41 protein-coding genes and 1 pseudogene are annotated in these 47201 nt (G+C 47.7%); 21 read left to right on the top strand and 21 right to left on the bottom strand.

Annotated elements, in window-relative coordinates; all coding sequences use genetic code 11:
• Positions 1–160: 160 nt before the first annotated feature.
• Positions 161–2425, top strand: a complete 2265-nt coding sequence (locus Q4Q57_RS18350) for a bifunctional diguanylate cyclase/phosphodiesterase (RefSeq protein WP_311891649.1) — start codon at positions 161–163, stop codon at positions 2423–2425.
• A 92-nt stretch (positions 2426–2517) separates the two neighbouring features.
• A complete protein-coding gene (locus Q4Q57_RS18345) occupies positions 2518–3363 on the top strand; it encodes a 23S rRNA (adenine(2030)-N(6))-methyltransferase RlmJ (RefSeq protein WP_311891648.1) in 846 nt (281 codons plus the stop codon).
• A 64-nt stretch (positions 3364–3427) separates the two neighbouring features.
• On the opposite strand, the gene Q4Q57_RS18340 is transcribed toward Q4Q57_RS18345, so the two are convergent.
• From Q4Q57_RS18340 to Q4Q57_RS18330, 3 genes are read right to left on the bottom strand one after another with little or no spacing between them, the layout of a single operon-like run.
• A complete protein-coding gene (locus Q4Q57_RS18340) occupies positions 3428–4183 on the bottom strand; it encodes a lytic transglycosylase domain-containing protein (protein ID WP_311891647.1) in 756 nt (251 codons plus the stop codon).
• A complete protein-coding gene (locus Q4Q57_RS18335; protein ID WP_311891646.1) occupies positions 4183–5220 on the bottom strand; it encodes a DUF3137 domain-containing protein in 1038 nt (345 codons plus the stop codon). The genes Q4Q57_RS18340 and Q4Q57_RS18335 overlap by 1 nt, the downstream gene beginning before the upstream one ends.
• 49 nt (positions 5221–5269) lie before the next feature.
• The gene (locus Q4Q57_RS18330; RefSeq protein WP_012197838.1) at positions 5270–5836 is read right to left on the bottom strand and encodes a LemA family protein; all 567 of its coding nucleotides are present in this window, start codon (positions 5834–5836) and stop codon (positions 5270–5272) included.
• A gap of 573 nt (positions 5837–6409) precedes the next feature.
• Here Q4Q57_RS18330 and Q4Q57_RS18325 point away from each other — a divergent pair.
• Positions 6410–8032, top strand: a complete 1623-nt coding sequence (locus Q4Q57_RS18325) for an AbgT family transporter (protein WP_012588902.1) — start codon at positions 6410–6412, stop codon at positions 8030–8032.
• 74 nt (positions 8033–8106) lie between these two features.
• On the opposite strand, the gene Q4Q57_RS18320 is transcribed toward Q4Q57_RS18325, so the two are convergent.
• The 4 genes from Q4Q57_RS18320 to Q4Q57_RS18305 form a co-directional block, all read right to left on the bottom strand.
• Positions 8107–8430 carry a hypothetical protein gene (locus Q4Q57_RS18320; RefSeq protein ID WP_311891645.1) on the bottom strand — a complete coding sequence of 108 codons (324 nt, stop codon included), beginning with the start codon at positions 8428–8430 and terminating at the stop codon, positions 8107–8109.
• A gap of 37 nt (positions 8431–8467) precedes the next feature.
• Complete coding sequence (locus tag Q4Q57_RS18315) at positions 8468–8731, bottom strand: hypothetical protein (RefSeq protein ID WP_063882126.1); 264 nt, start codon at positions 8729–8731, stop codon at positions 8468–8470.
• Between the two features lie 133 nt (positions 8732–8864).
• A complete protein-coding gene (locus Q4Q57_RS18310) occupies positions 8865–11999 on the bottom strand; it encodes an efflux RND transporter permease subunit (RefSeq protein WP_311891644.1) in 3135 nt (1044 codons plus the stop codon).
• A 9-nt stretch (positions 12000–12008) separates the two neighbouring features.
• A complete protein-coding gene (locus Q4Q57_RS18305) occupies positions 12009–13154 on the bottom strand; it encodes an efflux RND transporter periplasmic adaptor subunit (RefSeq protein WP_115335840.1) in 1146 nt (381 codons plus the stop codon).
• An 897-nt stretch (positions 13155–14051) separates the two neighbouring features.
• Here Q4Q57_RS18305 and Q4Q57_RS18300 point away from each other — a divergent pair.
• Positions 14052–14798, top strand: coding sequence for a TorF family putative porin (locus Q4Q57_RS18300; protein WP_259523823.1), 747 nt, complete (start codon positions 14052–14054; stop codon positions 14796–14798).
• A gap of 132 nt (positions 14799–14930) precedes the next feature.
• Here the strand turns inward: Q4Q57_RS18300 and Q4Q57_RS18295 are convergent.
• Positions 14931–15620: pseudogene (locus tag Q4Q57_RS18295) on the bottom strand (DNA-3-methyladenine glycosylase I).
• Between the two features lie 207 nt (positions 15621–15827).
• Here Q4Q57_RS18295 and Q4Q57_RS18290 point away from each other — a divergent pair.
• Entirely contained in the window at positions 15828–16475 is a 648-nt protein-coding gene (locus Q4Q57_RS18290) for a glutathione S-transferase family protein (RefSeq protein WP_006084668.1), read from the top strand.
• Between the two features lie 25 nt (positions 16476–16500).
• On the opposite strand, the gene Q4Q57_RS18285 is transcribed toward Q4Q57_RS18290, so the two are convergent.
• Both Q4Q57_RS18285 and prlC read right to left on the bottom strand, forming a co-directional pair.
• A complete protein-coding gene (locus Q4Q57_RS18285) occupies positions 16501–17031 on the bottom strand; it encodes a thioesterase family protein (protein WP_006079446.1) in 531 nt (176 codons plus the stop codon).
• Between the two features lie 188 nt (positions 17032–17219).
• Positions 17220–19259, bottom strand: a complete 2040-nt coding sequence (gene prlC, locus Q4Q57_RS18280) for an oligopeptidase A (RefSeq protein WP_311891643.1) — start codon at positions 19257–19259, stop codon at positions 17220–17222.
• Between the two features lie 268 nt (positions 19260–19527).
• On the opposite strand from prlC, the gene Q4Q57_RS18275 reads away from it, so the two are divergent.
• The 10 genes from Q4Q57_RS18275 (at position 19528) to Q4Q57_RS18230 (ending at position 30166) form a co-directional block, all read left to right on the top strand.
• On the top strand, positions 19528–20310 hold the full coding sequence (locus Q4Q57_RS18275; RefSeq protein ID WP_311891642.1) for a hypothetical protein: 783 nt from the start codon (positions 19528–19530) through the stop codon (positions 20308–20310).
• A 152-nt stretch (positions 20311–20462) separates the two neighbouring features.
• Positions 20463–21026, top strand: a complete 564-nt coding sequence (locus Q4Q57_RS18270) for a hypothetical protein (protein WP_259586823.1) — start codon at positions 20463–20465, stop codon at positions 21024–21026.
• Between the two features lie 179 nt (positions 21027–21205).
• Complete coding sequence (gene gorA, locus Q4Q57_RS18265) at positions 21206–22561, top strand: glutathione-disulfide reductase (RefSeq protein WP_259562727.1); 1356 nt, start codon at positions 21206–21208, stop codon at positions 22559–22561.
• A 181-nt stretch (positions 22562–22742) separates the two neighbouring features.
• On the top strand, positions 22743–22943 hold the full coding sequence (locus Q4Q57_RS18260; RefSeq protein WP_006079439.1) for a DUF1656 domain-containing protein: 201 nt from the start codon (positions 22743–22745) through the stop codon (positions 22941–22943).
• A gap of 6 nt (positions 22944–22949) precedes the next feature.
• A complete protein-coding gene (locus Q4Q57_RS18255) occupies positions 22950–23813 on the top strand; it encodes an HlyD family secretion protein (protein ID WP_311891641.1) in 864 nt (287 codons plus the stop codon).
• A 5-nt stretch (positions 23814–23818) separates the two neighbouring features.
• Positions 23819–25891 carry an FUSC family protein gene (locus tag Q4Q57_RS18250; protein WP_311891640.1) on the top strand — a complete coding sequence of 691 codons (2073 nt, stop codon included), beginning with the start codon at positions 23819–23821 and terminating at the stop codon, positions 25889–25891.
• A 163-nt stretch (positions 25892–26054) separates the two neighbouring features.
• Complete coding sequence (locus Q4Q57_RS18245) at positions 26055–26231, top strand: hypothetical protein (protein ID WP_006079436.1); 177 nt, start codon at positions 26055–26057, stop codon at positions 26229–26231.
• A 3-nt stretch (positions 26232–26234) separates the two neighbouring features.
• Positions 26235–27731, top strand: a complete 1497-nt coding sequence (gene putP / locus Q4Q57_RS18240) for a sodium/proline symporter PutP (protein WP_311891639.1) — start codon at positions 26235–26237, stop codon at positions 27729–27731.
• An 11-nt stretch (positions 27732–27742) separates the two neighbouring features.
• Entirely contained in the window at positions 27743–28870 is a 1128-nt protein-coding gene (gene proB / locus Q4Q57_RS18235; RefSeq protein WP_311891638.1) for a glutamate 5-kinase, read from the top strand.
• A gap of 48 nt (positions 28871–28918) precedes the next feature.
• Entirely contained in the window at positions 28919–30166 is a 1248-nt protein-coding gene (locus Q4Q57_RS18230; RefSeq protein WP_311891637.1) for a glutamate-5-semialdehyde dehydrogenase, read from the top strand.
• Between the two features lie 151 nt (positions 30167–30317).
• Here Q4Q57_RS18230 and Q4Q57_RS18225 read toward each other — a convergent pair whose 3' ends face one another.
• Positions 30318–31850 (bottom strand): DUF3612 domain-containing protein, encoded by a 1533-nt coding sequence (locus Q4Q57_RS18225; protein ID WP_012588922.1) that lies wholly within the window; start codon positions 31848–31850, stop codon positions 30318–30320.
• Positions 31851–32101: 251 nt separating this feature from the next.
• Between Q4Q57_RS18225 and Q4Q57_RS18220 the strand changes: the two genes are divergently transcribed.
• Positions 32102–32665 carry a malate synthase gene (locus Q4Q57_RS18220; RefSeq protein WP_012090627.1) on the top strand — a complete coding sequence of 188 codons (564 nt, stop codon included), beginning with the start codon at positions 32102–32104 and terminating at the stop codon, positions 32663–32665.
• A 288-nt stretch (positions 32666–32953) separates the two neighbouring features.
• Entirely contained in the window at positions 32954–33904 is a 951-nt protein-coding gene (locus Q4Q57_RS18215; protein WP_311891636.1) for a putative sulfate exporter family transporter, read from the top strand.
• A 22-nt stretch (positions 33905–33926) separates the two neighbouring features.
• Here Q4Q57_RS18215 and Q4Q57_RS18210 read toward each other — a convergent pair whose 3' ends face one another.
• Both Q4Q57_RS18210 and Q4Q57_RS18205 read right to left on the bottom strand, forming a co-directional pair.
• Positions 33927–34073: a hypothetical protein gene (locus tag Q4Q57_RS18210; RefSeq protein WP_311891650.1), complete on the bottom strand. Its 147-nt coding sequence runs from the start codon at positions 34071–34073 to the stop codon at positions 33927–33929.
• Positions 34074–34186: 113 nt separating this feature from the next.
• Positions 34187–34732 carry a helix-turn-helix transcriptional regulator gene (locus Q4Q57_RS18205; RefSeq protein WP_006079428.1) on the bottom strand — a complete coding sequence of 182 codons (546 nt, stop codon included), beginning with the start codon at positions 34730–34732 and terminating at the stop codon, positions 34187–34189.
• Positions 34733–34877: 145 nt separating this feature from the next.
• Here Q4Q57_RS18205 and Q4Q57_RS18200 point away from each other — a divergent pair, with 145 nt between their 5' ends.
• The 4 genes from Q4Q57_RS18200 to Q4Q57_RS18185 are packed head-to-tail and all read left to right on the top strand — an operon-like array spanning position 34878 to position 40483.
• A complete protein-coding gene (locus tag Q4Q57_RS18200) occupies positions 34878–36101 on the top strand; it encodes a metal transporter (protein ID WP_311891635.1) in 1224 nt (407 codons plus the stop codon).
• A complete protein-coding gene (locus Q4Q57_RS18195; RefSeq protein WP_311891634.1) occupies positions 36098–37126 on the top strand; it encodes a membrane fusion-like protein in 1029 nt (342 codons plus the stop codon). The genes Q4Q57_RS18200 and Q4Q57_RS18195 overlap by 4 nt, the downstream gene beginning before the upstream one ends.
• A 1-nt stretch (position 37127) precedes the next feature.
• A complete protein-coding gene (locus Q4Q57_RS18190) occupies positions 37128–40181 on the top strand; it encodes a CusA/CzcA family heavy metal efflux RND transporter (RefSeq protein WP_311891633.1) in 3054 nt (1017 codons plus the stop codon).
• Positions 40178–40483, top strand: coding sequence for a DUF3240 family protein (locus Q4Q57_RS18185; RefSeq protein WP_226060142.1), 306 nt, complete (start codon positions 40178–40180; stop codon positions 40481–40483). Before Q4Q57_RS18190 ends, Q4Q57_RS18185 begins: the two co-directional genes overlap by 4 nt.
• Positions 40484–40557: 74 nt before the next feature.
• On the opposite strand, the gene Q4Q57_RS18180 is transcribed toward Q4Q57_RS18185, so the two are convergent.
• The 8 genes from Q4Q57_RS18180 to Q4Q57_RS18145 form a co-directional block, all read right to left on the bottom strand.
• Entirely contained in the window at positions 40558–41193 is a 636-nt protein-coding gene (locus tag Q4Q57_RS18180) for a paraquat-inducible protein A (protein ID WP_311891632.1), read from the bottom strand.
• 112 nt (positions 41194–41305) lie between these two features.
• The gene (locus Q4Q57_RS18175) at positions 41306–42496 is read right to left on the bottom strand and encodes an HD-GYP domain-containing protein (RefSeq protein ID WP_311891631.1); all 1191 of its coding nucleotides are present in this window, start codon (positions 42494–42496) and stop codon (positions 41306–41308) included.
• A 235-nt stretch (positions 42497–42731) separates the two neighbouring features.
• Entirely contained in the window at positions 42732–42971 is a 240-nt protein-coding gene (locus Q4Q57_RS18170) for a hypothetical protein (RefSeq protein ID WP_311891630.1), read from the bottom strand.
• A 38-nt stretch (positions 42972–43009) separates the two neighbouring features.
• The gene (locus tag Q4Q57_RS18165; protein WP_311891629.1) at positions 43010–43747 is read right to left on the bottom strand and encodes a DNA-binding protein; all 738 of its coding nucleotides are present in this window, start codon (positions 43745–43747) and stop codon (positions 43010–43012) included.
• A gap of 28 nt (positions 43748–43775) precedes the next feature.
• Complete coding sequence (locus Q4Q57_RS18160; protein WP_311891628.1) at positions 43776–44318, bottom strand: core component of ECF transporter; 543 nt, start codon at positions 44316–44318, stop codon at positions 43776–43778.
• Positions 44311–44991 carry an energy-coupling factor transporter transmembrane component T gene (locus Q4Q57_RS18155; protein ID WP_259562740.1) on the bottom strand — a complete coding sequence of 227 codons (681 nt, stop codon included), beginning with the start codon at positions 44989–44991 and terminating at the stop codon, positions 44311–44313. The genes Q4Q57_RS18160 and Q4Q57_RS18155 overlap by 8 nt, the downstream gene beginning before the upstream one ends.
• Positions 44981–46351, bottom strand: coding sequence for an ABC transporter ATP-binding protein (locus Q4Q57_RS18150; RefSeq protein ID WP_311891627.1), 1371 nt, complete (start codon positions 46349–46351; stop codon positions 44981–44983). The genes Q4Q57_RS18155 and Q4Q57_RS18150 overlap by 11 nt, the downstream gene beginning before the upstream one ends.
• Position 46352: 1 nt before the next feature.
• Positions 46353–47201 (bottom strand): TonB-dependent receptor domain-containing protein (locus tag Q4Q57_RS18145; RefSeq protein WP_311891626.1); only part of this gene is annotated, 849 nt, incomplete at its 5' end.

Raw genomic sequence — 47201 nt, 5'->3', positions numbered from 1 at the left:
AATTTGTCGCAGTGCACCCTTAAAGATTCAAACAAGCATCACACTGTAATTCACTGATTTATAAAGATAGTAATCTATTTGTATAACAATTAGGTGATTTATGTTATATGTTATATCCCCAGTCAACCTGCGTGACTTCCGTATGGGATAAGGACTCTTTTTGCTTCAATGGCTGAAAGGTTTTTTGTTTATTAGGGATCAAGACTTTTTAAATCCTGATAGAACAATATTAAAAACCAGCTTATTGCGGATCATTCTGCTCAGTGGCGCGATATTGACCGCTAGCATAGTGCTGCATAGCTCTTTAATTGCGTATCAGTTAAACCTCGCTTTCATTATCAGCATTACGGTCAGTTTTTTAACCGTACTCTTCTTAACTTTATGGTTTACCCGCAAATATTTACTCGCCAGCTCAATTAGCCTGCTGGCTATGGTCATTGCCGCCTGTATTTCTATACTCTTGTTTGTCCCAGACTTTAACTTATCCCAGGCAGGGATTACCTTCTTATATACCTTGCCCTTAATGGCGCTTTTTCTATTTGGCAGAAAAGTAGCCGTTATCATGATGTTTTTTAATGTATTGCCTTTTTTACTGCTGCTGCGTAACCAAAATATTCCCCCGATTATTGATATTGATATCAGTCTGCCTGCGACCCACGCTTATCTGAATGGCTTACTGTTTGTCTTTTTTAATATTTGCATTCCCTTGTCAGCAATGCGCCTGCTAAAAACCCAGAAAGTCCATGCGCAGCAAATGATCCAGCATCAAAATGCTCTGCAGCGTACCTTAGATCAATATGCTGAAATCTTTGAAAATAATGGTACCGCGTCCTTCTTTTGTAATGAGGACGGGGTGATCCTCAACCTAAATAATGCGGCCAAAGAAATCGCCGGAGAGGTCACACTAAACCGCACTCGCCTATGTGACATTTTTGAACTTACCGAAGATACCAGCACAAACTTACTGGCGGCCGCGTTTCCGACCCATTTAAAGAACAACAACGGCACTAAATATCTGCTGCAGAAAGCCTCATTAGAGCACCATGACACTTTGTTGTTTCACTGCCACGATGTCACAGAACAGGCTAACCATGCGATTGAACTAAGCCGACTTAAAAAGCATCATATCAGCACACATTTCTATGATTTAGTGACCGGATTACCCAACGAGAATCACTGGTATAACCCAGCCCCAAGTACGATCCACTTGGGTATGACCGTTGCCATAGTCAAAATTGATAATCTGAGTCAAATCAATGCGGCATTCGGTATCAGCGTCGGGGATGCCATCCTAAAAGCCTTTGCGACCGAACTCAAAAATCGCTTTGGGCATCACGCAAAAATATACCGGTTTAGGGGAGCCTCGTTTGCGCTTGAGTTTACCAGCCTACCGCTGATCTCCCCCGAAAACCTCGCGCTACAATTACGCGAGCGTATTCCAACGAACCTGCAGCTCAAACATGAACAACAAATTGAATATCATCTCGAGTGCCGAGTCGGTTGCAGTTCGGGTAATAAAGCCTCACCGCAGCAAGCCGCAGAGCAATGTTTAATTGCCATTAAGCAAACCACCCAAGCTAGCCCAGTCATGGTGTATTACATTGGTTTGATTAATAATCTTCTCGAAGCCTCATCGCAGAAAGCTAAAATTCGCGACGCATTGAAACACAATCGTCTGGAAATGTGGCTACAGCCTAAAGTAAGGGCCGATGGCCACATTATTAGCTTTGAAGCGCTGGCAAGAATGTTCGATGAAGACGGCACTATGATTATGCCGAACACGTTTATCCCTATCATAGAGTCATCCCAATTACAGGCGATTTTTGCGATAAAAGTCTTCAGGCAATTACTACAACTGATCCGTTCTTGGCCGAAAAATGTGCCTCTGGTCAGGATAGCCTTCAACTTATCTGGGCAGGATATATTGTCGGATCGCTTCTTTAAGGTGTTGATCCAAACCTATATGAATCACCCCGAACTCATCCCATTATTAGAAATTGAGATTACTGAAACCTCTGTATTTTCAACGCATAAAGAAACGGGCCGACGCCTAAACACCTTAGCTCGCATGGGAGTATCTATCGCCATTGACGATTTTGGCACTGGCCATGCGTCATTAAGCCAACTCATTGATATCAGTGCCGACACGATAAAAATCGACCGCTGCTTTGTCAGTCAAATGGGCATTAGTGAACGCCATACCCAAATTGTCAACGCCGCCATCCTGTTAGCCAAGAGCTTAAAACTCAACGTCATTGCCGAAGGTATCGAAACCGAAGCCCAGTTATTGCAACTCACGGCGTTAGGATGTGAACAATTTCAAGGCTATCTATTCGGTAAACCCGCACCAGCGAATCTATGGCTGAAAACCTTTCAAATGCAAACGCCCACACACTGGTTCGCCAATAAAAAGAGCGCCAACTGAGGCATTAAATTTACGCCTAGAAGCATCGCAGGTATAATTGGCGTCAGGCATTTGCCTCTCTTTGCTTTGTTTGCAAATTACTAGGATCCCCCATGTTAAGTTACCGCCATGGTTATCACGCTGGCAATTATGCCGATGTGTTGAAACACGCCATCTTGCTTCAAACCTTGCAGCTGATGCACAAGAAAGACAAACCACTCGTGTATATCGATACCCATGCGGGTGCGGGTGGTTATGCTTTAAGCGATGAATTTGCACAAAAAACCGGTGAATACCTCGAAGGTGTAGCTAAGCTTTGGGATAAAACTGATCTGCCGCAATCACTGCAGGACTATGTCGCCGCCGTGCGTCATTTTAATGAAGAAAATCCTGACGAACTCAACTTCTACCCAGGTTCGCCTGCCATTATAGACATGAAATTGGGGCCTAAAGATCGCATGGTGCTGCACGAGCTGCACAGCACTGATTATGTGTTGCTGGACGATTATTTCTGCGAAGACAGACAAGTAAAAGTGATCAAAGGCGATGGCTTAAAAGGCCTTATCGCCGCAGTGCCACCCTTAGAGCGCCGCGCTCTGGTGCTCGTCGATCCTAGCTACGAGATGAAAACCGACTATCAAGATGTAGCCGAAACCCTGATCAAAGCGCATAAACGTTTTGCTACGGGCGTGTTTATGCTCTGGTATCCCGTGGTGAATCGCGCTCAGACCGAAGGCATGTTATCGCGCCTCGCCAACAGTGGCATTAAACGTCAGCTAAGAATTGAGCAGGCGATTAAACCCGATTCAGATGAGTTTGGCATGACAGCGGCAGGGTTATGGATCATTAATCCGCCTTGGCAGTTAGATGAAATCGCAACCGAATTAATGGATTACTTAGGTAAGACGCTCGGACAAGCGGACGGTAACATCACAGTAAAATGGGAAGTCGGCGAATAACCTTCTACTCAAATGGCGGCGATGATCTCAGGTTTTCGCCGCTTAATTTAAGCTAACAAAACAGTTAAACGCCCTTCTGCTCGCGATATCGCTTCAATAGAATTTTAACACGCTCAACATAGGCTTGGGTTTCAGGATAGGGCGGAATGCCATTGTACTGCACCACAGTTGTCGGCCCCGCATTGTAGGCCGCGCAGGCCAAGGCCACATCCCCGTTAAACTGTTTTAGCATTTGCGCCAGATACTTACTGCCACCTAAGATATTTTCTTCGGGTAAAAACGCGTTTGCTACACCCATTTCTTTAGCCGTTTCAGGCATTAATTGCATTAATCCCATAGCGCCAGTACGCGACAATGCACGCGCATTGAAGGCTGATTCTGCGTGGATCACGGCGCGGATTAAGGCGGGGTCAAGTTGATGTTTATGGGCAGCACGGGTGATCAGGGCATCATAATTGGCGGTAAATAAACGGATACCATTCCAATCTATAGTCGAGTCGGGGCGGCAGGCAAAACAGTCATACAACAAAATTTGATACGGGTTATTGGCAGGGGGTTTGTCGGTAAATACAGTGACGCCATTGGCTTGTTTGTATTGATAAATCTTGAGTTTTTCTAAGCCTTCACGGCTGACTATGCCGCTCTCTGAATATCTAGCAACGATACGCGGCTTAGGCTTTACGCTTGCCTCCTCCGCTTTTACACTCACCATCAGACTCGATATCAGCCATAAACACAGACCCAACACGACAAGGCTGCGAGGCGATAAAAAGGCCGCTGCCATTTGTGTACGAGTCGGTGCTGAGCGAGTGAGCAACATCAAAGTCCCGTGTGCTGATTAAGTTTAAGTACTTCAATAATAGCAAAGAGTTGCTTCATCTCTCGGTTTATCTGACTAAATTCTGCTGAAAAGGTCGCGCCATTAAAAATGGACTGCATTTGAAAACGCGTTCTGCGATTTGGCAGGAACATAATCAACTTGTTGCGAAAGAAAGCGCATTGAATATTTCCACCAAAATGCTTGGCAAGTTCCTGTAAGCGCTCCATAAATGCCGTATTGAGCAAATAGCGAGACTCCACTTGATCCGTTGAAAACACATCGAACTCTTTTTCGAATTGCGGATCTTCAAGTTTCACTCGCACCAGTCCAGCATGGCTGTCAGACAAGAAATTCGCTAAACCACCGCGATCCCTCAGCACCACAGTGTGGCCGATAAACGCTTTATGGCTACTCAGCTCAACCACTAAGCCACTAAACTGGGTTTCGGTGCGAGTAACGGTTCTGCGCCTATTGGTGCTGGCATCCAGTTCTTCGACTTGCACATTCTTAGTCAAGGTGAGTTCATTGACCGTCAACTCAACGCCTTTATAGCGGCCTTGAATATAGTCACCGAAACTGACTTTATCGTATTGCGGCAATACCTTAGCCGCAACGAGTCTATTCATATCGAGGCGCATTTCGCGGCTATAAACAAAATCATCACCGAAATATTTAAACATCAGTGGATAAATATCCCGCTGAACCAGATGTTTAAAATCTCGAGTCGGCGCAAAGCTCCACCAGCTCAACCCAACTAAAGCAAGCAAGGGTAAAGGCGGGAAATAAGCAACGCCGCGGTAATAGCCAATCACAGTCAGCAAGCTCAGCCCAAGTACTATCATCAAACTCAAATATAAACGTTTACGCGCCGCCTTAAGACAGGCCACGCGCTTAGTTTCATATTTACGACTAATGGGGGCTAGGTGTTCTTCGTAATACGCTTCGAGTTGAGGAAGTTCATCCAAATCCGCAGACAAACTAACATGACCCCGATAAGTCCGAATCGGGCTACCTAAAATAAAGATAAAAATATTCATATTGATATCATAGTATTGCAGGGTGAACACTCACCCTGCGCAACTAAGCTTACAAGTATTCGGCCGCATCTACGGGCGCTTTTGCCGCTTCGCTTACCTCATAGAATGGCATCACTTTAATGCTCGCCATAGAAGCGATAATCGAGCCGGGGAAGATTTCGACCGCAGTATTAAGCTCTGACACTGCCGAGTTATAGAAACGCCTCGCAGCGGAGATATGCGCTTCGACCTCGTTATAGGTCTGCATCGCCTGCAACATAGTGTTGTCGGACTTGAGCTCGGGATAGTTCTCCACATTCACCATTAAGGCACCCATTTTGTCGTTCAACCGCTCGGCCTGAACTAAATGCTCTTTAACGGCACTCGGATCGGCCTTGTTGTAATTATTGCTGAGCTGAGTGCGTAATTCGGTGATTTCAGTGAGCAGCGACTTTTCATGATCCATAAATCGTTTGGCGATTTTTAGAATATTAGGCACAAGATCGGCACGTTTGGTTAGCTGTACATCGATACCCGACAGGGCCTCGAGTGCAGTATTGCGCTTTTTGACTAGGCTGACGTACCAAAGATAGGTAACGATAAAAATCAGCGTTAATCCCAATAACAATTTTTCCATCTTCCATCCTTAGGTTTCTTATTCTTGTTAACAGGATACAGCTAATCATAAATGAGTGGAAATTTCACCTATGGCACAGGTTAAGACGATGAAATTATTCGCTGGTCAGAGCTGGCAATGGTGAAAGTAGTGATCTGGAGCTTCAACCACCAGCAAAACTCGCCTCTTTAGGCGGTAAACTGTGATCCGCCACATTAAAAAGCGCAATTAAAATATAAATTTAACGATATTCAGCTCCGATACAGCAAACAAGGTCTATAGTGTATTGGCACAACATTAGAGCATCCAATTTTGCTCGTGAATACTGGACTCCTCGAGAGTCCATTTTTTTTATCCCCATTTTGCCCTCATCACTTTCACGCCGCCAATCGCAACATTTAAGTTTCAATTAAAACTTAACAATCATACTTTCCGGCTAATTTTTTAACTTTTACCTTAGCTTACTCCCAGAGTACTTGCTGCCAGAGTCATCCCCTCAGCCACCTTATTCGCAGTCGGCCGTCGGCAATGCCTCGCGTCTGTTCTAGGGTCAAAGATAGTGCGCTGCGCAAAGGTCGACATAAAGGAAGAACGATGAGTTTCAATTCCGGCGATATCCCCCCAAAAAAGGCCTCGGAGCCAGATCCACAACATGGCGATATCAGCGCCAGTGGTTGGTTTGTACGCTTTCTCAATATTGTTGAACGCTTAGGTAATCTTCTCCCCCACCCAATAACCCTATTCGCGCTGTTCTGTGTCGCTGTGGTCGTCATTTCAGGCATCGCAGGTTACTTTGGCCTGACCGTTGTCGACCCAAGACCCATTGGTTCCCATGGTCGTAGTGCCGATGGTTTAATCCATGTGGTGAGCCTAATGAACGCCGAAGGCTTGCGGATGATAGTGTCGCATCTGGTGACTAACTTTACTGGCTTTACGCCGCTTGGCACTGTGCTCGTCGCACTGCTCGGCGTCGGGATTGCAGAACGTTCCGGCTTATTATCCGCCGCTATGCGCGCCCTAGTCATGGGCGCCTCAAAGCGATTGGTTACTGTGACCATAGTCTTTGCCGGCATTATGTCCAACACGGCCGCCGAGCTTGGCTATGTGGTATTGATCCCTATGGCGGCGATGATTTTCCACTCCCTTGGTCGCCATCCTCTAGCCGGTTTAGCCGCCGCCTTTGCGGGGGTTTCAGGAGGCTATAGCGCAAACTTGTTACTGGGTACTGTCGATCCCTTATTATCAGGCATTACCGAAGCTGCGGCGCGCATGATAGATCCTGAGTACAACGTCGGCCCAGAAGTGAACTGGTACTTCATGTTTGTCTCCACCTTTGTGATCACTTTCCTTGGCGCCTTTGTCACCGAGAAAATCGTCGAGCCTAAGTTAGGCAAATACCAAGGTGATGATGCGGATGAAACCGTACTGCAATCGATGGAGAGCGTTAGTGAGATTGAAAAGCGTGGCTTAAAATGGGCGGGGTTATCTATGTTAGTGCTCGCCGTTATCCTAGCGCTTTCAGTCGTACCAGAAGGCGCGCCGCTGCGTCATCCAGAAACTGGCCTTATCTCAGGTTCGCCATTCCTCAAGGGCATAGTCGCCTTCATCTTTATCTGTTTTGCCATACCGGGCTTTATTTACGGCAAAATAGTGGGCAGCATCAAAAATGATAAAGATGTCATCAATGCCATGTCCCACAGCATGAGTACTATGGGCATGTATATCGTCCTCGTCTTCTTCGCCGCGCAGTTTGTCGCCTTCTTTAACTGGAGTAATTTAGGTGCGGTACTCGCAGTGTTAGGGGCCGATGGGCTGCAATCTATAGGCTTGACTGGCCCTATTGTGTTCCTGTTCTTTATTATGCTTTGCGGCTTTATCAACTTGATGCTCGGCAGCGCCTCGGCACAGTGGGCCATTACCGCCCCGATTTTCGTGCCTATGCTGATGCTGGTCGGTTATGCGCCCGAAACAATTCAAGCGGCATACCGTATTGGGGACTCAGTGACTAACTTAGTCACGCCTATGATGAGCTACTTTGGTTTGATATTAGCGGTCGCCTGTCGTTACCAGAAAAACCTCGGTATAGGCACGCTGATCGCCACTATGCTGCCGTACACGCTGGTGTTTTTCGTGGGTTGGACAGCGTTCTTCTTCCTGTGGGTATTTGGTTTTGGTCTGCCCGTCGGGCCGGGCGCAGCGACTTACTACACGCCTTAATTTCAATAAAAAGGGCGTCGATGATCAAGTCGATGCCCTTGCTTTATCGGGTTGATCCACTAAAACCCGTAGATTTAGTCGTATAACCATTCCATCAACAGACTGCAAATGAGCAAAAACATACCTAGATTAAACACATAGGTCTGCAGTGTGGATTTTTCTGGCGTGTCTTTGGCTTGCGACACGATTTGGCTTACTGGCATAAAAAAGAATTGCGGTGCTAATCCCATTCCCACAAATAACACGCCAGCGCCAACACAACGGGTTAACTCGGGCACTGCAAGCGACTCTAAATAAAACGCATAAACGCCATAGGCCAAAAACGCCAGCGCGATACTATGGCATATCATCCCAACGATAAGTTGCTTAGCGGCAAGATTACCCCACGAAAACACCATGTCACCCCTATACTCAGCTTAACCAGAACTATTGATGCTATTGAGCGCGCAGTTTATCTCGCTTACGATGAATCTGCACCCACGCAAACCAACCAAATAAAATGCCGCTAATGGGATAAATATAGAGTGCCCTTTGCAGTTCCGCCCAGAATGGATCGCCCAAGATAAAATAATGGATTAAGGCGACCACGAGGGACGTCAGCATACCCCAGTAAAGTACGCCAAAGACCAAAATAAAGTACCACTTACCCTTAGCAAGTAGCGCATCTAGTTTTTGCAATTCCAATGCTGCATCATCCATGTTTCGTCCCCTTAACGGCCTAAGCACAATATGCCAGAACTCGCGCACAGTGCCTATCCATCTTTATAACTAACAGCATTTAAATAACAAAAAGCCCCGCAATTGCAGGGCTTTAGTTTAGAAACGACTGAGCTTACTCAGCTGAGCTTGGCTTCTCTTCCTTACCTTTCTTCTCACGCTTACTGAAGATACGCTCCACTATCACGAAGAATAATGGTACGAAGAAGATACCTAGGAAAGTCGAGCTCATCATACCGCCAAGTACCGCAGTACCGATGGCGTTTTGGCTACCAGAACCCACACCCGAGCTAATGGCTAACGGCACAACACCTAAACCAAAGGCAAGAGACGTCATCAGAATAGGACGCAAACGCACACGTACCGCATGCAAGGTCGCCTCGACTAAGCCTGAACCTTTCTCGTAGAACTCTTTCGCGAATTCCACAATCAAGATGGCATTCTTGGTTGCTAAGCCCACTGTGGTTAACAGCCCCACTTGGAAGAACACGTCGTTTGGCAAGCCGCGACCGTTCATTGCAACTAAGGCACCGATGATCCCGAGTGGCACCACCAGCACAACAGCAAACGGCACCGACCAGCTCTCATAGAGTGCCGCCAGTACGAGGAACACCACTAAGATCGACAGGGCATACAGCGCAGGCGCTTGGTTACCCGATAAACGCTCTTCGTACGATAAGCCGTTCCACTCAACACCAAAACCAGGAGGAAGCTGCTTAGCAAGGTCTTCCATGATTTCCATCGCCGCACCGGTACTGAACCCAGGAGCCGTAGCACCCTGAATGTTCATCGACGGTAAGCCGTTAAAGCGCTCTAGACGTGGTGAACCGAATTCCCATGTACCCGTCGCAAAGGCAGAGAATGGCACCATGTCACCCTTGTTGTTACGCACGTACCAAGAGTCTAAGTCTCCTGGTTGCATACGATACTGGGCATCACCTTGCACATACACTTTCTTCACGCGGCCGCGGTCAATAAAGTCGTTAACATAAGAACCACCCCAAGCCGTTGCAAGTACACTGTTCACATTGGTGATTTCAATGCCTAACGCGCTTAACTTAGCGTGATCTACATGTAATTGATAAATCGGCGCATCTTCTTGACCGTTAGGACGCACGCCCACCAGATTTGGATTCTGTGCCGCCATGCCCAGCAGTTGGTTACGTGCCGCCACTAACTTCTCGTGACCTTGGCTGTTCTTATCCTGCAAGTACATGTCGAAACCGTTCGCCGTACCCAACTCGATAACCGCAGGAGGCACGAAGGCGAAGACTAAGGCATCTTTCATCTGGCCGAACACACCCATGGCACGACCCGCAATAGACTTAACGTCCATGCCAGGCGCTTCACGCTCAGACCAATCCTTCAAGCCAACGAAGGCGATACCCATGTTTTGCCCTTGACCAGCAAAACTGAAGCCCGCCACGCTAAATACCGATCTCACGCCTTCTTCAGCCATAAAGTGATCAGAAACTTTCTCCAATACTTTTAGGGTGCTTTCTTGGGTTGAGTTAGTCGGCAAAATAGCTTGGGTAAACAAAATACCTTGGTCTTCGTCTGGCAAGAAGGCGGTAGGCATACGGATGAAGATCCAACCCACTGCAATGACCAGCACAACGTAAATCGTCATGACTCTGAAGCTGCGCTTGATGATACCAGCCACGCTCGACTCATAACGATTAGTCAGCTTGTCGAAAGTACGGTTAAACCAACCGAAGAAGCCTGTTTCTATGTGACCATGGCCCTTCTTGACTGGCTTGAGCATAGTCGCACACAGTGCTGGCGTTAAAATCAACGCCACCAGTACAGACAGCGCCATCGCAGAGACGATAGTGATCGAGAACTGACGGTAGATCACGCCCGTTGAACCAGACATAAATGCCATAGGTACAAACACAGCGGATAAGGTCAGACCAATACCGACTAAGGCACCGGTAATTTGGTCCATCGACTTACGCGTCGCTTCGAGTGGACTTAAGCCCTCTTCGGACATCACCCGCTCGACGTTTTCCACCACCACAATCGCATCGTCCACCAGCAAACCGATGGCGAGCACCATAGCGAACATGGTTAGGGTGTTAATCGAGAACCCTGCCATCGATAGAATCGCAAAGGTACCCAGCAATACCACAGGTACCGCAATGGTCGGGATCAAGGTTGCACGGAAGTTTTGCAGGAAGAGGTACATGATAACGAACACAAGTACGATAGCTTCAAGCAAGGTATGCACCACACCTTCGATAGATTGCTCAACGAAAGGAGTTGTATCGTATGGATAAACAACTTCTAATCCCTGCGGGAAGAAGGGCTTCATCTCATCGATTTTTTCACGGACTGCTGATGCTGTATCCAGCGCGTTAGCACCCGTTGCCAGTTTAATCGCTAACCCTGTTGCAGGTTGGCCATTATACAGTGACACCACGGCATAACTTTCAGAACCTAACTCAACTCGCGCCACATCACCGAGGAAGACATTTGCGCCTGAAATATCCGATTTAAGGATAATCTTGCGGAATTCTTCCGCCGTTTGTAAGCGGCTTTGCGCCGATACAGTCGCGTTCAGCTCTTGGCCAGCCACAGATGGCGCGCCACCTAACTGTCCAGCGGAGACTTGAGCGTTTTGAGAACGAATCGCCGCAATAACATCTAAGCTGGTTAAGTTATATTGAGTCAGCTTCAACGGATCTAGCCATATACGCATCGCATATTGGGCACCGAACAGCTGAATTTCACCTACACCCGAAACACGGCTCATAGGATCTTGAATGTTCGCACCCACGTAGTCGGCGATATCGCCTTTATCTAACGAACCGTCGGTCGATACGAAGCCTAATACCATTAAGAAGCCTGAACTCGACTTGTTAACGTTAACCCCTTGCGACTGCACTTCTTGCGGTAACAGGGTCATAGCGCCCTGTAACTTGTTCTGAACTTGAACCTGTGCAATATCCGGATCTGCTTCGGCGTTGAAGGTTAAGGTAATAGACGCATTACCAAAACTGTCACTGGTTGAGGAGATATAACGGAGGTTATCGATACCCGTCATACGTTGCTCAATCACCTGAGTTACAGAATCTTCAACGATCTTAGCGGAAGCGCCAGGATAGTTAGCACTGATCACCACGGTAGGTGGTGCAATGTTAGGATATTGAGACACTGGCAGCGAGCGGATCGAGAGGATCCCCGCCAGCATAATAATCAAGGCGATCACCCACGCAAAGATGGGGCGATCAATAAAAAAACGTGCCATAGCTATGCCCTATTGTGCTTGCGTTTCAGAAATAACTTTGGTGGTTACTGGAGCGCCTGGACGAATTTTCTGTAATCCTTCCACAATCAGTTTATCGCCCACAGCTAAACCAGAAGTGACTCGCCATTGGTTGTTAATCACTTCAGCGGTCGTTACAGTTTTCGATTCAACGACACCTTGGTCATTCACAACCATAGCCACTGCTTGACCCTTAGAGTTACGCGTGATGGCTTTTTGTGGAACCAAGATAGCCTGTGGATCGGTGCCCGCATTCAACATAGCGCGAACATACATACCAGGTAACAAGATACCTTCAGGGTTCGGGAACTCGGCGCGCAGAATCACAGATCCAGTGTTTTCATCCACACTCACTTCGGCGAACTGCAACTTACCTAGATGGCTGTATTGAGTGCCATCTTCGAGCAACAACTGCACATCAGCATTTTCTGAAGCTTGTAGCTTACCTTGCTGCAACTTAGCTTTAAGACGTAACAACTGCGCACTCGATTGCGCGATATCCACATTGATAGGATCAAGTTGTTGAATCGTCGCCAGCGTTTGGCTTTGGTTCGCTGTCACTAACGCACCCGCAGTCACACTCGATTTACCGATACGACCAGAGATAGGCGCTAATACTTCAGTGTATTGCAGGTTGATTTTAGCTGTGTTAATCGCAGCTTCTGCCACGGTGACATTCGCTAATGCTTCTTTATATGCCGCTTCAGCTTCATCAAATTCTTGCTTACTGATGGCGTTGGTTTTCACCAGTTGCTGATAACGTGCAGCCTTAGCTTTTGCTGAGGCTAAACCCGCATTGGCTCTGGCTAAATCGGCATTGGCACTCACTAATGCGGCTTTATAAGTTGCAGAGTCAATTTGATACAAGGATTCACCCTGTTTCACATTGCCACCTTCAACAAAACTACGCTTAGTGATAATACCGCTCACCTGTGGACGAACTTCGGCCTCGAGGAAAGCTTTACTGCGTCCTGGTAACTCCACCTGAATCACTTGTGGCTGGGCAACAACATTAAGGATTCCCACTTCCATACTACGTGGGCCAGCGCCCGCCTGAGCTTTCTCTTCTTGAGGGCTGCAAGCTGCCATCCATAACGCCACGCTTATAACTGAGGCAAGTTTAATTGTCTGCCGCATGAGAACTCCTTCAAATATTAACTGCCCACATACCAGTACACTTATTGCGCTGACACGAGCCGTAATTGTAACTAAAATCAAATCCGTTATTTATCTCATAGCCTATATGAATCAACAAGGAAGATAACGAAACTAAATTGTAAACTAATGAAAATTTTCACTCATTCGGCATTACTATATTCATCGAATTGTTATTCGATTTAAAAAGCCTGTTAACTTTGAGCAACATTGTTAGAGGGATATGCCGTAAAACACCCAATAAGCCTACTCCATATTGAATATGTTGCAAATCTGTTCATATTCTAAACTTACCGCAGGCCAAGGCCCACAGCTCAATAGCGTTAGCTTAACCGCCACTTGTTGCAATAATTTGTACATAGAGACGAAAACGCAGCACTGTTGTTTTTACTCAGGCCACTCTCAGCATCAAGTCGCTAAAAACGACCTATCAAGACTGACAATACCGAAAGAGAGTAAACAAGGAATTGGCTTCAGACTGCCTACGCGTAAAAACATCATTTAGCGGATTAATGTGCAGTTTGTTACCTCAAACATATGGCCGAAATACGGCGCCAATGGCTTGAGTCAAACCCACAACAATAAAAGTAACCGTCTCAAATCATACTGAGCGGGTTATTTTAGTGGTTAGCCATAGGCGGAGCAAACCCGAAATCCAGTTTAATACCCCATTAAATGAAACTCAGACTCCCACAATTAACACTTCTTTAATGACGAATATTGCTTACAAAGCTAAAAATTCCTCGCTTAAAAACGCATTTGTTCATATTCATTCACATATTTTCGTGATTGGTTCATTCCAAGCATCACGGCTATTCACAAGTTATTTTTACGATAATGGTGCGCTAACAACTCCCAATAATTTGAAATAATTTTGAGATGATGATTATGAAGACTCGCACTAAATTTCTGCTCAGTGGGGCGTTACTTTCCCTTGCTATGACTGCTCAAGCGGCCGATGACAACCAGCTCTTTGGCGGTACGATTAATGCCAATGTTAACTTTGCCTCCGATTATGTGTTCCGCGGTGAATCTGAAACCTTAGACGGCGATATCCCCGTAGTGCAAGGCACCTTAAGCTGGAATCACGATGAAGGTTGGTATGCTGGGGTATTTAGCTCCAACATCAAGTTTGCCGATCCTAATTTAGAGATCGTTACCGCGCCTTTTATCGGCAAAGCCGGTGAATTTGGCGACTCAGGATTTACCTATGATGTGATGCTGTTTTCATACCTCTACCCAGGTGCATCCTATTCAAACTACACAGAACTCTGGCTCAAAGTGGGCAAACAGTTTGGCCGCGCCAATCTGCAATTAGAAGTCACACCCACAGTCGATGACTGGTTTGGTGTCGATGGCTGGCACGGCGTGAACTATGCCTTGCACCCAAGCTACAACTTCGATAATGGCGTAAAAATCTCAGGCTCAGTCGGTTATCAAGACTTGAGCGGTGAAGGTGCCGAAGGTTGGGGACACTGGAACTTAGGTCTAAGCAAAGTATTCTACGGGTTGAATTTTGATGTCCGTTACCACGGCAGCACAGTGGATACCGACCATAAGGTCTATGGCACTCAGACTGAAATTTTCGATGACAGATTTGTCGTGGGCATCAGCAAAAGTTTTTAAGTGAGTTCGTCGCGTTACCCGCTCATCCGCTGCTTCCCTGCGGCACTCCAGTGGCTTGATAAATAGAGCCTTGACCAGCCCCCGTGGCTGGTCTTTTTTATGTTGCGCTTAAAAATGCTAAATCTAAACGTCCTAAATTCGATTATCCCCCACGCTGCAAGCCAAAATACGGCTGATATCGGCCAAACAACGCCCTGATTCCTGTTGCCACTGATTAAATACAGCTTGTACTTGTTTAAGCGCCGTCTGCGACGTAAAACCCGCATCGACTAACTTGTGTGCTTTAAAATAACCTTGCACATCATCGGTTAACAAAAAGGTATCTTTGCCAATGCCGCGCAGAAAATAAGGACCTGTGTTGCCGCCCAGTCGGGTACCGCGTTTCTTTAACAGTGCCCACAAACCGATAATATCCTGCGTCGGCCAAGCCGCGATCAGCTGTGCCAAGCTGCCATGTTCGCGAGCAAGATCGTGGATCATTAAAGCGTTGTCATAAATAGCTTGGGTCTTTTTTAGATGGCGGATCAGTGTCGCATCACTCGCCCGCGCTTGAATTTGTTCAGGGGATAACATCAACACTTTATGCGGTTCAAACCCAAAGAATGACTTCTCATATTCAGGCCATTTATTAACAACCACCCGCCATACAAAACCACTTTAAAACACCTGACGGCTCATCGCTGACAATAATTCAGCATCACGATACTGGCGAATTTCATCATCGGACAGGCAGCCAGACAACAAGGCTTCGAGTCCCGCAGCCCCGCCTTTGCGCTCACTGGCTCTGGCATAAATAGATGAAAAACGCTCTAACTGGCTCATATTATTACCTTTAAAATGATTAAATCCCGACACTTTTGATATGTCGTTAATAATACCGATTTTTATCCTTGATGGATCATTTGGCTTTGCCGCTAAAAATTGTGTTTATCCCTGCATTTTTTAGAAAAACTCTTACAGCAAGCACCTCAATTACGACTAAAGTTAAGGCGTAAAGTCAGTAAAATTCAGGGTTTGGAGTTAGTGCCTATGGAGCTTTTTTATCACCCCTTATCTCGCTATTCACAAAAGGTGCTGATCGCACTTTATGAAAAGCAGGCCAATTTCTACCCCAGAATCATAGATCTGCGCGACCCTTTTTCACGCAAGGAATTTCACCAAACCTATCCGCAGGCGAGAGTTCCCCTGCTCAAAACCCACGATGAGCTGCTTGTTCCCGAATCCAGCATTATTATTGAATACTTAGATAGGCATTTTAATAACAGTACCCAGCTGCTGCCCCAAGAACCGCAACGCAACTTACAGGTGCGTTTGTTCGATCGCATCATAGACAATGATATTAATAACCCATTATTTCAATTAGAAAAGTTGAAGCATACCGAGGACAGTAACGAGTTCGAAATCAAACAATTAGAGAAACAGCTACTGGCACAATTTCAACGCTTAGACACGCAACTCACGCAACACCATTGGGTTTGTGGCGACAGTTTTACCTTAGCCGACTGCGCCCTAATCCCTTGTTTAAGTTATAGCTTTCAACACTTAAATCTATTGGATTTGGATGAAATCGTGCGCTATTGGCAGCAGGCACAATTGCGCGGCGCTTGGATGTTAGTACAAGAAGAGGTGTTGCTGGCTGAAATGGAGGAAACGGCGGGAATAAGAGGCATACCTTAGCGGGGTAAGTCACGCCTCAACAAGATCACATATTGCGTTCTTTCTTCAACTGCAAAAATGCTTTCCACTTCACGACTTCGGGCGGCAACTCAGGTGCAGCATCGGTATAACCCGCCTCTTTCACTAACACATCGAGCGGCACTTGCTTACCTTTACACACGAACACACCGCGCACATGCACGATACAATGCAGGCCACGTTCGCTCACAAAGCGTTGTTCAATATAGAAATATTTCTCATCCCAACCGACGACTTTGGTTTCAATTTCAAAGGTTTTTAGCGGCTTGATATCGCGAATATAGGTAAACTCGGCGGCGTTAACTATCGGCATCCACTTCAACTTTAAGAAACGTTTCAGCAGACCCATCTCGGCCAACATATAAGTCCGCGCCAGATCCATAAACGCAGGATAGCGGGAATTAGTCAGATGGAAATTGATATCGCAGTCGCTCGGTAAAGCACGGTACGTGATACGGCTTGTCCCTAGAAAATCGATCTTACGGCAGTGACGCGTGCGCCAAAATAACAACCAAAACAAACGAAAATACAGATTCATAACGAGTCGCCCTTGAAATAAGAGCCACAGGCTAACAGAGGTCATACCACAGGGCAAGCGAGATCTATGTCACAAAAAAAGCGCCGTTAGGCGCCTTTTTATCCTTTAGCAAAGCTAAATGCTCAGAGAAAATCAGCCCGTTCAAATGGGTTGATTTATCAAGGCGAACAATTACTTATCTAGCCTGCTTATGCAGCAATACCTGAATGTCTTAACAGGGCATCAATATTCGGCTCGCGTCCCATAAACTGTTTAAACAAGTCCATCGGCTCGGCTGAACCACCCATTTCGAGGATATTGTGCAGGAAACGACGACCTGTTTCAGGATTGAAAATCCCTTCCTCTTCGAAGCGGGAAAACGCATCCGCCGACAGCACTTCAGCCCATTTATAGCTGTAATAACCCGCAGCATAACCGCCCGCAAAAATGTGGGCAAAACCATGTTGGAAACGGTTAAAGTCTGGCGGCGTTAATACGGCGACCTGACGACGCACTTCGTCTAAGGTTTCTTGAATGCGCGCGCCTTTAGCGGGGTCGTATTCGTGGTGCATTCTAAAATCGAACAACGAGAACTCAAGTTGGCGCAGCATCATCATGCCAGATTGGAAGTTTTTCGCCGCCAGCATCTTATCTAACAAGGCTTTAGGTAATGGCTCGCCCGTTTCGAAGTGACCAGAAATTTCGGCTAAGGCTTCTTCCTGCCAGCACCAGTTTTCCATAAATTGGCTCGGTAACTCGACCGCATCCCAAGGCACACCATTGATACCCGACACGCCTGCGACATCGATTTTGGTCAGCATGTGGTGGATACCATGGCCAAATTCGTGGAACAGGGTTGTCACTTCATCGTGGGTGAATAGCGCAGGCTTGCCATCGACCGGACCATTAAAGTTACAGGTCAAATAGGCCACTGGCTTTTGCAATCCATCGGCGGTTTGACGGCGCACACGGCAGTCATCCATCCAAGCACCGCCACGTTTACCTGTGCGAGCATATAAGTCGAGGTAAAAACTGCCTCTGTGTTCGCCGGTTTCGTCGAAAATATCGAAGAAACGCACGTCTTTATGCCAACGATCAAGGTCTTTTTGCTCAACGATTTTAAGGCCGAACAAACGCGAGACTGTGTAGAACAAACCAGAGAGCACTTTATCTTCAGGGAAGTACGGACGCAGGATTTCCTGTGAAATCTCATACTTATGCTGCTGCAACTTCTCGGCATAGAAACTTAAGTCCCAAGATGCCATTTCGCTCACGCCGTATTGTGCCTCGGCAAACGCTCTCAGCTCGGCCACTTCTGCCTTAGCCTGATCCTTTGAGCGCAGCGCTAACTCATTTAAAAATGCCATCACCTGCGCCGGCGCTTCAGCCATTTTCGTCGCTAGGGATTTGTCGGCAAAACTGTCAAAACCGAGTAACAATGCGAGTTCGTGGCGCAGCGCTAGGATTTCGTCCATCAGCGGGCTGTTATCAAACTCGCCAGCATTAGGACCTTGATCCGAGGCGCGAGTAACGAAGGCGCGGTAACACTCTTCGCGAAGACTGCGGTTTTCGCTGTAAGTCATGACAGGTAAATAAGAAGGGAAATCTAAGGTAAACAACCAACCGTCTAACTCACGCGCATCGGCCATCGCCTTAGCGGCGGCTTTGGCAGACTCTGGCAGGCCCGCAAGCTCAGCTTCATCTGTGATCAACTTAGTCCAAGCTTGGGTCGCATCCAGTAATTGATTCGAAAAGCCACTGGTGAGTTCAGAAAGACGTTTGACCATTTCGCCATAACGCACTTTTTGCGCGTCATCTAAGCCAATACCCGATAGTTCAAAATCGCGCAGGCTGTGTTCAATCACCTTCTGCTGGGCTTGGCTTAATTGTGTAAATTCATTCGATGCACGCAGGGCTTTATAGGCTTGATACAAACCTTGGTGTTGACCAACATAGGTGCCGTATTCCGACAATAGCGGCAAACAAGCATCATGAGCAGCGCGCCATTCATCTGTGCTGGTCACTGAATTCATATGAGAAACGGGCGACCAAATTTGGCTCAGCTCATCGTCAACCTGTTCTAGTGGCGCGACCAAGTTGTCCCAAGTGTAAGGACCTTGATTCTGCAGCACTTGATCAATCTTAGTGCGGCACTGAGCAATGGCATGCTCAACGGCGACTTGAATATGTTCCGGTTTAATCTGTGAAAAAAGCGGTAATTTTGCGCCGCTAAGCAAAGGGTTGCTCATATTGACTCCTCAACAATCTGTATCACTTATAGATAAGGGCTAACGGGCTATTTATCAAGGCAAGAAAACCGATTGCCCCCTTCGAACGCCTTGCTAACGCTATTTCTGCTTAAAAAAAGTGAACTCGTTCGCATTTAGCATTTACGCTTAATGTACCTAAGCATTATTGTCGGCTTGATCGCAAATCGAATCAATTCGCATTAACACTTATCTATGGGGAAGGTATTCTCGCCTTAACAAACGCATTTCTACCTAAATCAGCAAAAATATGGCAACACACTCAGTAAAACTGATGGCGAGCATCCTCTGCACTTTAGGCATCAACGGCTTGAGTGACAACGCATTCGCCAATGAGAGCATCGAGAGCATTTCAAGCGCAGGATTGCCCAGCCAGAATAGCCAAGCCTTAGCTGTAACACTGGATTTAGGTTGGGACAGTCAATACGTCTCACAGGGTCGCAATAATCTGCAAGATGGCGGCATCTATTGGCTGAATACCGCAGTCCAGCAAGACAATATCACCGTCTACGCTTTAGTTGGCCGCGGCGATAGCCAAGCCTACACTGAGTGGAATATAGGCCTTGAATATGGGTTCGATGTGGCCGAAAACCTAGAGGCTAATGTGGGTTATCAACGCATTGAAGGCTACAGCAATACCCGTTGCCACGATAACGAGCTATTTGCCGAACTCGCTTACACCGCTGAACCTTGGCTAGTACCATCGGCAAGTTATGTCTATTCCAACGAGGCTGCGGGTTACTTTGTTGAAGTGAGTTTACACAGCTATTGGCATGTCACAGATCAGCTCAGTCTCACGCCATACATCACTCAAGGGTTTGATTTTAAATACCGCACAGAAGAACACGATGGCCGCAATAACTTGCAATTTGGCCTCGAAGCCAGTTATCAGCTGTCATCCTACATGAGTATCGATGGTCACATCAGCCACAGCATTGCCCAAGGAGATATTGAGCAAGAAGCGATGGCGAATGGCGATATGAGTTCGCAAGATGAGACCTATGCCGGCATCCACTTTGCGATAACGTTTTAACTCCATTCTTAGCGCCGTGGTTTTAGCGCTGTATTACAACCTTCCTCAGTCAATTTATCCCGCTCCATTTGGCAAAATAGCGCTCACTAACTACACTCAAAAAGTCGACGGAACGACTCACCATTCATATCGATTTTGCCGAGGAACAGGGAATGTTAGCCCAGCACTTTTATCTCATCCGCACCGCCGTTATTGCCTTACTTCTGCTTTTTCTCCCAGTCATACACTCGGCTGACGCACGGCAATTACTTGAACTTGAGCCTGAATCTGAACCGAGTCTAGAGTCCCTATCACAATCGACACAAACCGCGCCTTTGCCCCTAGGCACCTTGCTCGACAGTGAGGGCAAACCGATTAATCTGCCTAACCAAGAGCAAAGCAGTTTCGAGTATTCGGCTCCCACTCTCACGCCAGCAGAGCCATCCAAAGCCACTAAATCAACTAAAGACACGCAATCGACCAAAGCCACTAAGAGTAAAAAACTCAGCCGCAAGCAACAACTTGCCAGCCGTGAACACGTAGCCAATGATCCCAACTGCCGCTGGCTCGATAAGCGTATGGATCAGTTAGAAGCGCAACTCGGCGGCAAACAAGATAACGCCGCTACGCATCAAGCCGACGAACTCAGCGCCCGCCAAAAGGAATGGCAATGTTTGAAATGTGGCGCAGAAGGTCCCGCTCAAAACGATCACTCTAATTGCCAATATCGCCGCTAGACGGCGACCCGATGAACAGCTAATGCCCAGTTCGGGTAAGTGTAAAGCTCAGAATCTTTTTCAGTCAAAGTACGGTCTTATGCGTTAGTCATGCAATGGGCTGGTCTGTTATCGCAAACACCCCTACAATGACCTTCTGCTGTAAAGCATCTCATCCTTGAAGTAAGACGGAGAAACTCATGGCTCAACATTTTGACTATATCTGCCTAGGCGCAGGCAGCGGCGGTATCGCCTCAGCAAACCGAGCAGCAATGCGTGGCGCTAAGGTTCTACTCATCGAAGCCAAACACGTAGGTGGCACCTGTGTAAACGTAGGCTGTGTGCCGAAAAAAGTCATGTGGTATGGCGCCCATGTTGCCGAAGCGATGAACCTTTACGCCAAAGATTATGGTTTCGACGTCACTGTTAATAAATTCGATTGGAATACCTTGGTCGAGAACCGCGAAGCCTACATTGGCCGCATTCATGATGCCTACGGCCGTGGTTTTGCCAACAACAAAGTGACCCTGTTAAATGGCTACGGCCGTTTTGTCGATGGCAACACTATCGAAGTGGACGGCGAACATTACACTGCCGATAACATCCTTATCGCCACTGGCGGCGCGCCGACTATTCCGAACATTCCTGGTGCCGAATACGGTATCGATTCCGATGGTTTCTTCGCCCTACGCGAGCAACCAAAGCGCGTTGCCGTTGTTGGCGCGGGTTATATCGCCGTTGAAGTCGCTGGCGTGTTACACGCTCTAGGCAGTGAAACTCACTTATTAGTGCGTAAACATGCGCCGCTGCGTAACTTTGACCCCATCTTAGTCGATGCCCTCGTTGAAGCCATGGCGACCGAAGGCCCAACATTGCACACCCATAGCGTACCCAAGGCTGTGGTTAAAAATGCTGATGACAGCCTAACACTGAGCTTAGAAAACGGTGAAAGCATTACTGTCGATTGCCTAATTTGGGCAATTGGCCGTTCACCAGCGACGGGCAATATCGGCTTAGAAAACACCGAAGTGCAAGTAGATAGCAAAGGCTATGTCATCACTGACGAGCAGCAAAATACGACCCACAAAGGGATTTACTGTGTCGGTGACATTATGGCGGGCGGCGTAGAGCTCACCCCTGTTGCGGTTAAAGCGGGCCGTTTGTTATCCGAGCGTTTATTTAACGGCATGACAGATGCCAAAATGGATTACAGCCTGATCCCAACCGTCGTGTTCAGCCATCCACCCATTGGCACTATGGGCTTGACCGAACCAGAAGCGCGTACTCAATACGGCGATGATAACGTCAAAGTGTATACCTCGACGTTTACCTCAATGTACACCGCCGTCACGGCCCATCGCCAAGCCTGTAAGATGAAGTTAGTCTGCGCTGGCAAGGACGAAAAAGTCGTCGGTATTCATGGTATTGGTTTTGGTATGGACGAAATCCTCCAAGGTTTCGGCGTCGCTATGAAAATGGGCGCAACTAAGGCCGATTTCGATGCGGTTGTTGCTATCCACCCAACGGGCGCTGAAGAATTCGTTACCATGAGGTAAAAGCGATTTTTGCTTTGATTTCATCATATTTAGGGCCAGCTAATGCTGGCCCTAATTGATCACAGATAGCATAAAATCATTAACTCTCACGCGACTTTCCTATAATCTCGACTGAGTACTTTGCATTTTAAACACATAGCGCGGTTATCGCTGCGCCACTGTAATCGGGATGAATAGCGTAATGCTTAAAGAACTCGCGTTCGATGGTTTGTTATTTAGTCCATTAATTATCTTTATCCCCTTAGCTTTTCTGCTTTCCTGCATCACTCGCTTGGTACTCTATCAAACTGGGCTCTATCACAAGCTGTGGCGCGAAGCTTGGTTCGAAGTTGGGCTGTTTATCTGCTATCTGGCGTTGGTCATTTACTTGCTTGGGAGTTGATTGTTCATGGGAAAAATCTTTCGTATCAGCCTCACCCTCATTGTGGTCGCGGTTGCAGGTATCGCCGGACATTGGATATGGTCACACTACCTTTATTCTCCTTGGACTCGCGACGGCCGAGTTCGCGCCGAAATCATTACCATAGCGCCAGATGTGTCCGGTTGGGTGAACCAACTGAATGTAAAAGACAATCAAATCGTCAATAAGGGTGATGTGTTGTTCACTGTGGACGATACCCGCTACAAGGCCACGATTGCCGAATTGAATGCCAAAGCGGAAAGTCAAAAATTGGCATGGGAACTGGCAAAACATAAGTACAAACGTCGTATCGGTTTGACCAATGACAACTTGGTCAGCAAAGAAACCTTCGACGAAGCCTTTATCAATACCGAACTGGCACGAACCAGTTATGAGCTCGCACAGGCGCAATTGAATACCGCCCAAATTGACTTAGCGCGGACGCAAATTCACGCTCCCGAAAACGGTACTCTGATCAATTTAAGTCTGCGTAATGGCAACTATGTCAGCAAAGGCAACTCGGTATTTTCGCTGGTCAAACAAGATTCTCTCTATATCACAGGCTATTTTGAAGAAACCAAAATCCCCTTGGTTCACATAGGTCAAAGCGCCGATGTCAGCCTGATGAGTGGCGGCCATGTCTTGCATGGCAAAGTGACCAGCATAGGTAAAGCAATCGCCAATACCAATGTCACTACTAATGGACAGTTATTGCCGCAAATCGGCCAAACCTTTAATTGGGTGAGGTTGTCGCAACGTATTCCGGTCGATATTCAGCTAGATAGCATTCCTAAGGACATAGAGCTGAGCGTCGGCATGACAGTTTCCATCCAGCTACAGACTGACAAATAGTCATTATGACGCTGTTACTGAAGAGTTTATTCTTTCCAGACCGAAGAACCCTCATCTTCGCGATTAAAGGCGTGATTTCGATGGCGCTCGCCTTATATGTGGCCATGTTCTTAAATCTAGAACGGCCATATTGGGCGCTGGTGTCGGCGGTATTTCTGCAAATCCGCCCTGAAAGCGGGCTAGTGATCGAAAAGGGCTTATGCCAAATCGGCGGCACCTTAGTCGGCGCGCTCGCGGGGATTGCCATACTCAACTGGTTTACGCCCTATCCCGAACTCGCCTTAGGATTACTCGCCTGCTGGATAGGGCTAAATTCTGGGTTATCGGCCATGGTGCGCCAGCAAAACTTTGTCTATGCCTTTGCTATGGCGGGCATGACCGCCTGCTTGATAGTGCTCATTGTGATGGCGAGCCCAAGCACGGCCGATAGTGCAAAAATATTCGATGTGGCACAGTCGAGGATCAGCGAGATTGTCGTCGGGGCGATTTGCGCCGTTTTAGTCAGCTCGCTACTTTGGCCGACCAAGGTAAAACATAGTCTACAATTGCATGCTAAAAACACAATTAATCATTCGCTTAACTATCTTGCATTAGAACTCGATTTACAGGGGGAACATGCGAGTCGCCATGAACATATCGACACGATTATGGAGTCAGTATCGGCGCTGAGTGACGATTCCAGCGCAGTGATTTATGAAGGCCCCGAAGGACGCGGGCAGAGCCATGCGGCGAACTTTCTCTGCAATAAAACCCTTTCGCTATTGGCGGCAATCCAAATATTTGGCCGGCTGCAACGTAATCATTCCCATCTTGTTAGCGAACCACTCGCGAAATCCTTAGCCAATATGCGCAGTAGTTTTACATTGATGGCGCAATCCAGTGATTACCAAGAATGCTACAAAATGGCGCGCACCTTGAGGTATCAACTCCAGCAAAACCTGATGCAATACCGCGGCCGCGCGCCGTTAGAGACGCGCTTACTCAAAGTCGCGATGGAATTAAGCGCCGATCTGATCATGGTGCTCAAGAGCTACAACGTGCTGACCAGTCACTCTGCGGTGCAGCTCAACGCGCCGCCGATGGAGTTTCACCGAGACCCATTAATAGGCGTTACCACGGGCCTGCGCAGCATGGCGGTGTTTGTCATTGGGGCTTCACTGTGGATTGGCACAGGGTCGAGCGCGGTCCTCATGATGATCCTGCTGCCCGTGGTCTTTTCCATCATGATGGCACGCCAACCACTGCCGATGTTAACCACGATTTTGCGCCGTATTCTTGTCGGCATCACTATCACTGTACCGCTCACGGTATTTTACGCTTTACCTTTGCTGGCACAGAGTAGCGGCGATTTCGAAATCCTCGTTTTAGTGCTCGCTGGGCCGTTTTTTATCGGCTTACTCGCCTTGGCGAATCGACCGACCTTGCCCTATGGGCTCGGCATTTGCGTGCCGTTTGCTGTGTTAGTGCAGCCCAGCAATGCCATTTCATTTGCGATAGAAAACACCGTCAGCAATGCCTTAGCGATTTTTGTCGGCGTTACTGTGCTGTATTGGTTGTTTAAATTGATTACCGAACCTAGCCAGCGGTTGATGCAATATCGTCTGCTGCAATCCATCCAAAAAGATCTAGTGCATATCGCACAGCATGATGATCCTGAGCCTTGGTTTAACGCCCGCATGGGCGATCGACTGCTGCGGATCGCCAGTTACGAAAAAGGCTCGGGCAAGAGTTCGAGGGTATTTACCGATCTGGTGTTTACGGCACTTAATCTAGGCCATGTGTCGATTCGGATGCGGCGCATGTTGCAGGGCATTTCAGATACGCACTTAAACTTAGGCTTAGAAAATGCACTCAACCTCTGGCAACACAATTTAGGTCAGGCATTTATCGCCTGCGCCCACGGACAAGTCGCAGAAGAGTTTAAAATCAGCAGCGAGGCATTATTAGAAGCGCTGGCCCAATGTCCGTTACCCCACGAACAATTCACTATGATTACTGGGATGTTTGAACGCATCACTTTAACCTTCGAACGCACTGCCCACAGTATCGCAGAGCAGAAAAACACCTCAGAAAAATAGTCAGTTCTCAAACTATTTTCCGCCCCAAAAGCCACTCTTTTACTGCCACCAAAACCATTTAAATCCAATAGAAGCTTGATATTTGGCCGATAAAATGCCTTAATATAGTTAGATCACTAACTATATTGGTGATATAAATTCAATTATCAACCAAGGAGAAATTATGTCTACGGAGAACCCACCAGAGGAAAATCTCATCTCGCAAGTAGCAAGCTTTACCCGATTACACGCTAAGGAATCAATGCAGTTTATGTGTTTACTTGCAATATTAAGCACCTATCTCTTTGTCATTTTGAAACCGAGTATTATTCAAAATAACAAAGCGTTAGGAGAAAAATAACCAATGAATTACCTCGCTTACATTTCCTTAGCTATCTACTTTATCGTTATGCTCGCCATTGGCTTATTCGCTTACAAAAAATCCACCAGCGATGTGTCAGGCTATATTCTTGGCGGCCGTAAGGTAAGTCCACAGGTCACCGCACTCTCAGCGGGTGCGTCTGACATGAGTGGCTGGATGCTAATGGGTCTTCCCGGTGCTATGTTTTTGGTTGGTTTCGAAACCATTTACATCGCACTTGGGCTATTGATTGGTGCTCTAATCAATTACTTGGTCGTCGCACCAAAACTTAGGGTTTATACCGAGGTGGCGGACAACGCCCTCACTATCCCGGAGTTTTTTGCTAAACGCTTCGGCAATGCTAACGGCAGTATCCGTATTATCTCGGCCGTGATCATTGTGATCTTCTTTACCTTGTATACCTCAGCGGGTTTAGTGGCTGGCGGTAAATTGTTTGAGTCAGCATTTGGCCTGAACTACGACATAGGTTTAGTCGTCACACTAGCGGTTGTGGTTTCTTATACCCTGTTAGGCGGATTCTTGGCAGTGAGCCTCACTGACTTTGTCCAAGGCTGTATTATGTTTGTCGCCTTAGTCTTAGTTCCTGTCGTGGCATATCAAGAATTTACCAGCGCTGACACTATGTTGAACTTTGCGTATCAGTCGATTCCACACTTCACCGATGCGATGCAAAACGTCACTATGTTAGGGCTTATCTCAAGCTTATCTTGGGGACTCGGTTACTTTGGCCAACCGCATATTATTGTGCGTTTTATGGCGATTCGTTCAGTAGCTGACATTAAAACCGCCAGACACATAGGTATGGGCTGGATGACAGTGACCATCGTGGGTGCACTGGCAACAGGTCTTGTCGGTATTGCTTACGCCAATAAATTTGGTATGAAGCTGACCGATCCTGAAACCATCTTTATCGTGTTTTCTGAGTTGTTGTTCCATCCGATCATTAGTGGCTTCTTACTGGCCGCCATTCTGGCCGCGATCATGAGCACCATTTCATCGCAGCTATTAGTGTCATCAAGCTCGCTAACGGAAGATATCTATCGCGTGATGTCGAAGAAAGAATCTACCGAAAAAGACATGGTGAAAATGGGTCGCTTTGGCGTAGCAGGCGTGGCAATTGTCGCGAGTCTACTGGCGCTCGACCGCTCTAGCAGTGTGCTGTCACTGGTGAGTAATGCATGGGCAGGATTCGGAGCCGCCTTTGGTCCATTAGTTTTGTTTAGCTTGTATAAAGCTAACTTAACTCACAAAGCCGCAATTGCGGGCATTGTCTCTGGCGCAGCTACCGTTCTATTTTGGATTTATGCACCGGTATTGGCAGATGGAAAAGCCCTAACCACAGTAGTGTATGAAATGATCCCCGGCTTTGCCGTGAGCAGTGTGGTGATTTGGGTTGTCTCGTTACTCGATACTGATCCCTGTGCCAAAACCACTAAATTATTCCACAAAGCTGGCCGTGTTTTAGCCGAAGACAGATGAGGCGCGCAGGTATGACTGACTTACCCTGGAAACGCATTGTCGTTAAGGTAGGTAGTGCCCTGATTGCACCACACAAGCAAGGTTGCAGCAGCCACTACTTACTCGGCATTGCCCAATTTATTACTTATTGTCGTGCCCAAGGGATCCAAGTTGTCTTGGTCTCTTCGGGCTCAGTCGCCGCGGGATGGCATCACTTTGGCGTGGTGGATAAACCGAGTGTCACTGTGAAGAAAGCCATGGCAGCAGCAGGTCAGGCCGATATGATGGCCACATGGAACAAGTTATTTGATTTCCCGACCGCACAGCTACTGTTAACCCACGGCGATTTACGCAATCGAGATCGTTACATCAGTATTAAAGATACGATTTTCAGCCTACTCGAACATGGGCTACTGCCTATCATCAACGAGAACGATGCCGTTACCGCCGACAAGCTCAAAGTTGGCGATAACGATAATCTCTCGGCCATGGTAGCCGCGGCGGCCGATGCCGATACCCTGATTATCTGTTCAGATGTGAACGGGCTTTACACACAAAACCCCCATGAAAATCCCGATGCACAGCTTATCAAGCAGGTGAACGAGATTAATGCCGAAATCTACGCCATGGCAGGCGGCGCCAGCAGCGCCAGCAGCGCCAGCAGCGCCAGCAGCGCCGTCGGCACAGGTGGTATGCGGACTAAGATACAAGCCGCCAAGAAGGCGATTTCCCACGGGATTGAAACCTTTATTATCAATGGTTTCGATGCTGACTCATTCAACCAACTGTTGAAGGGGCAAAATCCGGGCACACTCTTCACTTCCCATGAAAAACCCATGCAAGAACATCTGCATTGGATGACACATACCTCGCAGGCTCAAGGTGAAGTTATTGTCGAAAATGACTTTAGTATCGACCTAGACGAACATAGCGAGCAATTGACCAGCGACGATGTCGTTGCCATCAATGGGGACTTCTCTGCCGGTGACACCATTTTAGTACGCAAAGGTGATGGTACTAAATTGGCCAAGGCCAAATCCAATTACAGCAGTTGTTTACTTAGCTTTATTACGGACCAAGACGATCGCGAGTTTGCCAGTGAATTTCAGCAAAAGACTGGACCGATCATTTCCGAGAAAAACATCGCCATTCTCGAATAAGCATCAGCCGAATAAAACTAAGCGAGTAAACATCTAAGCGGAGTAAATATGACTTTAATCAAAAACTTATCTCAAGAAGCTGCTAAAGCGGCTCTTATTCTCGCCCAAGTTGACGAACAGCTTAAAAATACTGTACTCCTCGACATGGCGCGTTCATTACGTGAAAAGTCCTACGAAATCCAAAGCGCTAACTTGATTGACCTACACAGAGCAACTGCCGATAACGTTGCCCCTGCTATGCTCGACCGCTTAACGTTAACACCAGAACGCGTAGAAGCCATGGCATTAGGCATTGAAACCATCGCAGCCTTGCCCGATCCGATTGGCAATGAACGTTATATTGGTCAACGACCTAACGGCTTATCCATCAGCAAGATGCGCGTGCCATTAGGCGTGGTTTGTATGATTTATGAAGCACGTCCGAATGTTACCGCCGATGCGGGTGCCCTGTGCTTTAAATCCGGTAATGCCGTGATTTTGCGCGGTGGCAAAGAGGCGCTGCACACCAGCAAAATTATCGCCACCATTTTGCAAAGTGTATTGAAACAGTACGGCTTGCCCGAGGCGTTAATCACAGTAGTGCCCGATCCTGACCGTGCACTGATGTTGGAACTGATGCAGCAACGAGATTATATTGATGTAATCATTCCCCGTGGCGGCGAAGGCTTGATTAACTTTGTGTCTGACAACAGTAAAATCCCAGTGATCCAGCATTTTAAAGGCGTGTGTCATTTATACGTCGATAAAGATGCCGATCTGGATATTGCTTTGGACTTACTGCTCAACGGTAAAACCCAGCGCACAGGCGTGTGTAATGCCCTCGAAGCCCTATTAGTGCACCAAGAAATTGCTTCGCAATTCCTGCCTAAAGTGGCCAAAGCGCTGGCCGAGCATAAGGTTAAAATCAATGCTTGTACCCAATCCGGTGGCTATTTTGAAAACTGTACTTATATGGAAGAAGACGATTTCGGCCAAGAGTATTTAGATCTCGAAATCGCCATTCGCCAAGTCGATCACTTTGACCATGCTATCCAACACATTGCCCGTTTTGGTAGCCAGCACACCGAAGTGATTTGCACCGAAAACGAAGTCACTGCAGCACGCTTCCAACGTGCAGTCGATGCCTCGGTAGTGATGGTCAATGCTTCTTCGCGCTTCTCCGACGGCAGCGAACTCGGTCTTGGCGCCGAAATCGGCATCGCGACCTCTAAGCTACATGCCTACGGCCCAATGGGACTCGAGTCCTTGACCGCTGAGAAGTATTTAGTCTCAGGTACAAGCCAAGTACGGGCGTAATAGTTACCGCCTTAACGACCCAATACGTGAACACAAAAATCGAAAGCCCTGAAGCAAAATACTTCGGGGCTTTTTTTATGGCAACAGTGAAATAAGAGTGCTTAATAGCAACCACTCACTAAATCCTTTATAAAACTTCCCGCGACATCCTTTACGCTACTCCATCACACTGTGACTTACCCGCTTGATAGCAACTTGGTTGACGTGGACACACGGCGCCGCGGGAGCAAATCAGGCGGGCGTCGTTTTTGATCCCGCGCTCTATCCAGTTGATATTGAGAATTTTTGCGACGCTCACCAGATCACTTTTAATGTGTTTTGGAATAGTGACTGAACCGCCACTGGCGACACAGGCATCTTTCAAATCGTGGGCGATAGACAGGGCATCTTTACCTTGGGCTTCAATCGCCGGATTCAAATCAATACCGGCACAGAGGACATGCGGGTTGCCAGCCGAATCTTCGACTTTAATCGACTCACAGCAGTAAATGCGTGGTTCGTTGCCGACGTTTAAAATCGAAATCTGTGCCGAAGTGCCGACCGTTGGCTCGCTGATCATCCTAAAGACGGCCCAATGCTGGCAGGGATCTTCCACTAGTCGCATATTGCCCCAAGGCAGTGGGATCCCGTTGCCGCGATAAACCGCCTTGAGCTTGCCCGGTGCGTAAGCGTCGAAATAATGCCAATGGGGATAAGGAGATACGACAGTCATGCGCCGCATGGCGACCGAGGCTGATACTTGCAGTTGCTTGTGTACTTCAATCTCGTAACCGTGGCGGTCGAGTAATTGGCGATAAGGCACTTTAGGGCACAGCAGCGCACCGGCGAAAAAGCTCGATTCAAAGTCACGCCAGGCATGTAAAATATCCTGCGCGTTCAAAGTATTGGACTGCATACCCGCTTCTTCGTCCACTTCCTCTTTACGGCCTGAGGTCATCACACTCTTGAGGCCGTCTTTGTTGTGCAACACACAATGACCTATGTGCACGGCTAAGTCATATTTGAGTCTATTAGGACGATTTTTAAGGATTTTATTCACATAAATTGTGCTGGGCGGCTCAAAAAATGAGGTGACTAACTGGCGTGAACTCACGCCCATATCGTCGATCACTTCCTGTGGTGTGCTATCTATCCATTTGATTTTTAATCCCATGCCCTTAGCAATATCCATCATATCGTCCAGAGATAAGGGCATACGCTTGAGACCGACTTCTTCGGCGGCACGCTCAAGATCGGGGAAATGATTTTGATGGTGTTCTTGATGGGCGCGGATCAATAAATGGGCAAACTGCCGACCGGAGATCCCCGTCTGCGACAACATTTCTGGTATCGCGATTTGCAAAATATCATTGGAAAACAAAAAGCTGGGTTCGAGCGCCATACCGCTTATGCCACCACGGCGGCCCTTATCTGGCGTAATAGCGCTCTCTTCGGGTACATCGTCGAGGAACCAGTCGGCGTCTTTTTGAAAAACAGCGGCGATCACCGCCAGCATTCCGGCACTCGGCACTCGTTTTCCACGCTCGATCATCGACAAATATGACACAGAGGGCGCACTTCCGGCGTCGACTCGAATGCAGCGTGCCGACAAATCTTCCATGGTTAAGTTATTACGTTTCCGTAGGTTACGTATTTTTGTGCCTAGGAAGTGTGATTTTCTCATCAAGCTCTGGTCATTGCGCATTTTGTAAAATTCACAGTGTAAAATTTTTATTGTGAAATTGTAGTCAAAAAAAGACTAGACTACAAATTAAGCAATCAAGAAACGACTCAAGCAAACCAGCGGAGTCAGCAATTCAAGAAATGCTTAACCACTAACCCTTAAAGCGGGCAAGCACTTAAAGCGGACAAGCCAAGTTGAAAACAAACTTTGATAAGCCAAAAGTTAAATCAAAACCCTGAATTTTTAAATTGAAAGAGTGAGAGGAACGAGCGATGAATATGTCAATTATCAAGAGCAACCAGATCCAACCGAATCTAAACAGCCTCATCGCAGAAGAAGTGCTAGCCGTGGCCCAAGTGAATGTCGCCGAGCACGAGAAGATCGCCAATGCGAAACAATTCCTCGACCGCCTCTTTCCACTTAACTCTGGTTCACACCAAGATGTGAGCAGCTATGTGGTTTACTACCAACACCTGTTGGCCTTTTTCGCCGACGGCAGCCACAGCGGTTTACGTCAGCCAAAACAGTTCGTGGCTTTTAATGGCACTAAAGATGCGCCCTGCGCCATAGTGTTGCAGGACCTAGGTTGCCACGTTGAACTCAGTTTCGACCGCAATGGCATGATAGGGGCGAGAGACGTTGCCAATCTGGAAGATATCCAAATCGAAACGTCATTAAACATGGTCGTCGGAACACCAGAGTCACGTTCAGCCGCATCGCGCCATTGGCTCAGCCTATTACATGCGGGTATGTCTAGCGCTAACGACACCCAAGATAAGTTGTTTACCGCAAAGGATGGCAGCGATTACAATTTGAAAAGTATCGTAAATTTATAATTTCACGCTCTGTAACCTCGCCATTTATAATCCAGCTAAGAAGATGAACAGAGCACAGTTCATCTTCTTCGATTTACACTCCTGCTTTGCACAATCCTCTAAGAGTCAATAAAACTGACTAACTAGATAAGTTTAATTGATTTTATTGAGGATAATACTCACAGCTATAATGCCCCCTTGCATCTGTCTCCATGATCAATCCCCATTGATCGCCATTTTGTATCCGTCGCTTAATGTGAAGATCTATGGTTGGAACGATAAAACCGAATCGCTCGAGCCTAAGGCGTTATGAATTCTTCATCTACATCACAGCAAGATAATAAGACTCATCGCATCGTTTTCATCTGTGCGGGCTTGTTATGCCTCGCGCCTTTTATCTCGTCGCCCATGGCGCTAGTGTTAGGTTTTACCTTAGCCAGTCTTGGCTGGGTGCCAGTGCAATGGAATATTGCCGCGCTCACCAAAAAACTCCTGTCTTATTCGATTATTGGCTTAGGGTTTGGAATTAATTTAAACGCGGCGATAGAGGCGAGCACCCACAACTTCGGCTTGATAGTTGGCTCAATCTTTTTCACCCTCAGCTTAGGATTTGTGCTCACCCGCGCCCTGAAATTTGATCATGTCACGGGCCACTTAATCGCTTCTGGTACCGCTATTTGCGGTGGCAGCGCCATTGCCGCAGTCGCTCCGGCCATCAATGCGCGTAACGATCAAACCGCCACTGCATTAGCCTGCGTATTTGTACTCAATTCAGTCGCGCTATTTTTATTCCCCGCACTCGGCCATTTGCTCAATATGAGCCAATACGATTTTGGTGTGTGGAGTGCCATCGCCATCCACGATACTTCATCGGTTGTCGGCGCGGCTTCGGCCTATGGCGATGAAGCCTTAAAAACCGCCACGACCATTAAACTCGCCCGCGCCCTGTGGATTATCCCGATCGCACTGGTCAGCGCTATGCTGTTTGGTGGTGATAAGCGCAAACTTAACCTGCCGTATTTTATCGGTTTTTATTGTTTAGCCATTGCTGTGGCGCATTGGTTACCGCAGTTTAACGCTGTTTATAACGCCTTGTTTATGATGTCGAAACGGGCATTAGTCCTGTGTTTGTTTTTGATTGGTGCAGGAATTACAGTGCAGAAAATGCGGGCGAGTGGCCCCAAACCTTTGTTGCTTGGGGTCATGCTGTGGGCAGCGATTGGTATCACGTCTTTGGTGTATATTCTTTATTTTCAATAGCTAAGATTTGCGGAAAACCAGTCTACTCTGCCGTCAGCTTCATTCGCCAAGCCCAGCAGAGGACGCCTACAAAGGCGGAGAATTCGATAAGTGAACGCACGAGTCCTGTGGTTTGCGTCGAAGCGACCAAGGCAATCAGGCAAAACACGATAATCAGCCAGTTTTTCAATTGCATCTTCCTGCAAACTTAGGGGATGCTCATTATTGTTTAGAACTAAAAACTCAGCAAATATCGATTTTAAATAACAAATAGCTATAACAGCTAAGCCAATCCAGCGCAGATTAAGCCGCCTTAGAACTTGATGCCGCTTCATTCGCAGCAAGATCTTGATTATGTTCTTGAATAAAGTCTTCCATAAACCAAGCACAGAAAGTGTGGCGTCCATCCACAGCCGCTTTGCCATAAATGGTCGATGCCTGTTGTCTGACGGTTTTTTCTTTAGTCTGGCGCACTTCGGCAATTTCTTTAAAACTTAAGCCCTTAAGCAGTAAAAATGCCACTTGCTGCTCACTCTTAGTAAAGCCCCAAGTCTCGAATTGCTGCGATACCGCTTGGCTGTATTCTTGTCTGGCAGAACGCATTTGCGTCGACATATTGTCGATTTTCTTATCCGCATGCTCCAACCGTTTAGCCAACGCTTTCACTTCGCGGGAGCGACGAATAAGGTCATAACTTAAGTACATGGCACCAATCACAGTGAGCACTAATAACATGGCTTCCTGGGCAATATGCCATTGGGGAATGCCCAATTGAATGTCGGATGAGATGTCAAAAAGCTTAAAGCATATGATCAAGGCCAACAGACCAATAATGACAAGATCCTTCATCGAAAAACTCCTAAATAAAAGCAAAATCAACCAATTAATTTATGGGACATATGTACCATAGATGGTTTTATGATACATGTCCCCCACGACTTTCGCCCACCAATCCCTACACTGACAGCACACTTTATTACCATAGAATCGTCCTATGTCTGTCAGTACGTCTTGTATCAAGTTATGTCTGTTGGCGACCTTAGTCAGCAGCAGTTTCCTGTGCCACGCCGCGAATTCCGAGCTATCTCAAGCACTCTCCACCAGCCAAGCTAGGTTACATTCTCTATCTCAATCGGGCGGCCAGTTACCGCAATCACAAATAAGCTTAAGCAGCTCAGCTTGGCTCAATGGCCTGCCGAGCATTAGCTTGAGTCACTTAGGTAGCCTAGATAATGGTAACAGCTACGAGCAGGAACTCTCACTCAATTTGCCAATAAAATCCCCTGCTTTGCACAGCAGCGATAAGCAAATTAAACAACTCACCCAAGGCATTCAGGCGCAACAAGTCGCGCTGCAAGGTCTGTATTTATCGGGATTATTGCGACAAAGCCTGTGGGAACACCGTCTTGCTGCAGTGAAACTGGCCCAATTAGATCGCAAGAGCCAATTACTCGACAAACTCCATAGTCAGCAAAAGCAACTCACAGATGCGGGCGAACTGCCGATAGCCCACATACTCTTGTTAGAACGCGAACTGGTGGATATTGCACTGGAACGGGTCGATCTTAATCAGCAACAGGCCGAGGCGCTTGCCCTCTATCAACAGCTGACAGGGCAAGATCAAATACCGCAGGACATAGCCGAAACGGCACGGCCGCTTTCAGCCAGCAGCCAACCCAATGACATGCTCGCGCAGCATCCATTATGGCAATTATTGAGCCTGCAGAAGCAGCAACAGCTAATGATCATCCAGAGCCAGCAAGCGGGGGATAAAGACCCTTGGACAGTCTCACTCACGGCTAAAAATACCGCCGATAACCAAGTTGATGATCAACAGCTTGGCATTGCCGTTTCTGTGCCACTGACTTTAGGTTCTGCCCTATCGCAAACCGAATTATCCCAATGGCAACAAGCCAATACCGAGCACACGCTCAACCTCGACCGTACTTATATCGAGCTAAAAACCCTGCTTAAAAAGCTAGAGCAACAGCAACAAAACTTACTCGACCAACAGACATTGCTAACCCAAGCCTTACACCTTAGCCGCACCATTACTGAAGAGCTGGCCAAGGTCAAAGACCAAAATCAAGTTAGCTACGAAGTCTGGCTGCGCCGCTATATGGATGCGCTCGATACCGAATCCCGCTTGGCACTGAACCAAGTCGCGCAGCAACAACTGCACTCCCAACAACTGCAAGCCTTAGGAATTTCATTATGATGGCCAAGTACGGCGCATGCCTTTTCTGTTTATCCGCCAGTGTAGCCACGTTAGCGCAGGCTGAATCCCTAACAATTAGTTCCCTCGGTAATTTAGACCTGAGTTATGTGCAACCACAGAAAGTCGCCAGCTATGAGGGCAGCCCATTGCCCGCGCAGGTTGAAATCCTCCCCGGTAATGATTACTGGATCAGCACGCCGGAGAATATCCAGCAGATCAGCTTCCTCGTCGGCCAAGGCCAGCTCGTTACTAAGGGCCAGGCGATAGTCAAACTGACAGGGCCAGAAGTGTTCCACTACCTTGCCCAAGTCGAAGCCGCTGGCAGCTTATATCAACTGGCAAAAAGCCGTTATGAGCGTAATAAACCCTTATTAAACAATGGCAGTATCAGCGCCGAAAAGTGGCGCGAGATCAGCCAAGACTACTTCAGCACTCACCTCGAATACGAGCACATGCAGCATTTTATGGAGATAGTCAAAAGCACAGATGCCACCACAGACTCGCTAGTGGTGGGCACGCCAGTGGCGGGGATCGTTAAACTCAACCAAGTGAATGGACCTTATATGGCGGGTTCACAGCTATTCTCTCTGGTGCCCAGCGACAGCATTCGCGTCAAAGTCAGCGTGCCTATGAGCCAGTCACACTCGCTTTCGGCGGTCAATATCAATCAGTGCCATATCGCCATTGAGTCCATGTCGGCCATCGCCGAAGGTGCCTTCGTGACCGCTTGGTCATCACCCGTGCCGCAGGAATGTAACTTACTGTTAGGACAGCAGATCACTGTGATACCCGAGTATCAAAAGGCGGTGTATTTATTGCATAAAAATAGTGTTTTTAGTTGGGAGCAAGACAGCCAAGTCTTCACTAAAACCGCCGACACGCTCACCTCGATTACGATCGATATTCTCGGTTCAACCCCTGAGCAATATATCGTTGAAAGCGATAAAGATCTGAGCCAAATCCAAGTGTTATCCCAGTCGGTTGCCGCAGTCAAAGGCATAATGCTTGGCTTAGGAGGCGAATAAGATGTTGTCCTCAGTCATCCGCTTTTCGCTTACGCAGCGCTTATTTGTGCTGATTGTGGCGCTGATTATTATGTTAGCGGGAGCGCGAGCCTGGTTTTCCATTCCCTTGGATGCCTTTCCCGATATTTCGCCCACCCAAGTGAAGATCATCCTCAAGGCGCCCGGCATGACGCCGGAGGAAATCGAAGCGCAAATTACCGTGCCGATTGAAACCGAACTGTTAGGTATTCCCCATCAATCGATTCTGCGCTCGACCACTAAATACGCCATCAGCGATATCACCCTAGATTTCGACGAAGGCACAGATATCTATTGGGCGCGCCAGCAGGTGAGCGAACGCATCGCCGCCGTGTGGGACAGTTTTCCTGAAGGTGTAACGGGCGGTGTGGCGCCAATGAGTACGCCGCTCAGCGAAATCTTTATGTTTTCACTCGAAAATCCCAATCTTTCGCTGATGGAAAGACGGCAGTTGCTCGAATGGGAAATCCGTCCGCTACTGCGAACCGTTGCGGGTGTCGCCGATGTCAATATCCTCGGTGGCTATGCCAAAAGCTTTAGTGTGACCCCCAAACCTGCGGCTATGGCGGCTGCAGGCGTGAGCTTTGCGGCGCTGCAACAGGCGATCGTTGAGAATAATCACAACGAAGGTGCAGGCAAGCTCACCATTGGCACAGACACCATAATAGTGCGCGCCGAAGGCCGCATCGATGATATCGACGAACTCAAACAATTAGTGATCAAGGCCGATGATGCCAGAGTGTATCGACTGCAGGATTTGGCCGATATTCAAATTGGCCACTTAGCCCGCTATGGCGCAGTCACGAAAGACGGCAACGAAACCGCCGAAGCCTTAATCATCGCCCTGAAAGACGCTAATACCGCACAAGTGGTCAAAAATATTAAGGAAAAGCTCGATCAAATCAGCCTAACCTTACCAGAAGGCAGCCAGATAAACACCTTTTACGACCGCGCAAATCTGATCAATACCGCGATTGATACCATCTCCAATGCCTTGTTCGAAGCCGTAGTGCTGGTGATCATCTTGCTGGCGTTGTTTTTAGGTAACGTGCGCGCCGCATTAGTCGTGTCACTCTCGCTGCCTCTTGCCGCGCTGATGACGTTTTTGATGATGGATTACTTCAATCTTTCTGCGAACTTAATGAGCCTAGGCGGGCTGGTTATCGCCATAGGCATGTTAGTGGATTCATCTGTGGTCGTGGTCGAAAACATGGTGAATCTCATCGCTACTAAGCAGAGATTACCCCGGCTGCATTTGATTTTTCGCGCGACCAAGGACGTTGCCATTCCCGTGGTGTCGGGCACAGTGATCGTCATGATAGTGTTTTCGCCCTTGCTGACCTTGAGCGGGCTTGAAGGCAAACTCTTCACCCCAGTTGCGGTCACTATCGTGTTTGCCATGCTGTCGGCGCTGGTGTTGTCGTTAACTGTTATTCCGGTTATCGCTTCTTATCTCGTCAACGAAAAAGCCGCCAAGGAACCTAAGGCGATTGAAAAGCTTAAACAGCTTTATCTGGGCAGTCTCAAGGGCACGTTTAGCCATCAAAAACGCTTTATAGTGATCGCCTTTAGCTTGCTTATCATCAGCCTAGGGCTGTTCGGGTTAGTGGGAAAAACCTTTATGCCGACCTTAGATGAGGGCGACATTATTCTGCAGTTGGAGAAATCGCCGTCGATTTCGCTCGAGGCTTCGATTGCCATCGACAAGCAAATTCAGCAAACTTTGCTGGCTAAAGTACCTGAAATCAAACAGATGGTGGCGCGTACTGGCGCGGATGAAATCGGCTTAGATCCCATGGGACTCAATGAAACCGATGTGTTCTTAGAACTTTTGCCCCGCAGCGAATGGCGCTTTGCCAATAAAGAAGCGCTTATAGATGCGATCCGCACTGTGTTATTGGACTATCCCGGCGTTAATTTTAACTTCACTCAACCGATACAAATGCGCGTATCCGAAATGCTCACCGGCAGCATTGGCGACGTGGCGATCAAGGTCTTTGGTAACGATATCGACACCTTAGTTCAGCTCACGAGCCAAATGCAACAGCTGGTTAATGCCACCAGCGGCAGCGTCGATGTGAAAATGGCGATGATCGAAGGCAGTCCTTTTATCAACCTCACCTTAGATAACGAGCTCGCCCGAGGCTTTGGCATGAGCACCATGGAGTTTGCCCGCTACCTGAAAAGCCAGCTCGAAGGCGTAATAGTGACCGAAGTGCTACAAGGTAAAAAGCGCACCCCCGTGCTGATTGCTAACAATCAGAGCCACTTAAGTAGCATTAATGAACTTAAAAATCAGTTACTGGTGATGCCAGATCACTCCTTAAAACGCCTGAGTGATGTCGCTACCTTAAGCTATAAGCAAGGCCCTATCCTTATCGAGCGTGAGCAAGGGAATCGCTTTTCAGTGATCACCACTAACGTGCAAGGTCGCGATATCGTGAGTTTTGTAGAAGAGCTCAACGCTAAAATTGCGCAGGAAATCAAACTCCCGAGCGGTTATAGCGTGAGTTTTGGTGGCGAGTTTGAAAACCAACAGCGGGCCACCAGCAATTTACTACTAGTGATACCCATTGCTATCGCACTGATCACTTTGATTTTATTCACGACATTTGGCTCGCTTGCCAAAGCGGGCTTAATTCTCGCCAACGTTCCCTTCGCTATGATGGGCGGCATAGTTAGCCTGTATTTGTCAGGGGAATATTTGTCCGTGCCCGCTTCGGTTGGCTTTATCGCCCTGCTCGGCGTCGCTGTGCTCAATGGCGTGGTGATGGTCAGCTATTACGAACAAACCAAGCACATGTTCAGCAACCTGCGCGAACGGGTAGAACAAGGTGCGGCGCGGCGTTTACGCCCCATTTTGATGACAGCGACTACGGCGATGTTTGGTCTTATGCCGCTGGTGTTTGCCTCGGGCCCTGGGGCTGAAATTCAAAAACCTTTAGCGATTGTGGTGATTGGCGGTCTGCTCACTTCAACCATTACCACACTGTATTTACTGCCAATTCTGTATTTTTGGCTGGAGAAACGTAAATGAGCACAGAACAACTGTTAGTACTGATCGCCCAAAATGATATTAAGGGCGACATAGTCGATACCTTGATAGAGTTGGAGTTTCTGTCGGGTTTTAGCCTAGGGAATATTTGTGGTTTTAGCCGTGAACACAGCCATTTTAATATCAAGGAACAAGTGGAAGGTTATCGGGAGTTTTGTAAATTCGAAATCATGCACCCCGCTGCGCAACAAGCGGCGCTGCTCGCTGCACTGGCTTTGGTCTGCAAACATAATCCCTGTCGCTATTGGATTATGCCCATTTATCAAAATGGCACTTTGTCATAACTCGCTGCGCCATTAACCGCGTTAAATCTAGGCATCCGGTCTTATCGCTAAGGTCGGCATGCTTGATAAACTCGCTACAAAATTGGCGTTGGACGCCGCACTAAAAAACCACTCAATATCGATAAAATGCAGTACGCGGTAAAAAAGTAAAAACCATTTTCAAATTGCGCCTGTGTTTTTAGCATTTCCCCCATACCACCAGAGGCGTTCCCCGCCATAAAGGTGATGATCAGCGCCACCACAAACACATCGGCCATCGACCACTTAGCGAGTGCATTGACGACGGCATTAATCCTCAGTTTCAGACCAATCGAACTCACACATTGCTGTACCAGCATTAAACTCAACTTCAAGGCCGGCACCACCACGCTGAATAACATGACTAATCCCGCGACGAATCCATTTCCTGAGTGATAAAGCTCGGTTACCGTTCCCCAAATACTGCGGGTTTTCTGCAACACTTCGACTTCGCCCTTAAGGCTATTGAGCCCCAGCAAACCACTAACCATACTCAGCATACCGCGAGCGCTGTCGCGCCCCGAGTCTTCATCGAAACGTTGAGCAACTTGCTCTATGCCCTGCTCGGTCAGCTTGGCCTTATCGATAGTGCCGCTGATACTCAAAATAGGTTGAGTCACCCCAGGGATTAATAAAGCCAAAGATAAGAGAATGATAAAAATAGGAAATAATGATTTCATAGCACTGTTCATCGCATTGCCAGACAGGAGAAGACATTCAGTTTACGGTTTTTAGCGCAAGCTCTGCAATCGTTCGCACCAGCCATCGACTTAGATGACCGGCATTAGAGACAAGATTTGAGGATTAATAGAAAGGCGTTGGATCGATATCCAATGAACTCGGTGACACGCCGCGCTCGATATACAACTCAGATTTTAATAAATCCACCATAGCGACATCTGTGTAACGTTTTACTTTTAAAGAATAAAAGCACTTTACGATCGGATGCAGTGCATCTCTGTCCTTCGAGGCCCAGACAATACCAATTCGGCCGTCCGATAATTCAACTAAGGAACCCACAGGGTAAACACCAATACAACGAATAAACTCATAGACCAATCCTTGATCTAAGTGAAATGGCGTCAGACTGAGTAAAATTTTAAAGGCCGCGGCTGGGCTCATGGCCTCTTTGTAACAGCGCGTCGCGGTTAACGCATCGAAGATATCGACGATACAGCTCATACGACCGTGGCGAGGGATTTCATCGTCTTTCAATCCCCTTGGATAACCACGGCCATCTAACTTTTCATGGTGCATCAAGCAGATATCTTTACTGATCTGCGACAGACCAGTAGTTTCGTTCATAATTTCAAGCGCATACACTTGATGCAGCTTCATATGTTCGAACTCTTCTGGTGTCAGTTTGCCCGGCTTGTGTAGCACTTTATTGTCGACTTTAATCTTGCCAATATCGTGCAAAATCCCACCGACCGCCATTTGCCGCAGCATATCGCGATCCAGCTGTAGGTATTTGCCAAAGGTTACCAACAGAAAGGCGACATTCACTGAATGTTCGAGTAGATAGGCATCTTTTGAACGGAGCGCAGACATACATTTAAGTGCATCAGCATCTAACATGACAGACTCAATCATGGTATCGGCTAACGCTTCGAAGGGCGCAACTTCGATGGCTTTGCCTTCGAAGGTTTCGGATAACACTTTACGAATAAGATCTTTCGCTTCGGTCAGCATGACCTTAGCTTGAGCTTGCTGCTTATCGCGACTCACTGACGCTTTTCGATTGTCGGTTTGACTATCGTTGGTGGTTTTTTTCTTTAAACCGCAATGTTCTGCCGAACGCTCGGCGTCTACCCAAACAAATTTAATACCGCTTTTGGCCAGTTTTAAAATCGCATCCTTGTGCTTAATTTGTCCAGCATTTGCAATAGCAAGTTGACCTTTATCATTTTTGTCTATGGCACTGACAAACATACCTAATGTCAATTGCGACACAGGTAATTTGATAAGCTCAACTGATTCTGCCGACTCACTCATATCTACAACCCCAAGGATGATGTGCCCGAATAAAATATCAACTTAACCATACGACATAAAAGCGACCTACGCTCAAATGTTCTGTTGTTATTCTTGATTATTATAGAACAGGCGTGAGGGGCATTCTAAGCCGCGCATTAGAAAATCACCATAGACTTTCTTGGTAAACAAAATGCCCTAAACAGAATGCGATGGAATAAGAGCCTAAGGCTCAAGCAAGACCCATTTCATACTCTCACTTTTTCAATAAATGCCTAAGGGCTAGGCATTCAAAACCGGCGACCATCCAGCGGCGATATTGGCAGTTGTAGCAGGAGCGGGGCTCATCGTCGATCTGCTCGTCTTCATCATCTGGGATAAAACGCGTGCACAACTTGGCCGCTTGCCTCGCCCGTGGATATTGAGCCAATCCCGCCTTAAAAATCCAGCGGTCATCCTTTAATTCAAATGCATGTTCGACCAAGTTGAGATCCATTTAGCACTCTCTTTTTAAACTCTTTAACTAAACTTGCTCTAATAGGCTTGCAGGGCTTGCTTGCCCGCATTGCGCCATTGCTCTGCCTCTTGATGAACGAGCAATACAAACTGGTGATCAAGGTATACGGCTTTCACTTTGCCCTTAAGCTGCACTCGCTCATCAAGCGCAAGTCGATACTTGTCCGTACTCATCACAGCATCCAGTCCGGTTTGTTCGAGGATATCGGCAACGCTGAGTTCGAGTGAAACATCCTCAAATTGGCCAAGTTTAATCTGGCCTTTTACCCGGCCGTCGCTGCCCATCAAACGTAGCCCTAATCCCGCTAACGCACCAATAACACCTTGGCCTGTGCCGCCATGTTCGGTCAGCTGAATATTAAGTTGTTCAGCCAAAGCATAGGCCGCCGCTTTCGTAATCACTTCAACCTTGGCTCTGCGGCCAAAATCCATTAAAGCCGCGGCATCATAGTAAGAGTCGACATCGAGTATGGCGATGCCAGGGTCTGCCGCAGGAGCCGATTCCGCGACCAAATGCGCAACGGCATGTTGATGGATCTCAGCCTGCGTCAGTGGCGAGCGCAGCGCAAAACACATGGCACTGTTATGTGAGGTATAAGGAATATCAGGGTGCACAAACAATTGATGCCGCGTCACAAAGGAAGCATGGCCGCCCGACATATTGGCGAGCAGATGGGCGATTTCCTCGGCAATTTCGCCCGTACCCTTAGTGCCGATATCATCGGTATCGTCGATACAAATCAGCCAATTTTTCATCTGCATTTCCTAAAGCTTTAAAAAGGTTTTAAAATTTGTCACGGTGTAACAGGTCATGGGCTTTTAATCGCGTCAGCACAGGCGGTACAAGCAAGGCGCCCAGAGTGGCAAAGAAGCCGCCTTTTAATACACTCAAACCCCACTGAATCAACACGACATCCAGCGCCATGCCCGCGAGCATATTGGTGAGTGCCACTTTGCCCGCCCAAGCGATACAGCCTGCAATGCCTAAGATCACGCAGCGCCAATGCAAGTTCATACTGAGTGGCAAGAGTAAGGCGACGAGATCCATTGCAATGGCAGGCAAGGCAAACTTCAGTAAAATCATAGGCCCGCCTTTACCTACGCCTAAAGCCATAGCCACTATGCCCGCGATAGCACCGCATGCCGTCATACTGCCGAAACGACCTAACACGCCGTAACAGATCAGATAAAAGAAACTCATCAGGAACATGCTGTGTCCAGACAAGCCCAACTTAAGCCTTAACATGCCCGTTAATGCAACCAGCAAGGTGGCGCAAAAGCCGACAAATAGGGAGTCTTGGAGACTCAGCGGGATTTTTTTAGTCATTTTTGTCTCTCGGTGAATGCCAATGTGTTGGCCGTTGCGCTAAACCAAAGTGACGACACTGCGCTGCAACGGCCATTTGGCGAGATAATTTAAGTAATTGGATTAAGACGGGAAACAACACGCAATACACCAACTCGGACCAATTTTTAGGGTTACGCAGCGCCTTAGGTGTAATGCGTGCCCCGCGCAGACACTGGATCTGATATATCTCGCGGATCTCATCTGCCATATAGGGCAATAAACTTAAGGATGCCGCGACCACAAAGGCCCACTTGGTCGGTAAAAACGCACTTAACACTTCACCAATCCGCTCCGGAGCCGCCGTAATACACAGCCACCAACCGGGAATGGTCGCCAAAATAATACGCGCAACCACCACAGCGCCTTGGGCTAAATGTTCAACGCCATAGAGGATTAAATACAGACTCAAAGTAATGCTCAATTGCACTAAACCTAGCTTTAGCACGCCCCAAATACTGCCGCGCCGCAGCAAACCGTGGATAACAAGCAGTCCATTAAGCCCTGCTAATGGCAAGAGTAAAGCAGCAGGCAATACAAAAGCACAGGCTGAGAGCACGCACACCAATAGCAGCGACAACGCACAAAGTGCCGTTTCCCGCCGCTCATAACTCCAATGCCGCAGCGCGCGTAGGCGCCGACAACTAGCCCACATAACGCTCTCCTGTTTCAATCAATTCCTCCACCAATAAACCATTACGCAAACTCAATTGCCGTGATACAGCGCTGTGTTCAATGCTTCTGTGACTGCTGAGCAAAATAGCGCAACCTTGCGAGCTTAACCGCTTCAGCAAGTACCACACTTTGCCGTAGTAATGCTTATCCATCCCCGCCAATGGATCGTCCAAAAGCAATACTTTAGGGCGTAAACAGGCGAGTGACGCTAAGGCAATCAAGTGCTGTTGACCGTAGGATAATTTGTGGGGCGACAGCTGAGCTAAGCTAAATAAATCCAATTCATCCAACATCTGCGCCGCGCGTTCTTTGGGGAGTTCAAAACGCCTAAGGCTAAACTGCATTTCGGCCAGCACGCTGGTCTCGGATAATTGTCGACTCGGCCTTTGCATCAGCAGTCCCAGCTCAGCGCCATAAATCCCTAGCCTAGGTCTTCGCCCTAGCACTTTAAGCGGAAGACGCTGCCTTGAACTGAGTACGCCAGCTATGGTTTTCAACAAACTAGTTTTACCTGAGCCGTTATCTCCCACTAAGGTCACTATCTCACCCGCCTGCAGTTGAAATCCCTGCGGACACGCAAATAATGTAGGACAAGCATCGAACCCAAAATCAAAGGCTTCGGCGCTGACCAAGACTTTACCTAAGTGCTCAAACTTAGGCTGATTTCGCCACGCAGGCGCCTCAGTTTGCGGCGCATCGGTCACGGTATAGACGCCTTCGGATAGCTTGCCGGCCTCTAACTGCCAGTAATGCTGAATAATCTCAGCGAAGGCCGAGGCGTTATGTTCAACCAACACTAGCGCCATGCCATCTTGGATAAGATTGCGGAGCACGACCAGCAGCTCACTCACACCGTGATCATCGAGTTGTGCCCAAGGTTCATCGAGCAGTAGTAAATGCGGCTCGCACACCAGTTGGGCGGCAATCATTAAACGATATTTTTGACCGAGGGAAAGCGTGCTGACTTGGGTATCGAGACGCAGATATAAGCCCACGCGCCGTAGTGCCAATTGCACTTTAGGTAGCATTTGCTCAGCGGGAATGCCGAGATTTTCTAAGGCGAAAGCCACTTCGGCACCAACGGTTTGCCGAAGGAGCTGAGTTTGCGGGTCCTGCATCACCAGACCCGTAACCAGTTGTGGGTAACGCCAGATGTCGCCTTCATGCGGGCGATTTAACACGCCCGCCAGTAGGTTTAGCAGACTCGATTTCCCAGAGCCCGTAGGACCGCTCACGCAATGGCATTGGCCAGTGCCAATGGCCAAGTAAACCTCCAGCAATACAGTCGGTAACTGGCTACCATAGTTGAAGCTAACGCCTTCGAGCGCTAGGAGTTTCATCTTAGATCTGCCAGTTCACACCGATGAAGATCTGTCGTCCCGCCTGTGGCAGGGCTTCACTCTGGTAGTAGTTTTCATCCAGCAAGTTAGTCGCACGTAGGTAAACATCTAACTTGTCATGAATTAATGGCTGTACCAAATTCACGTCTACTAAGGTGTAGTTGTCTAACGACTGCTGTTGATATTGCGTCTGACCGCCAACCTTCACCTGCGTCGCATAGACTTGGTCTAAAATACGCTCCACGTTGAGGTGAACTTGAGTCTCGAAAGGAAATTCGTAACTCATCTGCCAACGTAACTGGTGACGTGGACGATATTGCAAGGCATCTAAGGTATCGTCGCCGTCTATCTCCTCTGAATCGAGAAAACTATAGGAGAAGCTTAGATCTAAGTGCTCAATCGTATGGTTATTGATTTGGAAATCTACCCCTTTGAACTTATAACGCCCCATATTTTGGTAGAAACCATCGACATCCTTGGCGATGTAATTTTTCGCATCAGTGTAATAGCCATAAAGGGAGAAATCGGTACTCGCCGGCAGATTCTGCTCTAAACCCAGCTCCACATGCTTAGACTCTTCGACTTCTAAATCACGATTACCAGATAGCTGCGAATACAAGTTCACCATAGAGGGGAAGCGCACTTTACGTGCCACACTTAAACTTAAGCGAGAATCCTGCGCCGCCTGCCAATAACTGGAGGCCATGGCCGAATAGTTACCATCGGTACTATCTGTGGTGTCGAGTGAATGGTAAGCGCCACCTAAGGTAAAGCCGTACTGCAGCTCAGATTGGTACTGATACTCAGCCGCGGCTGTATATAACCAGGCAGAATCATTTAAGTTCTCGGC

Origin of the sequence: Shewanella sp. SP2S2-6 (assembly GCF_031931965.1) — a bacterium.
In the GTDB taxonomy this organism is placed as follows: Bacteria; Pseudomonadota; Gammaproteobacteria; order Enterobacterales; family Shewanellaceae; genus Shewanella; species Shewanella baltica.
This window is presented reverse-complemented; position numbering and strand designations above follow the sequence as displayed.

What these genes read in the sequence shown, in the direction of transcription:
- Q4Q57_RS18345 (WP_311891648.1), top strand. Translation starts at nt 2,518, where the DNA reads ATGTTAAGTTACCGCCATGGTTATCACGCTGGCAATTATGCCGATGTG.
- Q4Q57_RS18340 (WP_311891647.1), bottom strand. Translation starts at nt 4,183, where the DNA reads ATGTTGCTCACTCGCTCAGCACCGACTCGTACACAAATGGCAGCGGCC.
- Q4Q57_RS18335 (WP_311891646.1), bottom strand. Translation starts at nt 5,220, where the DNA reads ATGAATATTTTTATCTTTATTTTAGGTAGCCCGATTCGGACTTATCGG.
- Q4Q57_RS18330 (WP_012197838.1), bottom strand. Translation starts at nt 5,836, where the DNA reads ATGGAAAAATTGTTATTGGGATTAACGCTGATTTTTATCGTTACCTAT.
- Q4Q57_RS18325 (WP_012588902.1), top strand. Translation starts at nt 6,410, where the DNA reads ATGAGTTTCAATTCCGGCGATATCCCCCCAAAAAAGGCCTCGGAGCCA.
- Q4Q57_RS18320 (WP_311891645.1), bottom strand. Translation starts at nt 8,430, where the DNA reads ATGGTGTTTTCGTGGGGTAATCTTGCCGCTAAGCAACTTATCGTTGGG.
- Q4Q57_RS18315 (WP_063882126.1), bottom strand. Translation starts at nt 8,731, where the DNA reads ATGGATGATGCAGCATTGGAATTGCAAAAACTAGATGCGCTACTTGCT.
- Q4Q57_RS18310 (WP_311891644.1), bottom strand. Translation starts at nt 11,999, where the DNA reads ATGGCACGTTTTTTTATTGATCGCCCCATCTTTGCGTGGGTGATCGCC.
- Q4Q57_RS18305 (WP_115335840.1), bottom strand. Translation starts at nt 13,154, where the DNA reads ATGCGGCAGACAATTAAACTTGCCTCAGTTATAAGCGTGGCGTTATGG.
- Q4Q57_RS18300 (WP_259523823.1), top strand. Translation starts at nt 14,052, where the DNA reads ATGATGATTATGAAGACTCGCACTAAATTTCTGCTCAGTGGGGCGTTA.
- Q4Q57_RS18290 (WP_006084668.1), top strand. Translation starts at nt 15,828, where the DNA reads ATGGAGCTTTTTTATCACCCCTTATCTCGCTATTCACAAAAGGTGCTG.
- Q4Q57_RS18285 (WP_006079446.1), bottom strand. Translation starts at nt 17,031, where the DNA reads ATGAATCTGTATTTTCGTTTGTTTTGGTTGTTATTTTGGCGCACGCGT.
- prlC (WP_311891643.1), bottom strand. Translation starts at nt 19,259, where the DNA reads ATGAGCAACCCTTTGCTTAGCGGCGCAAAATTACCGCTTTTTTCACAG.
- Q4Q57_RS18275 (WP_311891642.1), top strand. Translation starts at nt 19,528, where the DNA reads ATGGCAACACACTCAGTAAAACTGATGGCGAGCATCCTCTGCACTTTA.
- Q4Q57_RS18270 (WP_259586823.1), top strand. Translation starts at nt 20,463, where the DNA reads ATGTTAGCCCAGCACTTTTATCTCATCCGCACCGCCGTTATTGCCTTA.
- gorA (WP_259562727.1), top strand. Translation starts at nt 21,206, where the DNA reads ATGGCTCAACATTTTGACTATATCTGCCTAGGCGCAGGCAGCGGCGGT.
- Q4Q57_RS18260 (WP_006079439.1), top strand. Translation starts at nt 22,743, where the DNA reads ATGCTTAAAGAACTCGCGTTCGATGGTTTGTTATTTAGTCCATTAATT.
- Q4Q57_RS18255 (WP_311891641.1), top strand. Translation starts at nt 22,950, where the DNA reads ATGGGAAAAATCTTTCGTATCAGCCTCACCCTCATTGTGGTCGCGGTT.
- Q4Q57_RS18250 (WP_311891640.1), top strand. Translation starts at nt 23,819, where the DNA reads ATGACGCTGTTACTGAAGAGTTTATTCTTTCCAGACCGAAGAACCCTC.
- Q4Q57_RS18245 (WP_006079436.1), top strand. Translation starts at nt 26,055, where the DNA reads ATGTCTACGGAGAACCCACCAGAGGAAAATCTCATCTCGCAAGTAGCA.
- putP (WP_311891639.1), top strand. Translation starts at nt 26,235, where the DNA reads ATGAATTACCTCGCTTACATTTCCTTAGCTATCTACTTTATCGTTATG.
- proB (WP_311891638.1), top strand. Translation starts at nt 27,743, where the DNA reads ATGACTGACTTACCCTGGAAACGCATTGTCGTTAAGGTAGGTAGTGCC.
- Q4Q57_RS18230 (WP_311891637.1), top strand. Translation starts at nt 28,919, where the DNA reads ATGACTTTAATCAAAAACTTATCTCAAGAAGCTGCTAAAGCGGCTCTT.
- Q4Q57_RS18225 (WP_012588922.1), bottom strand. Translation starts at nt 31,850, where the DNA reads ATGCGCAATGACCAGAGCTTGATGAGAAAATCACACTTCCTAGGCACA.
- Q4Q57_RS18220 (WP_012090627.1), top strand. Translation starts at nt 32,102, where the DNA reads ATGAATATGTCAATTATCAAGAGCAACCAGATCCAACCGAATCTAAAC.
- Q4Q57_RS18215 (WP_311891636.1), top strand. Translation starts at nt 32,954, where the DNA reads ATGAATTCTTCATCTACATCACAGCAAGATAATAAGACTCATCGCATC.
- Q4Q57_RS18205 (WP_006079428.1), bottom strand. Translation starts at nt 34,732, where the DNA reads ATGAAGGATCTTGTCATTATTGGTCTGTTGGCCTTGATCATATGCTTT.
- Q4Q57_RS18200 (WP_311891635.1), top strand. Translation starts at nt 34,878, where the DNA reads ATGTCTGTCAGTACGTCTTGTATCAAGTTATGTCTGTTGGCGACCTTA.
- Q4Q57_RS18195 (WP_311891634.1), top strand. Translation starts at nt 36,098, where the DNA reads ATGATGGCCAAGTACGGCGCATGCCTTTTCTGTTTATCCGCCAGTGTA.
- Q4Q57_RS18190 (WP_311891633.1), top strand. Translation starts at nt 37,128, where the DNA reads ATGTTGTCCTCAGTCATCCGCTTTTCGCTTACGCAGCGCTTATTTGTG.
- Q4Q57_RS18185 (WP_226060142.1), top strand. Translation starts at nt 40,178, where the DNA reads ATGAGCACAGAACAACTGTTAGTACTGATCGCCCAAAATGATATTAAG.
- Q4Q57_RS18180 (WP_311891632.1), bottom strand. Translation starts at nt 41,193, where the DNA reads ATGAACAGTGCTATGAAATCATTATTTCCTATTTTTATCATTCTCTTA.
- Q4Q57_RS18175 (WP_311891631.1), bottom strand. Translation starts at nt 42,496, where the DNA reads ATGAGTGAGTCGGCAGAATCAGTTGAGCTTATCAAATTACCTGTGTCG.
- Q4Q57_RS18170 (WP_311891630.1), bottom strand. Translation starts at nt 42,971, where the DNA reads ATGGATCTCAACTTGGTCGAACATGCATTTGAATTAAAGGATGACCGC.
- Q4Q57_RS18165 (WP_311891629.1), bottom strand. Translation starts at nt 43,747, where the DNA reads ATGAAAAATTGGCTGATTTGTATCGACGATACCGATGATATCGGCACT.
- Q4Q57_RS18160 (WP_311891628.1), bottom strand. Translation starts at nt 44,318, where the DNA reads ATGACTAAAAAAATCCCGCTGAGTCTCCAAGACTCCCTATTTGTCGGC.
- Q4Q57_RS18155 (WP_259562740.1), bottom strand. Translation starts at nt 44,991, where the DNA reads ATGTGGGCTAGTTGTCGGCGCCTACGCGCGCTGCGGCATTGGAGTTAT.
- Q4Q57_RS18150 (WP_311891627.1), bottom strand. Translation starts at nt 46,351, where the DNA reads ATGAAACTCCTAGCGCTCGAAGGCGTTAGCTTCAACTATGGTAGCCAG.